45 protein-coding genes are annotated in these 45,488 nt (G+C 38.6%); 11 read left to right on the top strand and 34 right to left on the bottom strand.

Annotation, left to right across the window (positions count from 1 at the left end):
• Positions 1–108: 108 nt before the first annotated feature.
• From hscB to B2V92_RS11300, 29 genes are all read right to left on the bottom strand, one after another.
• The gene (hscB, locus tag B2V92_RS11440) at positions 109–645 is read right to left on the bottom strand and encodes a Fe-S protein assembly co-chaperone HscB (RefSeq protein ID WP_293307978.1); all 537 of its coding nucleotides are present in this window, start codon (positions 643–645) and stop codon (positions 109–111) included.
• An 83-nt stretch (positions 646–728) separates the two neighbouring features.
• Positions 729–2,117 (bottom strand): RIP metalloprotease RseP, encoded by a 1,389-nt coding sequence (rseP, locus tag B2V92_RS11435; protein WP_293307977.1) that lies wholly within the window; start codon positions 2,115–2,117, stop codon positions 729–731.
• A 28-nt stretch (positions 2,118–2,145) separates the two neighbouring features.
• On the bottom strand, positions 2,146–3,333 hold the full coding sequence (locus tag B2V92_RS11430) for a 1-deoxy-D-xylulose-5-phosphate reductoisomerase (protein WP_293307976.1): 1,188 nt from the start codon (positions 3,331–3,333) through the stop codon (positions 2,146–2,148).
• Between the two features lie 50 nt (positions 3,334–3,383).
• Positions 3,384–3,761 (bottom strand): four helix bundle protein, encoded by a 378-nt coding sequence (locus tag B2V92_RS11425; protein WP_293307974.1) that lies wholly within the window; start codon positions 3,759–3,761, stop codon positions 3,384–3,386.
• Positions 3,762–3,945: 184 nt separating this feature from the next.
• On the bottom strand, positions 3,946–5,448 hold the full coding sequence (locus B2V92_RS11420; RefSeq protein WP_293307972.1) for a GH3 auxin-responsive promoter family protein: 1,503 nt from the start codon (positions 5,446–5,448) through the stop codon (positions 3,946–3,948).
• A 105-nt stretch (positions 5,449–5,553) separates the two neighbouring features.
• Complete coding sequence (locus B2V92_RS11415; protein WP_293307970.1) at positions 5,554–5,787, bottom strand: hypothetical protein; 234 nt, start codon at positions 5,785–5,787, stop codon at positions 5,554–5,556.
• A gap of 1 nt (position 5,788) precedes the next feature.
• A complete protein-coding gene (locus B2V92_RS11410; protein ID WP_293307968.1) occupies positions 5,789–6,577 on the bottom strand; it encodes a hypothetical protein in 789 nt (262 codons plus the stop codon).
• On the bottom strand, positions 6,574–7,542 hold the full coding sequence (locus tag B2V92_RS11405; protein ID WP_293307966.1) for a glycosyltransferase: 969 nt from the start codon (positions 7,540–7,542) through the stop codon (positions 6,574–6,576). Before B2V92_RS11405 ends, B2V92_RS11410 begins: the two co-directional genes overlap by 4 nt.
• A 157-nt stretch (positions 7,543–7,699) precedes the next feature.
• Positions 7,700–8,647, bottom strand: coding sequence for a glycosyltransferase family 2 protein (locus tag B2V92_RS11400; RefSeq protein ID WP_293307964.1), 948 nt, complete (start codon positions 8,645–8,647; stop codon positions 7,700–7,702).
• 118 nt (positions 8,648–8,765) lie between these two features.
• On the bottom strand, positions 8,766–8,933 hold the full coding sequence (locus B2V92_RS11395; RefSeq protein ID WP_293307962.1) for a hypothetical protein: 168 nt from the start codon (positions 8,931–8,933) through the stop codon (positions 8,766–8,768).
• 342 nt (positions 8,934–9,275) lie between these two features.
• Positions 9,276–9,806, bottom strand: a complete 531-nt coding sequence (locus B2V92_RS11390) for a DUF4199 domain-containing protein (protein ID WP_293307960.1) — start codon at positions 9,804–9,806, stop codon at positions 9,276–9,278.
• Between the two features lie 12 nt (positions 9,807–9,818).
• Entirely contained in the window at positions 9,819–10,487 is a 669-nt protein-coding gene (locus tag B2V92_RS11385; RefSeq protein WP_293307958.1) for a hypothetical protein, read from the bottom strand.
• Between the two features lie 105 nt (positions 10,488–10,592).
• Positions 10,593–11,849 (bottom strand): dihydroorotase, encoded by a 1,257-nt coding sequence (locus B2V92_RS11380; RefSeq protein ID WP_293307956.1) that lies wholly within the window; start codon positions 11,847–11,849, stop codon positions 10,593–10,595.
• The gene (locus B2V92_RS11375; protein ID WP_293307954.1) at positions 11,846–13,885 is read right to left on the bottom strand and encodes a BatA domain-containing protein; all 2,040 of its coding nucleotides are present in this window, start codon (positions 13,883–13,885) and stop codon (positions 11,846–11,848) included. Before B2V92_RS11375 ends, B2V92_RS11380 begins: the two co-directional genes overlap by 4 nt.
• Positions 13,886–14,058: 173 nt before the next feature.
• Positions 14,059–14,478, bottom strand: a complete 420-nt coding sequence (locus B2V92_RS11370; RefSeq protein WP_293307952.1) for a hypothetical protein — start codon at positions 14,476–14,478, stop codon at positions 14,059–14,061.
• 137 nt (positions 14,479–14,615) lie between these two features.
• A complete protein-coding gene (locus tag B2V92_RS11365; protein WP_293307950.1) occupies positions 14,616–16,073 on the bottom strand; it encodes a nicotinate phosphoribosyltransferase in 1,458 nt (485 codons plus the stop codon).
• Positions 16,074–16,092: 19 nt separating this feature from the next.
• Positions 16,093–16,824, bottom strand: coding sequence for a metallophosphoesterase family protein (locus tag B2V92_RS11360; RefSeq protein WP_293307948.1), 732 nt, complete (start codon positions 16,822–16,824; stop codon positions 16,093–16,095).
• Between the two features lie 2 nt (positions 16,825–16,826).
• A complete protein-coding gene (locus tag B2V92_RS11355) occupies positions 16,827–17,369 on the bottom strand; it encodes an RNA 2'-phosphotransferase (RefSeq protein ID WP_293307946.1) in 543 nt (180 codons plus the stop codon).
• Complete coding sequence (locus B2V92_RS11350) at positions 17,359–18,015, bottom strand: DUF4291 domain-containing protein (RefSeq protein ID WP_293307944.1); 657 nt, start codon at positions 18,013–18,015, stop codon at positions 17,359–17,361. The genes B2V92_RS11355 and B2V92_RS11350 overlap by 11 nt, the downstream gene beginning before the upstream one ends.
• A gap of 25 nt (positions 18,016–18,040) precedes the next feature.
• Positions 18,041–18,562, bottom strand: coding sequence for an O-acetyl-ADP-ribose deacetylase (locus B2V92_RS11345; protein ID WP_293307942.1), 522 nt, complete (start codon positions 18,560–18,562; stop codon positions 18,041–18,043).
• Positions 18,559–18,975, bottom strand: coding sequence for a hypothetical protein (locus tag B2V92_RS11340; protein ID WP_293307940.1), 417 nt, complete (start codon positions 18,973–18,975; stop codon positions 18,559–18,561). The genes B2V92_RS11345 and B2V92_RS11340 overlap by 4 nt, the downstream gene beginning before the upstream one ends.
• Before the next feature lie 84 nt (positions 18,976–19,059).
• Positions 19,060–20,529 carry an ADP-ribosylglycohydrolase family protein gene (locus tag B2V92_RS11335; protein WP_293307938.1) on the bottom strand — a complete coding sequence of 490 codons (1,470 nt, stop codon included), beginning with the start codon at positions 20,527–20,529 and terminating at the stop codon, positions 19,060–19,062.
• Between the two features lie 11 nt (positions 20,530–20,540).
• On the bottom strand, positions 20,541–21,026 hold the full coding sequence (locus B2V92_RS11330; RefSeq protein ID WP_293307936.1) for a nucleoside 2-deoxyribosyltransferase domain-containing protein: 486 nt from the start codon (positions 21,024–21,026) through the stop codon (positions 20,541–20,543).
• A 7-nt stretch (positions 21,027–21,033) separates the two neighbouring features.
• Positions 21,034–21,867 (bottom strand): ribose-phosphate diphosphokinase, encoded by an 834-nt coding sequence (gene prs / locus B2V92_RS11325; RefSeq protein ID WP_293307934.1) that lies wholly within the window; start codon positions 21,865–21,867, stop codon positions 21,034–21,036.
• A gap of 68 nt (positions 21,868–21,935) precedes the next feature.
• On the bottom strand, positions 21,936–22,628 hold the full coding sequence (locus B2V92_RS11320; protein ID WP_293307932.1) for an NUDIX hydrolase: 693 nt from the start codon (positions 22,626–22,628) through the stop codon (positions 21,936–21,938).
• Positions 22,629–22,735: 107 nt separating this feature from the next.
• The gene (locus tag B2V92_RS11315) at positions 22,736–23,287 is read right to left on the bottom strand and encodes a TerD family protein (RefSeq protein WP_293307930.1); all 552 of its coding nucleotides are present in this window, start codon (positions 23,285–23,287) and stop codon (positions 22,736–22,738) included.
• 56 nt (positions 23,288–23,343) lie between these two features.
• Positions 23,344–24,012 (bottom strand): TerD family protein, encoded by a 669-nt coding sequence (locus B2V92_RS11310; RefSeq protein WP_293307928.1) that lies wholly within the window; start codon positions 24,010–24,012, stop codon positions 23,344–23,346.
• A gap of 15 nt (positions 24,013–24,027) precedes the next feature.
• Complete coding sequence (locus B2V92_RS11305) at positions 24,028–24,603, bottom strand: TerD family protein (RefSeq protein WP_293307926.1); 576 nt, start codon at positions 24,601–24,603, stop codon at positions 24,028–24,030.
• A 189-nt stretch (positions 24,604–24,792) separates the two neighbouring features.
• The gene (locus B2V92_RS11300; RefSeq protein WP_293307924.1) at positions 24,793–26,355 is read right to left on the bottom strand and encodes a L,D-transpeptidase family protein; all 1,563 of its coding nucleotides are present in this window, start codon (positions 26,353–26,355) and stop codon (positions 24,793–24,795) included.
• Positions 26,356–26,630: 275 nt separating this feature from the next.
• Between B2V92_RS11300 and hisG the strand changes: the two genes are divergently transcribed.
• From hisG to B2V92_RS11250, 10 genes are all read left to right on the top strand, one after another.
• Positions 26,631–27,482 (top strand): ATP phosphoribosyltransferase, encoded by an 852-nt coding sequence (gene hisG, locus B2V92_RS11295; RefSeq protein WP_293307922.1) that lies wholly within the window; start codon positions 26,631–26,633, stop codon positions 27,480–27,482.
• A 48-nt stretch (positions 27,483–27,530) separates the two neighbouring features.
• Positions 27,531–28,853 (top strand): histidinol dehydrogenase, encoded by a 1,323-nt coding sequence (hisD, locus tag B2V92_RS11290; protein WP_293307920.1) that lies wholly within the window; start codon positions 27,531–27,533, stop codon positions 28,851–28,853.
• A gap of 287 nt (positions 28,854–29,140) precedes the next feature.
• Complete coding sequence (gene hisC, locus B2V92_RS11285) at positions 29,141–30,181, top strand: histidinol-phosphate transaminase (RefSeq protein WP_293307918.1); 1,041 nt, start codon at positions 29,141–29,143, stop codon at positions 30,179–30,181.
• Position 30,182: 1 nt separating this feature from the next.
• Positions 30,183–31,316, top strand: coding sequence for a bifunctional histidinol-phosphatase/imidazoleglycerol-phosphate dehydratase HisB (hisB, locus tag B2V92_RS11280; protein WP_293307916.1), 1,134 nt, complete (start codon positions 30,183–30,185; stop codon positions 31,314–31,316).
• 236 nt (positions 31,317–31,552) lie between these two features.
• Positions 31,553–32,146, top strand: a complete 594-nt coding sequence (gene hisH / locus B2V92_RS11275; protein ID WP_293307914.1) for an imidazole glycerol phosphate synthase subunit HisH — start codon at positions 31,553–31,555, stop codon at positions 32,144–32,146.
• Between the two features lies 1 nt (position 32,147).
• Positions 32,148–32,897, top strand: a complete 750-nt coding sequence (gene hisA, locus B2V92_RS11270; protein WP_293307912.1) for a 1-(5-phosphoribosyl)-5-[(5-phosphoribosylamino)methylideneamino]imidazole-4-carboxamide isomerase — start codon at positions 32,148–32,150, stop codon at positions 32,895–32,897.
• A 383-nt stretch (positions 32,898–33,280) separates the two neighbouring features.
• Entirely contained in the window at positions 33,281–34,036 is a 756-nt protein-coding gene (gene hisF, locus B2V92_RS11265; RefSeq protein WP_293307910.1) for an imidazole glycerol phosphate synthase subunit HisF, read from the top strand.
• A 60-nt stretch (positions 34,037–34,096) separates the two neighbouring features.
• Entirely contained in the window at positions 34,097–34,699 is a 603-nt protein-coding gene (hisIE, locus tag B2V92_RS11260; protein ID WP_293307908.1) for a bifunctional phosphoribosyl-AMP cyclohydrolase/phosphoribosyl-ATP diphosphatase HisIE, read from the top strand.
• 75 nt (positions 34,700–34,774) lie between these two features.
• Positions 34,775–35,299: a hypothetical protein gene (locus tag B2V92_RS11255; RefSeq protein ID WP_293307906.1), complete on the top strand. Its 525-nt coding sequence runs from the start codon at positions 34,775–34,777 to the stop codon at positions 35,297–35,299.
• Between the two features lie 114 nt (positions 35,300–35,413).
• Positions 35,414–36,310, top strand: coding sequence for a WD40 repeat domain-containing protein (locus B2V92_RS11250; RefSeq protein ID WP_293307904.1), 897 nt, complete (start codon positions 35,414–35,416; stop codon positions 36,308–36,310).
• Between the two features lie 490 nt (positions 36,311–36,800).
• Here B2V92_RS11250 and B2V92_RS11245 read toward each other — a convergent pair whose 3' ends face one another.
• The 5 genes from B2V92_RS11245 to B2V92_RS11225 form a co-directional block, all read right to left on the bottom strand.
• Positions 36,801–37,556 (bottom strand): carboxypeptidase-like regulatory domain-containing protein, encoded by a 756-nt coding sequence (locus tag B2V92_RS11245; RefSeq protein ID WP_293307902.1) that lies wholly within the window; start codon positions 37,554–37,556, stop codon positions 36,801–36,803.
• A gap of 18 nt (positions 37,557–37,574) precedes the next feature.
• Positions 37,575–37,910 carry a hypothetical protein gene (locus B2V92_RS11240; protein WP_293307900.1) on the bottom strand — a complete coding sequence of 112 codons (336 nt, stop codon included), beginning with the start codon at positions 37,908–37,910 and terminating at the stop codon, positions 37,575–37,577.
• 111 nt (positions 37,911–38,021) lie between these two features.
• A complete protein-coding gene (locus B2V92_RS11235) occupies positions 38,022–38,330 on the bottom strand; it encodes a hypothetical protein (protein ID WP_293307898.1) in 309 nt (102 codons plus the stop codon).
• Positions 38,331–38,336: 6 nt separating this feature from the next.
• A complete protein-coding gene (locus B2V92_RS11230; protein ID WP_293307896.1) occupies positions 38,337–44,153 on the bottom strand; it encodes a carboxypeptidase-like regulatory domain-containing protein in 5,817 nt (1,938 codons plus the stop codon).
• A 35-nt stretch (positions 44,154–44,188) separates the two neighbouring features.
• Positions 44,189–44,974 carry a C40 family peptidase gene (locus tag B2V92_RS11225; RefSeq protein WP_293307894.1) on the bottom strand — a complete coding sequence of 262 codons (786 nt, stop codon included), beginning with the start codon at positions 44,972–44,974 and terminating at the stop codon, positions 44,189–44,191.
• 109 nt (positions 44,975–45,083) lie between these two features.
• On the opposite strand from B2V92_RS11225, the gene B2V92_RS11220 reads away from it, so the two are divergent.
• Positions 45,084–45,488, top strand: a 405-nt coding sequence (locus B2V92_RS11220; protein WP_293307892.1) for a universal stress protein, incomplete at its 3' end; no start/stop codon positions are given.

The following is a 45,488-nucleotide window of genomic DNA, read 5'->3' as shown; positions in this document are numbered from 1 at the left end:
TCGGCTGAAAAAGCCTTCTCGCCATGACGATATCTTGAGGATGGACAATCTTCGGACATCAGACCTCCGACTTCGGACTTATTCCATTTCCCATCTTACATCATCCCTCTATTTCACAAGTCTTTCCCTGATCCTGTCAATATATTTCTGGCGGTAAAAATTATCTTTCATTGAAGGTAAAAGTGCTTCCGAATTTTCAGGATCCTGATCGAACTGAATCTTCAAATCTTCTAATTCACTTTTTAAATCTTTTTCTATGGTTTCAACATCACGTTTTACCTGTTCGAGTTTTTCTGTATCCGGTTCAAATTCAAGATCCATCAAAGCTTCGTTAATGTCCATCATTTCCATCAGGAAAATTTGGGGCAACTGATATCCTTCATCCGTTTCTACAATGCCTTTTAATTCCAGTACATATTTTAAGCGTTTATTGGCGTTGCTTAGTGTTTGGTAAGCCTTGTTGTTCAATGTCGACAGATCGAGCACTTCCTGCTGCTTCTCTTCGCTTTCGTTGGCATAAAAATCGGGATGGAACTGTTTGCTTAAAGCATAAAACTTTGCTTTTACCGCATTTTGATCGGGGTTGAACTGTATAGGAAGATCGTAAAATTCGAAATAGTTGGGCTGTTGGATTGCTTCGCTCATGGTGATATTAAATTAAAAAAGCCGCAGATGTTCAGATTGAATGTTCAAATCTGCGCATCTGCGGCAATTATATCAATTTGGTTTTACTTACCGAAAGATTTTAAAATATCATTACCAAAAGCAAACACCATTAAACAGATCAGGATTACGAAACCAACAATCTGCGCACGCTCAAGCACTTTTTCGCTTACCGGCTTACGCTGTACCATTTCGATCAAAAGAAACACCACATGGCCCCCATCTAAGCCCGGGATAGGCAATAAATTCATAAATGCCAGTGCCATTGAGATCAATCCGGTTAAAGTCCAGAATTTAACCCAGTCGAAAGTACTGCCGTAAACTTTTGCGATGCCGATCGGGCTGCTGATGTTACGTGCACTCAACTTACCGGTAATCATTTTACCGATACCTTTGGCATTATCAACAAAAGTACTCCAGGCCATGTTTGCACCTACCGGTAATGATTCGATAAAGCCAAAATCAACATGCGCCGTTTCAGGACTGCTTAAATTAGGGATAATACCAATTGTTCCTTCCTTGCTCACCTTAAGGTCAAAAATAATTTCCTGTCCTTTACGCAACGCCTTTATTGTAACCGGTTTTAATTTATTTTGGGAAACCTCTTCTTTAAATTGGTCGAAGAAAGTAATCGTTTTGCCGTTAACAGATAAAATACTATCACCAGGTTTAATGCCTGCAGCATAAGCAGGATAAACCGGTTTTTCGAATTTGCGTTTAAACAGCTTATCAAAAAACGAAGGCTGATCAGCCTTTTCATCAGGTGCACTTACTTTATCAACACTTTGCATCCTATAACGTGGAGAGATAAAGTTCTCTTTGTCGTTTTTCGAAATTTTATTCAAAATGGTGTCAGGAACAGAGATATAAAGGGTTTTGCTACCTCTTAAAATCGTTAACTGTGCGCCATCGAACAAAACCTTGCTCGAGATCGCATCTTCAAACTTGATCAGTTTATTGCCATTAATAGCTAAAATCTTATCGCCGTTCTGCAGTCCGATTTCCTTACCAATGCTACCAACAGAAATACCATCGTTTAATTTACCGTTAACAGTATAGTTCTGACCAACGTTGAAGGTTAACATCCAGAAGATAAAAATACCTACGATAACATTAACGATAATTCCGCCCAACATTACGATTAAACGTTGCCAGGCCGGTTTAGAGCGGAATTCCCATGGCTGCGCCGGCAGTGCCATCTGCTCGGTATCCATACTCTCGTCAATCATACCGGCAATTTTAACATAACCGCCCAGTGGCAACCATCCTACTCCATATTCAACATCGCCTTTTTTGAAACTGAAGAGTTTAAAACCCCAGGCATCAAAAAACAGATAAAACTTTTCTACTTTAATACCAAATGCCCTGGCTGCCAAGAAATGCCCTAATTCGTGTAATATTACCAATAAAGACAATCCGAGCAGCAGCTGCCCCGCCATAATCAATCCATTCATATTTTCTTATAAAATTTTATGTTAGATGTTAAACTATACTTTTTGTTACTAATTCGCCGGCTAAGATACGGCTATGTTTGTCAGTTTCTAAATAATCGTTCAATTGTGGTTTTTCAATAAAAGCGACCTCTTCCATACACCGTTCAATTACTTCGCTCATCTGCAGGAAACCGATTTTATCGTTCAAAAATGCCTCTACAACCACTTCATTGGCTGCATTTAAAATGCATGGCAAATTGCCACCTTTTCTTAAAGAAGTGAATGCAAGTTCCAGGTTTCTGAAGGTTTCCATATCAGCTTTTAAAAAGCTAAAATTCGGATATTCCAGGAAATTAAAACGTTTAAAATTGTTTTTTAGCCTGTCGGGATAATTTAAAGCATACTGAATGGGTAATTTCATATCCGGAACGCCCATTTGTGCTTTCATAGAGCCATCGGTAAACTGCACAAGCGAATGGATGATAGATTGAGGATGCACGATTACATCTATCTGGTCTACCTCTAGGTTAAACAGCCATTTGGCTTCGATTACCTCTAAACCTTTGTTCATTAAAGAAGCCGAATCGATGGTGATTTTTGCACCCATTACCCAATTAGGGTGTTTTAAAGCCTGTTCTTTGGTTACAGTTGAAAGAAAATCTTTTGTTCTGCCCAAAAATGGTCCGCCTGAAGCCGTAAGATAAATCTTTTCGATCTCGTTCTGCTCCTCGCCTACCAAACACTGGAATATGGCCGAATGCTCTGAATCAACAGGTAAAATCTTTATCTGGTATTCGGCAGCTAATTGGGTTATCAGCTCGCCTGCCACCACCAAAGTTTCTTTATTGGCTAAAGCGATATTTTTACCAGCCTTTATTGCTGCAATAGTTGGCTTTAAGCCCACCGATCCCATTAATGCGGTAAGCACCACATCGCTATCGGCATAAGATGCAACTTCAGCTAAAGCAGCTTCGCCAGCCAAAACCTTTATATCAAGCCCTGATAAAGCATTTTTAACTTCGATGTATTTATTCTCATCGCAGATGACCACAACAGCAGGTTTAAACTCCCTGGCCTGTTGGATCAATAATTCGGAATTCTTTAATGCAGATAATACCGCTACTTTAAAAACCGTAGGATGATCCCTAACAACTTCAAGCGCTTGCGTACCTACACTTCCTGTAGAACCTAGTATGGTTATTCTCTTTACAGATTGCTGTATTGTTATATTGTTCAATTGTTTTTCTTTCTCTCGTATTAAAAATTTAATTGCTTAAAAAGCCTTGATTAAATTTTTAACCTTTCGTTTGTAAATTTTATCAGTTGATGAATTTCTTTTGGTAAGGTTTCCAAAGTTGCAAAAATCTTTGAATACGTTTCCTCATTTATCAACTTTCTAACTTTTGCTTTTTCGTTCCAGTCTAAACATTCCTTAACGGAACCAAAGCTATAATAATAAAACTTGACCTTATCTTTTTTATGATAACGGCCAAAACCTTCAGCGATATTAGCCGAAATGGAATCAACAGCATCAACAAACTGTTGCCCGATTGTGTATTTCGCAAAATTATCCCAATTGGTGACTAAATCCCACACAAAATTGCTAAGATGAAACGATTTTGTATATGCCGTTATCTGATTTAACTGTAAATAATTCTTTTCCATATTGTTATCGAGTCGTTAATCATCAACAACAATTTAGCAATTTTCATTTATACATTATTAAACAATTCGATAAACATAACGCTAGACAACAATATAACCATCTAACAATAAAACAATTTAATGTAACACAGCGCCCGACAACAATTTAACCATTCAACAATCAAGCAATTCCTTAAACTAAACGCTAGGCAACAATATATTTCTCCAACCCATCTGCCAGTTTCCTGTCATTGCTTAACCTTGGCACTTTATTCTGTCCACCCAATTTTCCTTCACTTTTCATATAATTTACAAAGGCATCTTTTTGCAAAGTACGTATTATTAACGGTTGCAGGATGTTTCCCTCAATCAGGTCAAAGTAATAAATATTTTTCTTTTGCAAAGCCTCATCAACCTTTTCACTAAACGCGGCAAGGTTTTTCGGAGCGGATGAAAACTCTACAAACCACTCGTGATAAGGCAGTTGACCCACTTCAGGATTAACCTGTGGCGCTACGGTAAATTCGGTAATTTCTACCTTTTCCTCGTTTGCCACACTTAAAATCGCCTGTTCTACCTCTTCGCCGATCACGTGTTCGCCAAAAGCAGAGATAAAATGTTTGATTCGTCCGGTTACTACAATTTTATAAGGGTTTTTGGATACAAATTTTATGGTATCGCCAATACTGTAACCCCATAAACCTGCGTTGGTATTCAAAATCAGGGCATAATTGGTATCTAATTCTACTTCAGCAAGTGATAAACGTGTTGGATTATCGTTATAATATTCATCCGCCGGAATAAATTCGTAAAATATCCCTGCATCGGCCAATAACAACAGCCCCTTATCCTTTTGCGAATCCTGATAAGCAATAAAGCCTTCAGAAGCGGGATAAGTTTCTATAGCATCGATCTTTTTACCAATACTTTGCTCAATTTTTGCCCTGTAGGGCTCAAAATTCACACCACCGTAAATAAACAGACTAAAATTTCTGAATATTTCGGCAATTTTCTTTCCTCCAGATTTTTCGGAAAGCTTATCGAAATACATCTGCACCCAGGGTGGGATACCAGAGATCAAGGTCATGTTTTCGCTGATGGTTTCATCCACAATGGCATCAACTTTCTGCTCCCAATCTTCGATGATATTGGTTTCGTAAGAGGGCAAACGGTTCTTTTGAAGATAGGCTGGTACGTGATGCGCCACAATGCCCGATAAACGGCCAACATTGATCCCATGTTTTACGCTTAACACCGGACTTCCCTGTAAAAAGATCATTTTCCCATTTACAAAATCAGTCTTTCCAGTTTCGTTTATATAACTTAAAATGGCATTCCGGGCAGCTTTAATATGCTCCGGCATCGACTCTTTAGAGAGCGGAATGTATTTTACCCCCGAAGTAGTACCCGAGGTTTTGGCAAAATAAAGTGGCTTGCCTTTCCAAAGTACATCCGCTTCGCCTGCCACTACACGGTCTACGTAAGGTTTTAAACCTTCATAATCCTGTACCGGAATCCGTTTTTTAAAATCACTATAGTTTTTGATCTCCGCAAAATGATGGTCTTTTCCAAAAGCGGTGTTTTTGGCTTCGTCAATAAGCCTTTTCAGGATGTTATCTTGAGCATTTACGGCATTATGCTTCCATTTGTTGATCTGCCAAACTGCAAATGCTGCAAAAGGTTTACTTAATGCTGCTTTTAGTCCCATTTTAATGATTGAATTACGGAATGATTAAATATTTGAGAAATTTATATTCTTGTTAATGATAGAAATATACAGTTCGCTAATGGAGATTCGAACATACTATAATGCTTAATTTAACAGTTTTTGATAAGTGTCTATAATTGCTACAGAATGTCCATTTTCATCATATTCCACTTCGAACAACACCAAAAAAATTCTTCCATCGGGCATTTCCTTTCTCCAATATTCACCATCTCCTTCAGCTTGATAATAATATGGATTGCCAAGTTCAAACGCTTTCTGCCTGCCTAAATCGGCAAAATTATTCAAATTGCTAAGTATCCGATCTATTAACGCTGCCATACTAAACGATATTATGTAAAATATCAGGATGTTCGTCGCCTTTGTATTCGCCCGAAATTTTACGGTAAGCAACCGTTAAGGCTACGCTTGATAGTGGAACAATGATAAATGAACTTAAAATATTTACAATAAAGGCAATTAAAGGCCATTGCAGATAGTTTAACAACAGGTAAATCAAATATCCACCGCCTAAAACAACCAAAAGCAATAAAATCTTCGTGAAATTACCTTTTGTGGTTGCTAAACTCAATTTTATGGAATCGAATGGGGTTGCGCCTTTATCGATGATAAAAAACGGGAAGAAAGAAATCCTTAACCAGGTGATAAAAATGGCAATAATACCCACTGATATGGCCACATTTTTAACAATCGAAACGTTAATTCCGGTATAAATAAAAGGAAAGGCAACCAAAATCACCACCAGATAAACACCCAGGATACAGCCCACAAAATAAAGGGTAGCTACTAAAAATCTGATGATCTGTAACCTGGTTGGAAGGGTATCCACTATTTTAACATCACTTTCCTCGTCGTCCATCAAATGGAAAATATATTTGAAAAGCGAAAGGTTGATTGTAAAATACAGCAGTACAAAAATAATCACCATGATTACACTCAGTGCCTTGCTTACATCTTTAATAAAAAAGGCCATCAAACTCGATGCACTTGCAGTGATAAACATCAAAAAGCATAACGTAGCAATCGAGAAATAGTGTTTCTTGGTGATGCCCCATGCTTTTTGCATTACATCGTTAACGGCGAACGTACTTTCTTTTAGGTAATTGATCATTGTTGTTTGAATACCACGCGTTTAAATAAATCCTGTATAAATCCTAAACCATAAGCAGTTAATTGGATAAATGAAGATATAATGCTCAAAAATGCAACTTTTAAAGATTTATTTACAGACCATGAATGAAAAAATATCAACATAAAGTAAATCAATAAGAAGAAGTTACAAACATATGCCAATGGAGGATATATAAAGTTACACAAAATGGTGAAACCGAAACCCAATGTGAATAATGCCGGAAAAAAATGCACCGGTTTTAATTCTTTGGGAAAGTGTTTATAAATATTGATCCTGGCCCTGCCAAAAAAATGCAGCTGTTTATAAAACTGGCTAAAGCTCGTTCTACGTTTATGATAAACCTTGGCATCGGGGATTAAACCGATTTTAAAACCATTTTCATGGATACGGATACTGTATTCGATATCTTCACCCAAACGGGTTAAAATAAAACCGCCAACTTTTTCCCAGGCCTGACGGGAAACCCCCATGTTAAAACTCCGTGGGTGAAACTGGCCAACGTGCTTTTTATTACCACGGATACCGCCTGTTGTGAATGGCGATGTCATGGCATAGCTGATGGCCTTTTGCACCGGCGTAAAGCTATCATGTGCCGCATCCGGACCTCCATAGGCATCTAAATGATGTTCGTATAGGTAATTTTTAACAATCTCTAAATAATCGTCCGGAACCAGGATATCGGAATCGAAAATGATAAAATAATCTCCGCTGGCCCTTTCGAAACCAAAATTACGGGCAAAACCCTGTCCGGCATTTTCCTTGAAATAATATTTTATATCAAGTTTGTCTGCATAGCTATCTACAATTGCTTTTGCATCATTTTTCGAACCGTCTTCGATTACCAGAACCTCAAACTGTAAATAAGTCTGTTTGGTTAAAGTGTACAAAAGTTCGTCAATTTCCTGCGGACGGTTGTAAAGGGGGATTATGATGGAGAAAAACATTTTTTTTAAAGGTTAAAGGTAGAAGGTGTAAGGTTTAGGGCTTTGGCGTACAATTACATTACGCCTTAACTTTTGCCTTATACGTTCAAAACATTAATACTTATCTGCTGGGGAATGAGGTTTAGGCGTATAAACCTTATGCCCTAAACCTTTTGCCTTATACCCTTTTTTCGATTAAATACTGGTTTCTTTCTGGTGCGTTACGTGATAAAAGTTCGGCAATAAAGCCTGCCAGAAATAGCTGAGAACCTACTACAATGGCAACCAATGATAAATAAAACAAAGGCTGATCAGTTACATCACGGTAAGCCAGGCCTTGCCATATCAGGTATTTTTTTTCAAATAAGATATAAAGTGCCATAATCATGCCGATAAAGACACTCAACAAGCCTAATGAACCGAAAAAGTGCATTGGCCGCTTACTAAATTTACCAACAAAGAAAATAGAAAGTAGATCTAAAAACCCGTTAATAAACCTGCTGAAACCAAATTTTGTTGTTCCGTATTTACGTGCGCGGTGCTCTACTACCTGCTCAGCTATTTTGCTAAAACCTGCCCATTTGGCAATTACCGGAATATAACGGTGCATTTCGCCGTATACTTCAATAGTTTTAACCACATCGCTACGATAAGCCTTTAATCCGCAGTTAAAATCGTTCAGTTCTATACCGCTCATTTTACGTGTAGCAGCATTGAAGAGTTTGGTTGGAATGGTTTTGGTAATCGGATCGTAACGTTTCTTTTTCCAGCCCGAAATCAGATCGAGTTTCTCTTCTTTAATTCGGCGGTACAATTCTGGTATTTCATCCGGACTATCCTGCAGATCGGCATCCATGGTAATCACCACATCGCCCTGCGTAGCTTCGAAACCTACGTTTAAAGCAGCAGATTTACCGTAATTCCTCCTAAATTTAATGCCTTTAATGGCCGGATTCTGAAGTCTTAGTTCTTCGATCACCTCCCACGATCTGTCGGTACTGCCATCATCAACCAAAATAATTTCATAGCTGAAATTATTGGCGATCATTACTTTATCAATCCATGCCGTTAATTCGGGCAGGGATTCATCTTCATTAAACAAGGGTACTACAACTGATATATCCATTTTTGAGTATCAAGAAACGAGTATCAAGACCACGTCTCGAACTTACTTTTAAATTAAAACGTGCAAATTTCATCAAATTAAATGATAAAACCTGCACGTTCAAAATTTTTGATCTTAATTATAATTTTATGTCTTTAGCTTTTACTTTGATAATTTTTCCCTGATCGGAAAAAACCAAAACACCATCGTTCTTCGTTTTATAATCAACCAGTTTTTTGAAAGTTAATTCCATCCCCTCACTTATTTTTCCGTGCAATAACTGAAGAGTAGTTTGTTTATCGTCCATGTAGTTTAACTTAATTTGTTCCAACTTTCTTTTTCAAATATAGTGATTTCAGAGATCAACGCCTCCAAAATACCGTCATTTCGAAGAGTAATTTATTGCATTAAAGTCAATATTATTAACAGAAATGCTAACTTAAATAACTCATAAAAGTTAACGTCATCTCGAGCGAACTGCAACGAAGTCGAGAGATCTATCTCAAGGCAGATCTCTCCATTCCACTGCGTTTCAGTCGAGATGACGACACTTTTTATTGAATCCCATTAATGTTATATAAATTAAAAACGCGCAAACTTTACCAAATTAAATGATAAAACCTGCACGTTCAAAATTTTATACGAGAAATTAAGCTCTATCTTTTTTTACTACCGCAGCAGTTATTAAACTCACAATCAAACCAAAAATTGTATAGGTAATGGCCGAGCCGAAAGCCAGCATGTAAATCATATATTTACTCATCATATTCACCCCTTTAATTGCCTGTTCGTTATCACCAGCTGCTTTAATCTGTAGATCAAGAACATCCTGAAGTGCTCCTTTATCAATCACGCCATAATAAAGCATCATTAACAAACCGATAAACAAGCCCGCATAAGCTGCAACTTTAAAACCGGCAGAAAATGCCCTTCCATAAGTAATAAAACCACCCAATTCATTTTTATGCTTATGCTGTGCATAATAAATAGCCACAATAAAAACGCCATAAGAAAGTACAAATGAAATTGCCTTTTGCCAAACGGGTATATCTAACTTATTGCCAACGCCCAGCAGGTTCATAGTAAATATGAGCGCCAGCGTGTAAAATGCAAATGCAATAGCCACCTGAAATGCCAATGCATTGGGTTTCTTCTGTTCCTGGAGTATTTCTTGTTCCATCAGTAAATTAATTTAGTTATTAATTGTTGTAATTAAAATATAAGTCGCAGAATCGAACGATTTGTTACTGCTAAACTGAATTATTTCTTTCGTGGTTTCAGTACTTCCTTCAACATCTAGGAAAAAAGCCATAAACGGCACGAATAATTCCTGCATTTCTTCACTGATATTCAATTTTGCAGCAGTGGTGCAAATTTCTTTTATACTGCTTTCTGCCAGCTGTTGGTTACTGATCAGTTCTTCGTAAATTTCAAATTCATCCTGAAATTCATCGTCCTCAACCAGTAAGAATTCTTTTAGGAAATCGCCCAATTCAGGTTCAATATCTTCATCTTTACACTCTTTGATATAAAGTAAAAGGTTTAACAGCTCTGTTCCCCTATCAATGGTTTCTTCTTCGATGTTTGCCCATTCGTCGCTTTCCAGGTAGTCGTCTTCCAGTTTCTGTACATCACTGCTAAAGAAGTTTACCATCAATAAATCGAAAAATACCTCACGCAGTTCTTCAAATTTAGGATAAGAATCGAAAACAGCATCGAAAGCTTCGGCTTTATCTAAAAAATTAACATCCAGCTCAAAAGCAGCCAATAATTCTGTTTCGAAACCTTCAACATTAATGGCCGAAACTTCGGCATACTGGTTAATGGTGGCACTTAGCGCTTTTTTTACTCTATTATCCATGATTAAGATTTTTAAGATTATAGGATTTTAAGATCATTACATCGATCCGTCATGCTGAATTTATTTCAGCATCTATATAACAATGGTCAGTTAAGCTCTTTTCAACTAACTCTCCGAATACTGGTTATTATTATAAACCAAGGTTACTTTACCGGTAAGTTCGGTTCCCAATAAAGGGCTGTTTGCCGATTTAGAATGGTTACTCGCCGCATTGTACAACCACTTTTCGGTAGCATTAAATACAGTAAAGTTGGCTTTGGCCCCTTCTTCTATCACCGGAACAGTTAAATTTAATAATTTACGTGGATTAATGGCCAATTTCTCGGCAATTAGGTTAATATCCAATCCTGCTTTTAACAATAAGGGTAATACAGTTTGTAAAGCTATTATACCGTAATGGGCAATTTCGAACTCTACATTTTTAAATTCGATTTCCTCCGGACGGTGCTGCGACGTAATGGCATCGATAGTACCGTCTTTTAAACCTGCAATTAAAGCTTTTACATCTGTTTTACCACGTAATGGTGGTTTAACCTTATAGTTGCTATCAAAATCGTTTAAAAGCTCCTCGGTAAATACAAGGTGATGTGCGGTTACGTCGCAGGAGATCTGTACACCGTCTTTTTTTGCCTTGCGGATCAACGCCACGGCACCAGCGGTTGAAATATTGCTGATATGGATTTTGGTTTCGTTGTACGATGCTAAAAAGATATCGCGTGCAATGTGCATTTCTTCGGCAAGTGCGGGTAAACCTTTCATACCCAAAAGCACAGAATTTTTACTCTCGTTGATCTGCGATTTACCGGCAATCGATTTATTTTCGGGGTAAACCATTAACAGTGCGTCAAAACCTTTGGCATATTGTAGGGCGCGGCTCATAAAACCATCGTCCTGCAAAGCCCTATCGCCATCTGAGAAAGCTACGGCACCTGCCTGTTGCATATCGAAAAGTTCGGCAAGTTCTTTTGCTTCGCGGTTCTGGCTAATGGCTCCTACCGGTAAAACATCAACGAGGTTATTTTTAGCCCTGTTGATAATGTACTCTACCTGTGATTTCGACTGTACCACCGGACTGGTTTGCGGCAAAAGTGCCAAACCTGTAAATCCGCCTGCTTTTGCTGTTTCGGTAAGTGTTTGGATATCTTCTTTGGTTTCGAAACCCGGATCGCCGGCTACACAGTTTAAATCGAAAAAACCCGGCGTTAAAAATGCACCTAAGGCATCAAAAACGGTTTCGTTTTTATCGGCAGTTAATTTACCTATGTTTTTAATTGTACCATTTTCAACCCTAACATCGCATTGTTGGTTGTTAAATTTACTCTGCGGATCGGCAATGGTTACATTTTTAACCAGGAGATTCATATTGTTCTTTTTGTGTTGTTAAAAAATCGGATGAGCAAAATTTCTGCTGCAATAAAAATCAGCGACAAAATTAGACAAAGTTTCCATAATGTTTGCCCGATTTTATTGGCGCCGGCAATTAATTTAACGGCATCTTTATCGGTATCGAATATTTTAAGGTTGTTTTTACCGGCCAGTTGCTCCAGTTCTGTTTTGCTCAAATAATGCATATCAGACTCTGTTCTGCCATTGTTGAAACTGTAAACAGCAAGTAACGAATCGGCAAGTTTTAGGTTGTAAAAGCCTGCATTTTTAACCTGATCGGCAATGTAAATCAGGGTTTTGCCATCTGCCTGACGGATTTCCGGGATCGCCTCGAAACCATCGGCTGTAATTTTTAAGGTCTGGTTTTTACCTAGGGCAATCTTTTTACTGGCCAGGGCATTATCGTTACCGAGGTTATAATATAGAGGACTTTCGTTTCCACCGCTCAATGCCAAGCGGTAAATTAAAGGGACAAAAACCGGGTGACGGGCCAGATTACCATCATTTGCATTTAAGCCGGAAGCAGATAAATACACCTGACCGTTACCGATACCATATTTTGAGAAAAATGATTTCCTGCCCGGCAATAACATAATGTCTTCTTTATTTGAGGCATTGCTTTCTGCGAAAGAATAATAACGTGTAACCGCAGGAAGATCGAGGTTTTTGGGAATTTCCTCAAAAACTGTCTTAAAAATCGGGTTTTGAAGATCAATCTGGTCTACCTTTGTTGCTGTGGTAATTAGCGCCTGAATAGCTGGTAGCGATAAGCCACTTAAAAATTGATTGTAAGTTTGGATACCGGCATCAAGATCAGGAAAAAGCACTACAGTTCCACCTGCATTAAGGTAGGTTTTAAGCTGTTGTGCCAACCCAGTTGATGGGTTTTTCAATCCATTTAAAACAATCAGTCCATAATTGGCGAAATTGCTATAATTTACATTGCTTTCGGCATTCTCGGTAAGTTTGTAATAATTATCAGCCGCAAATAAAGCTTTAATGTAATTTCCCGCATTGGGTCCGTTTATGCTTAAAACCGGAAAACTTTCATCTACCTTGAAGCTGAAAGAAAGCGTATCATCAAAAGTTACCGGAAAATCTTTAATGGTGATTATCCCTTTTTGCCATCCTGCTGTAAGACCAGAGAAGTTTAAAGTATCTTTCACCGTTTTTCCGGGCGGAATGGTTACAGCACCCAAGCCTTTCTGCTGGTTGTTGATGCTTAATTTTAAAGGAATATTTTTAGCTTCTTCTTCCGAATAATTTTTTAGCTGCACCACTATCCGTTCATTTGCACCTGGTTGATGGTTTGGCGAAAGTACCCAAACGCTATCTACCGCCACATTGGGCAAGGTATTGGCGTTCAGCTTCAAGAACGAATATTGAATATCGGGTTTGGTTTGGAGTTTGTTGGCAGTGGAAATATTTTTTTGAAAATCGGAGATCAGAAAACTGTATTTGTTTTCTGCACCGGTTAAAATATTGCCCTGTCTGTTCAATATCTGTTGGAGATTGCGGTTAGCTGCAGAGATTTTCACATCATCGAGCGCTTTTAAAAAATCTTCCCCATTCAATAAACGCTGGTGTTTTCCTTCGAAATCGTTCGTTAAAAGCTGGAAACGATCATTGATACCGAAACCTTTAACCAATTCTTTAGCCCTGCGTTTGGATTCATCGAGCAGGTTACCATCTTTGTTGATGGCTTCCATGCTGTAAGAATTATCGATGTAAACGCTTACAATGTTATTTACTGCTGTAGTTTTTTGATTGTGATCCGGAATGTAAGGCTGGGCAAATGCCAGTACCAAAAAGATGACCGCCAAAATCCGCGATAATAAAATGAGCAGATTTTTAACTTTTTCTTTTGATGAATTTTGTTGTTCTACCTCTTTTAAGAGCTGAACATTAGAGAAATAAACCTTTTTAAATTTCCTGAAATTGAATAAATGGATGATAACCGGGATGGTAACCGATATTAGTGCGAAAAGAAAGCCCGGATAAAGGAAATTCATTAAAAACCAAAGATAGAAAAATTATGGAATTGGGTATAACATTCCGCATTTATTATTATCAATGTTATTAAGTAACGTCATCTCGACCGGAACGCAGTGGAGTGGAGAGATCTGCCTAGATAGATCTCTCGGCTACGTTACACTCCGCTCGAGATGACGACTTTTATTATTACCTAATAACTAAATCCCGGAAATTCGATATTTACGATTTTCCATTGCCCGTTTTGCAGCGCGAAATATAGTTTAAAAGGTCCGCTTATAATTTTAGATTGATTTTTTAACACTGCCCTGAAACCGGCAACTCCTTCTACAAAGGCCATCCCTTTGCCTTCATCCAATAATTCGAAGTTGGCATCGATAATATCGTACCGGCCGCCGACATATTCGTCGGACTGACCGAAAATACCTTTCAACCTACCAATAACTACGTCTTTGCCGATAATTTTATTTCCTGGAAGAATAAAAAAATCATTTAGCTCTTCAGTAATTATTTTAGATTGCTTAAACCACGAATTGATAAATCTTATCGCAATGTTGACGATATCTGCTCCGTGATTGAAAGTAGGTGTTTCCTGCATTTTTTGTTGTATCAATTTAAATGAAGCTGTATCATTAAACTAAACTCTTTCACGTTTTAACTTCCCGATAAATCCTTCGACAAGCTCAGGATGACAGCTCATTCGGGATGAAAGTTCAATAATAATGGTACAGCTTCAAAATCTTGGCGAAGTTAACTATTCTTTAGCCTTTCTCTAATTTCGGCAAGAGAATAATCGATCAATAACCTGCCATCCCTGAAAACTTCTTTCAATTCGCCCTGCGCTTCTTCCTCCCAGGTGCATTGATCTTTCAGTTCGTAATCGCCTTTGGCATTTTTAAAAATCTGCAGTAAACCTTTAGCCGATTTTTTGGTACCATCGTCGGTAATGGGATCTTTAAATATCTCGCGACCAACGCCATCTACCTCACCATAAGTGGCTTTCATGGCAAAACCAAAGGTATCGCGTGTATTGTACTGGTAAGTGAATGAGCCGATACCGAATACTACATTGGTTGAAGCAAATCCTTTTGCTTTTAAGCGTTCGCAGATCTGTGTAGCCCTTTCGGTAGTGATGCTATCGCCATAAATGGCCCCTATCTGCGGTACCAGTTCTTTAAAACCTTTATCGTTGGTTTTTCCACCAAACACATCCCAAAGCAGTTCGATCACTCCTTTTTTCTCATTTTCATTTTTGCCATTCGGGTTTCCGCAGATGATATCAACAGGATCACCAGAATCGGGCCTGATGACTACTTTTCCCGGTCTGGCGATGATATCATCTTTTAAAACAGGCAGGTATTCGGTTAACACTTTCCATAAATCCCAGGTATCGGAAACGATGGATACTATTCCTTTTGGATAAACTTCGAGAATTAATCTTTTAAAGGTTTCGAGTTCGCCGGTATTGGTTCCCATACACATTACCGAATGCTCTGTAGCGGCTACAGAGCCACCGATCAGTTCTTTATCCGAATCGGCATTGTAATATTCTTCCAGAAAATCAATTGCAGGGATGGTATCGGTTCCGGTGAAACTCAATAAATGGCCTGCCGCCGAAGTTACCGCAGCTTCTATTCCACCCATGCCACGCATAGAGAAATCGTGGCCCTGCCAATCCACAAATTCGGGTACGGATGAGGTTTCTACCGCATACCGATCTAAAATGGTACGGTACTGTTTGGCAATGGTAGCCGAATTACATGGTAACCAAACCACTGCCGAAAGCAATGTTTCGAAATAATTGGTCAGCCAGAAAAATTCGGGTTTGGTATTGTACATGGTAAACATCGGTACACGTAATGGCACCTCGGCCCCTTCGGGAAGCGATTTAAAAACCATCGGGATATAACCCAGATCGTGCAGATCGGCAATATGCTGTGTTCCTACCAGATTTTCGCCAAGATAATTATTGATCCTGCGGGCATATTTTCTTAAAATTTCCTCTTTTGGCTGTTTGAAAAAATTCTGGTTAAAATCTTCGATGATGTATTTTTTGATAAAGTACTGCAAGCCAAAAAGCACTACATGGTTTACATTTTCGAGCCTGCTTTTTCTGGGCGTCCAGTTAGAATAAACGAGTGTGGTATTGTCGGGATACTGTCTGCGGTGGTCAACTTTATAACCATCTGTTAATAATAATGGATTCATGGTTTGATGTATTTAACTATTATTTATTTCTTCCTTTTTCGTTCGGATACAGGTTTTGTAAAGTATCGCTCTGCCAAAATTGTTTGGTTTCGATATCCAAACAGCTTAATTTTCCGGTAAATGCAGCACCGGTATCTATATTCCAGACATTACAGCCCTGCATTGGCACATTAACATTGTAGTAGAGCGTTGGCGTGTGGCCGATGTAAATTTCGTGATAAAGCAATAAACGTTTGGGATAAATGGCCGAATCTTTTTTAATCCGGTTATCCATGGTGAGTGCCATTTCCCAAAGTGTCCTGTCCCACGAATAATTGGAAGAATAACGTTCTTTCTCCGGCCCGTGCATAGAAGAAAAACCAGCATGGATAAAAAGATTGTTCTGCCCATCTACGTAATAATCCTGCATCCGTTCAAAGAAATTCAGGTGTTTCTGTTTAGCCGTATCAGATAAATCTTTATAACTCTCGATGGTTAATTTACCGCCGTGAAAAAACCAAACATCATCTACAATGCCTTTTTCGAGCCAATCGATACACCAGGCATCGTGATTGCCCTTGATAAAAATGCATTGATGACTTTCTTCCAACTGCATCAGATAATCGATCACCTGTGCCGATTCACTCCATCCATCAACATAATCGCCCAGGAAAATCAGTTTATCGGCTGTAGTTAAACCCGCACGTCCGAATAACTGGATCAAACCTTTTAACCCGCCATGTATATCTCCAATTACCAATGTTCTGCCCATGTTTAAAATGTTATATATTCAGCAGGCACAACATCTGTAAGCCACACGTTGTTCGCCGATAGGTAAAATTTATAGCCCGCCCGATGCATGGCCGCACTGTTAATGGTTAGAATGACCGGTTTGCCTCTCCTACCACCTACTTTATTGGCAGTTTCTTTATCCGCGCTTAAATGCACATGCTGTCTGCTCATTTTTTGAAGTCCCTGTGTTTTAATGTCTGCAAGGAATTTTTCAACCGTGCCGTGGTACAGGTATGCTAGGGGTTCTGCTTCATTCAAGTTTAATTCAACCGGAATAGAATGTCCCTGGCTTGCCCTGATCCGGGTTTTATCTTCATTAAAGGCAAAGCGTTTTTTGTCGTTATTTTCAACAATGTATTCAAGCTGTTCAAAATCTAATGTTAGATCATAAAGGTCGAATTTGCTTATCAGTTCGTTCACATCTGCCCAGCCATTTTCATCCAGCTCCAGCTTTATTGTTTCGGGCGAGTGCCTCAAAATATAGCTGAGCAATTTGCTGATGCCTTTTGTTATTTTACTGTCCATGAGCGTATCCGTTTATGATTTTCAATTTTTTGTTCAGTGTTTCATCATTAAACAAGAAAGGTTTTTCGGCCGGTACAGTTAAATTTTTGAGTTGATGCTGTTGAACAAATTCGTATTGTTCTTTTACAAAACAGCTGATATCCTCAATCAACAAAATATCGTCCTTAGCAAAAGATCTGATAAAATTATCCCTTAATCCGATCTGGATTGCCCTTCTTTCCTGCTTAGCGCCATAAGGATCATGATCCGGATCCCATTGCAGCCTGATATTGGAATTTTCGAGTTCATTTCTCCATTCTTCGTGAGATATGCCTTCGGTTTGATCGAAAGAAGTATAAACCGAATGCGCTAAATAGTTGCGGAATGCTTCAATTTTAAGGTGAATGGCCAAAGTAACTTCCTGACCTTCTTTTGTTCCCCAACCGCTCCTGTACATCATCCATAAAAAATTGGGTTTTATCCAGGTCATCCTGTTTAAACTAAATTCACCTCCAAAATATTGGTTTTTTATGGCAAATTCACCGATTTCTTTCCGATAAACCTGATAAACTATTACTTTTTCGTCGTCATACTGGGCCATAATATGGCATCCTGATTTTGGCCATTCTAATAATTGTTCTGTATATTTTTTTACTGTTATTTTCATTTTATAATACTGCTATAAATTCATCTCATTTATTAATAAGATTGAGTTTTTCTTCATAGATCTGGTAATTTTCATCGTCGAAACAAACGAAGATTACTTTCTCTATCTGTTCTTTTTCAGCGAAATTATTTACCGTTTTAATGGCTATATCCGCTGCTTTATCTTTTGGAAAATGATAAATCCCCGTGCTGATGTTTGGGAAAGCAATAACCTTAACACCATTTTCTATTGCGAGCGTTAAACTGTTACGGTAACAATCGGCAAGCAAAGCATTGTTATTATCGCTTTCTCCGGTCCAAACCGGTCCAACGGTATGGATTACGTATTTAGCGGGTAAATTGCCTGCTGTTGTAATTACAGCATGTCCGGTTTTGCATTTCCCCTGTCTATTTCTGACGGCTACACATGCCTGTAAAATTGCCTTGCCTCCTTTTCTGTGAATGGCTCCATCAACCCCACCGCCACCTAATAACGAACTGTTAGCAGCATTAACAATGGCATCGGCTTTGATTGTTGTTATATCGGCTTTGATTACGGTTAAAATCATTTTTTGAATTTTTCTAATTTGTTATTTAATGACAGATTTTCTGCTTTTGCAGATTTACCTGTGAAATAAACATTTACAATTTCTATTGTACCTGCGATGTTATTGTTAAAATCGTTTAACTCCTCCGCAGGAATCCAAAGCTCATTATGTATTGCACCGCCAACGTTTTGAATTTCGTACTGTTTCAAATAAGCTTCGTTCACTTCAAATGCGGTGACGATACCGATAAAACCAGAAAATTCATCGTTGGTATTCCATTCTAAGGCAATCTGCTCGGCATATTGTTGATTCATTACCGGATAAAAAATCGGCTGCCATGCCAGTCTTGGCGGAAAGGCATTAAAACCACTTTCGGCAATAAGCTCCATTTCTTTTAATCCAACTGGCCTGAACAATGTTATTGTTTTCATCATTATTTATGTTTAGGGTTATCGTCGTGCTATATAGATCCTGAAATAAATTCAGGGTGACGACTCTAGGCATTTAAACATCTTTCTTTATATCTCATCCCTTACTTCCATTAAAACAAAGCCCAACAGGTTTAATCCTGCCCAATTTTTAGGGATTAAAACATCAGCATTATCTTCTGCCAAGCCAATTCCCCAAATTGGATCAACCGGACTTGCTTCGGCCAGGATTTTACCTTTTGTTTGCAAAAGGAACGATTTCAATGCTTCATTTTGAGAAAACTTAAGCAGGTTTCCCTGTTTTACAATATCAAATTTGTTCGCATCCCAAATTTCTGCATCGAAATTTTTGATCTGTCTGCCCAGATCTTTTACATCTTTTGGAGATTCCTTTGTTAATATCTTTTCAAAAACCTGTTGATCATTAAACAATAGCGCTTTCTGTGCCATCATATAATGCTCTGCCGTTTGATAGGTGATATTATTTCCGACAAATGGCGATGGCCACCACTGGCTTAAACAAGCTTTAGAAAGCATACCGTTTTTTGGTACCTGATGTCCCCAAAAGAACAAGAACTCATCGTACTCTTTTATATCTGCAATGTTATATTTCTGCTTTTTCATAAACACAGTATCCATTTTTTCACATAGCTTTTCAATTTCAACTTTCTTTACAATTACTTTAAGCCATTTTTCGGGAACAGATCCGTAACCATAAATCAAACCTGCCAAACCGCCTGTTATTGCTGCTGTTGTATCGGTATCATCACCAAGGTTAACGGCTTTTAGAACAGATTCTTCATAAGATCCGGTAGTGAGCACGCACCACAGGCTTGCCTCAAGACTATGTAATACATAACCGGAAGAATAAATCTCATCTTCAGGAAATGTTGAAATATCTTCCACCAAAATCCTTTTAAACAGGTTAACTTCTTTTGGATCGAAATCATGATCTGCAATAAAGTTTTTAAGCCTGTACTGCATATTGAGATATGCTTCGCCTTTATCAATTCCTTTTAATAGCTCCAAACTATAAACAATGTAGATAAAACAGGCAAAAACAGAACGAAAATGTGCGTGGGTAATTGATGAAACTTCTTTTACGCATTGAAAAATAATATTCAGATTGTTTTCATCCTGCAAATAAAACAACAGGGGCAAAATCCTCATCAACGATCCGTTTCCATTATCCATTTCTGATGCTCCACCACATAAAATAGGATCTGCTCCATGTTTTATCATTCTAATAGCAGCAGTTGTTGCAATCCCGATATCGAAAACTCTTCCGTGTGGTGTCCAAATCTGGGCATTAAACCATTGAAGAAATTTCTGGGAGATATCATTTAAGTCGTAACCATTGCAAATACTTTCTGCCAGGCAAAGGGTAAGTGAGCTATCATCGCTCCACGTACCCAGCGGTTGATGATGAACACCATAGGCCTGCATATCTGTTACGGGAAATCTTTTTAAAAAATCCCTGCTCTTAAATTCAACAGGCACCCCCAAAGCATCGCCAACTACGAGTCCGAATATTACGCTATGTATAACCGAGGTCTTCATCTTTTCCACATTTATTTAATAGATACCAGCTTTTTAAGCTTCTTAATCACAGCAGCGCTAAGTTCATCAAGGGTATGATATTGTTCTATACCTTTTCTTTTACAAACAATATCAACATTGCCCTTTCTCCAGAATCCATCTCCACAACAAACCATTAACTTACCTGAATCGGCAAACAGACCCAACTCCATCATCGAAATGGGTGATTTGGAATTACCTTCAAGGAACAACAAAATCACATCGGCATTTTCCATTGCATCCAGCTCCCAGTTAACCTGCTCGCTAAACTGTACATTATCGATCGACTGCGTCCAGCTGTGATCCCATGATGCCCTGCGTGGATTGAAAACGATTACATTATCCAACATTGTTTCAATATTTGCCTGATCGATAAATTTTTGCTGCCAATTAACCGAATTGCCCATATCGATGGTTCCGGCAAGGAATACAGAAACATTGGATGGCGTAATAACCTGTGGAGGAAGTATCATTTTCATGTTCTTTTTATAAAATATCTGCCAATTTTAGCTGCGTTACGCCAGCATGATCAACTTCTTTTATGGAATCTGTTGTAAAAATCTGCTCAAAATATTGACCAAGCTCATCAAAGCCCTTGCTAAATATGCCATGACTGATGGCCAGATACAATTTACCTGCATTTTTGGCTTTAAGTGCCTCTGCCAAACCAATAAATGTACCGCCGCCATCACAAATATCATCTACAATCAGGCAGTCGGTACCAGCAAGGTCATCGCTATACACTTTAAAGCCCGAAAGTTTGCCTGTTTTTACATCCCTGCTTTTTGAACATTCTACCACTTCGGCACCCCCTAAAAATTCCGATACTTTATAAATTTTCTTTAAAGCACCGCCATCAGGGGAAATGAGTTTTACTTCTGTCCCGATTTTTGCAATAACCTTTTGTATAAATTCGTGATTGGAAACCGTAACACAGTTATTAAGCAGGGCAGGCGTTACTTCGCTATGCGGATCGAACACGGTAACACTTGCCAAAGCCATCGCATTAATAATATCGGCATAAACTTTTACGGATAAGGGTTCGCCCGGAACCATCACCCGATCCTGCCTTGCTGCCGGAAAATATGGAATAAAGAGATTGATTTCTTTTACGCCCATTCTTTTCAAAGCATCAACGGTAATGCAGATCAAGCCCAAATCGTTAAAAGAATTTATCCTTTGCGTAATGGTTACAGGTTCTGCAGTATTAAAACCATCAACTATTTTGATGTGCGGTTCGCCACCAGCAAACAGGAAAGATTTATGTGTAATGGAGTTTTTTTCGCCTAGCGGAGTGAAACCCGGATCTAAATTCAACATATATTTGCGTATTATTTACACAAATATAAAAATCATTTTTAGAATCCAAAGAATAATTTGTGTTTATTTTACGCAAACCTAATATCAAACTGAAAATTTTCTTTTAAAAGCTGGTTGTATTTAGGCTTATCGAAGGTAAAAAGCTTTCCTGGACGACCACTAGCCCCAATTTTTACTACTTTATCGGTTTCTGTAACAATTCCAAAACTCAGGATCTTTTTTCTGAAATTTCTCCGGTCGATATCCCTTTCCAAAATGGAGCAGTATAAATTTTCGAGATCGGAGAAGAGAAATTCCTGATCCAGCAGATCGAAACCAATGGGTTGATAAGTGAGTTTACTTTTTAAGCGATGATGCGCCAGGTTAACCATTTCATTATGATCGTAACCCAATTGGGGAACTTCGGTAACCGGAAACCATTTGGCATCTTTGGCATCGGTATCGGCTTTTAGCACAAAGTTTTTAGGGTTTACCAGCGCAAAGTAAGCTACAGAAATTACCCTGAACCTTTCATCGCGGTTAACATCATCGCCAAAAGTACCCAGTTGCTCGAGGTAATTTACCGTAATACCGGCTTCTTCCTTAAGCTCACGCTCAACTGCTGTTAATAAAGGCTCGTCATCCAGAATAAAGCCGCCGGGCAACACCCACCTATCGGCCAGTTTACCAAAACGCTGCTGCACAGCAAGTACATAAAGTGTTCCTTTTTCGTAGCCAAAAACAATGGCATCAACAGCGATTTTGATATTTTGATTGATCATTCTTTAATTTGTGTAAAAACAACACAAAGTTAATAAATTTCTCAATTTAGAATCGGCTAATAGGTTTGGTGCTTTTTAATAAATTAATTACCCAGATTAAATGCGGTTTAATTGTATTTATTCAAGAAAAAGTCTAGTCCATCTTTCATTCCAATCCCCACAGCTTCAAATTTCCATTCGTTATTGCGTTTGTAAATCCTGCCAAACTCAACTGCGGTTTCTATAGAAAAATCTTCTTCCAATTCGTATTTCAATATCTCATTATTCGCACCATCCAACACCCTGATATAAGAATTGCGGATCTGTCCGAAATTCTGTCTCCTGTTCTCTGCATCGTGCACGGTAACCACCACACAGATTTCGGCAGCTGCTGTACCGATTTTGGAAAGATCTACTTTAATCTGTTCATCATCGCCTGCACCATCACCGGTGAGGTTATCGCCAGAGTGCTGCACAGCACCATCTGGTGTTTTTAAATTATTATAAAAAACGAAATGCGAATCAGACAGCAATTTTTTATTATCGCCCAATACAAAAACAGAAGTATCTAAATCAAAAGCCGAGCCCGTTGATGCACTATTGGTATCCCATCCAAGTCCGATGGTAAATTGAGGAGCATTAATTACTTCCCTTTGTCCTTTTTGAAGGTTAATTGCCATATCTGGTTAATTTGCTGTTCAGCTTTTAGGCGCTAACAGTGGTTTATTTTTTAATATTATACGGTTATATATTTCTTTAAAATCTCGACGAAATTATCGGTTTGATGCGGTTCTCCGATGGCCCTGAATTTCCAACCACCATCTTTACGGTAGGCTTCGGCAAAAACCATGGTACACATCCCGTTTAGCGATGCATCGCCAGAAAGGCTGTATCTTGTAATTTCTTTTCCATGTGCATCAACGGCCCTGATAAAGGCATTTTCTACCATGCTGAAATGCTGATTGTTCTGCCTGCCCTGATAAATGGATACCACAAAAACTATTTTCTGATAAATGGGATCAAGTGCATCGAGTTTTACGATAATCTGTTCATCATCACCATCGCCGGCACCGGTCCGGTTATCGCCCGTTAACCAGATATTTCCCGATGGGTGCCGCATGGAATTAAAGAAAACTACATCGCCTTCGAATAAGCCGACCTGGCGTCCGTTCTGGTTAACCGTACGGCCCGCATTGAGTATTTTATCATTAGGCCCCAGCAAAAAAGCAATGGCATCCAGATCAAATTCTTCCTCTTTTTGAGCGAACAACTTACTCAGGAAACTGCTATTTTTCTGACGTACATCCCATCCCAAACCCATGGTAACCTTCGATAGATCGAAAGTTTCGCCCTTTTCATTTTTACGGAGATCAATGGTTTGACCTTTAACCAAATTTATTGCCATAATGGGTTCTGACTGCTATTTAATAATCTGGCCTTTAAAATATTTAGAAAGGAAAAACGACAGGTCTTCGCGGTAACCGATACCGGAGGCCTCAAATCTCCATTTTCCCTCGCGTTTGTACAGCCTGCCAAATTCTACACCAGTTTCAATAGAAAAATCCTCACCCAATTCGTATTTGGCAACCTCCTGACCGTTACTGTCGTCTACAATGCGGATATAGGAGTTTCTTACCTGACCAAAATTCTGTTTGCGGCCAATGGCTTCGTGAATGGTAACCACAAATAAAATTTCCTGGATCTGGTGATCAACTTTTGATAAATCGACCTGGATACTTTCATCATCTCCCACAGCACTGTTTCCTCCCGTTGGATCATCACCGGTATGGTGCAAAGCCCCATCGGGGGAGTCGGTATTGCCGTAAAAAACAAAATATTCTTCTTCAGGGATCAACCTGCTCGGATTGATCATAAATGCAGATGCATCCAGATCGAAATCGTAACCGGTGCCCTCATTAGGATCCCAACCAAGCCCTAAAGTAATTTTCGATAATCCGATATCAATTTTTTGCCCTTTTTGTAGATTAATAGCCATTATTAAATAATTTTTAAAATATTTTAAGCGTAGCGATGATCAATATTACGGTTTAACGTGATAAAGAACAGAAAAAATAACAAATTATTTTTTTAATAATAATTGCAATAATAAGGATATGGAAGAGTCGGATGGTAACATCTCACCGCACTGATAGATGGTAACATCCGACAGCAGATTTTAAGAATTTTACCTGAACTTCTTCATCGCGGCCCAGAGTTTATCATCCATTCCGTAAACATCCGGCCGATATTCGATCTTATCATTTTGAGACCAGGCCGTAATATAAGTGATGATTAACGGCACCGATTTTTTGGGTGCAAACCAGGCTGGCTTTAACTGGAAAGCCTTGGTGGTATCGGCCTTTTGGGCCAAACGTTTTTTATACCATTTTACATGGGTGCTATCAACCGGAGGCAGATCAACTTCGGCCCTGAGTTTGTCGTAGGTGTAAGAATCTTTCACCAAAAGTTCGGCAAATTCCAAAGGTTTTTCAATACGCACACAACCGTGACTGATGGCGCGGTTACTTAGGTTAAATCCGTTTTTATTATTCGTATCATGAAGGTAAATACTAGAGCTGTTATCGAAGATAAATTTGAACTTACCCAGGGCATTTCCACCACCGGATCCCTGCTTAAATTTAAAGGGTAATTTATCCCTCGAATATTTGTTCCAGTTAATAGTATCTGGCTCGCCGATCAGCTTATCTTTATAGTATACTTTGATGTTACTGTTCGATAAATAAAATGGATCTTTCCGGGCCATCCAATAGATTTCACTTTGTGCAATACTTACCGGAATATTCCATATCGGATTGGCCTGTATTGAATTGATTTTACTGAACAATAACGGCGTCTCGTGGTTCTTTGGTTTGTCATCCAAATTACCCGATTTTGCAAAGGCTTTCATCTTGTCTTCGTATCCATTTTCGCGCTTACCACCTACGCAAACTTTCATCGAAATTACGGTATCCAATTTATCCAGCCAGGTTAATCTGAAATCGGGAATATTTACCTGCACATAGTTGTCTCCTGTCTCTGGCATTTTCCAACGGAAGCGTTCCATATTTAGCAACAAAATACGCTTTTCATCTTCCGCATCTGTATTTAAATATGCAGCCTGCAAAGCTTTATACTGAATCGATTTTGGCTGAACAGATCTTAACGTATCCAACAGGTTTTTGCTATCCAAAAGATGGAGCATTCCGGCACTATCGGGGCGCCTAACTTTAATGTAATAACGCGAGAAAATAGTACGCGGATTTACCACGCCATATTTAAGATAATTGTTATAATTTAAATAGGCATTGGCCGATAACAGTTCGAGTTTGGCAATTACCGGATAACTCTCTTCAACCTTCTTAAATTTATTGGCCGTTAATTCTGCCAACAGTTCTTTAATCTCGTTGCCTTTAAAAATCTTGGGATTTAAACCATGCACGTTACTTTGATCCAAATAGCTTACCAGCGAATCAAGCTCCCCGTTAATATAAAATTGTGTAACCAGTTTAGGCTGGGTATAATTATTGGCGTAAAAAGCTTTTATGGTTTTAGGATTAACGAATTTACCCGATAAACTGTCCATTGTTTTCACGAAAACGCTATCATAAGCTACAGTATCGAAATCTTTATAGATTTTATTCTTAAAATGCTCGGATAATACTTTTCCGATCTCGGGGGGGCTTTTAAACCATCCACAGGCAGAAATGAACAAAATAAAAGGTAAAATTAGAAAGCGAAACTTTTTCAAAACGGTAAATTTTTAATACAAAATAAAGGTTATTGGCAATAAAAACAGCATAATGGCAAATTAAGTGCCATTATTTTTTGTTTTACGGTTTCAAACACTATATTTGCCAGCGCTTATCAGCTAACGTATTGATACTGGCAGAAATAATTTATGAATTTAACTTTGAACCATCACTTACATTTACACCATCGCCGATAGGCGATATGATATGTTTGTTTTGTACTTCAAGACTTTTTTCCGTAAAATAATTTCCTGTTCACTCTATATTCAATACATTGAAAACACTTAAAATTGCTATCCAAAAATCGGGTAGGTTAAACGAAAAATCTGTAGAAATACTTAAAAATTGTGGTTTATCTTTCGAAAACTACAAAAGCTCCCTAATCTCGACCGTTACTAATTTTCCTCTGGAAATCCTTTTTCTACGTGATGATGATATCCCCGAATACGTACAGGATGGCATTGCTGACCTGGGTATAGTTGGCGAAAATGTAATTGTGGAAACCAGGGCTGAAGTAGACTATTTACAGAAGTTGGGCTTCGGAAAATGCACCTTAAAAATCGCTGTTCAGGCCACCAGCGGCATCCAGGATTTGGAAGAGTTAAACGGCAAAGCCATTGCTACTTCTTACCCGGTAATCCTCGAAAAATTCTTACAGGAAAAAGGTATCAAATCTGATATCAGAACCATCTCGGGATCGGTAGAAATTGGTCCGGGTTTAGGATTGAGCGATGCCATTTTTGATATCGTATCAACCGGTGGAACATTAAAGAGTAATGGACTAAAACCTTTTGCGGATGTAATGCAATCGGAAGCTGTTTTAATCGGAAACAAATCGATCGCCGACAATCCGGAAGTTGCCGAACTGCTGCAACGCATCCGCTCGGTACTCAGTGCAAAATCGAACAAATATGTGGTGCTGAACGTTTCGAAAGATAACCTTCAAAAAGTTGTAGATCTGCTTCCGGGTGTTAAAAGTCCAACTGTTGTTCCGCTCTTCGAACCGAACTGGGTAGCCGTTCATTCGGTAATTGCAGAAGAAGATTTCTGGGATAAAATAAACAGCCTGAAAGCAGCAGGCGCAGAAGGTATCTTAGTAATGCCTATCGAAAAGATTATTCGATAATCTTTAAAAAAACATATTAACTATTAGTTAATTTTAAATCATAAAACATTGAAAATCTACAATTATAAAGATTTATCTAAATCAAAAATTGAAGAGCTTTGCTCGAGGCAGATTGAAGACGATAAACTGATTGAAGAACGGGTTACCGACATTTTGAACACGGTAAAAAAAGACGGCGACAAAGCCCTTTTCAACTTCGCAAAAGCCTTTGATAAAGTTGAACTGGAAAAGCTTTTTTTGGATGCCGGAGAACTAAAAGCAATTGCAGCTGGCATTCCGGCCGATGCAAAAAAAGCCATCGATACAGCTTACCAGAACATCAAAACTTTTCACCAGTCGCAGTTAAAAACCGAAGACAAAATTGAAACCATGCCAGGCGTTGTATGCTGGCGCGAATCGAGGGCAATTGAAAAAGTTGGGCTTTATATTCCGGGTGGAACCGCTGTTTTACCCAGCACATTTTTAATGCTGGCAACCCCTGCAATCATTGCAGGATGTAAAGAAATTGTAGTTTGTTCTCCGCCGCAAAGCGATGGTAAAACCAACTGTTACCTGGCCTATTGTGCGGTGCTGTTGGGCATCGAAAAAGTATACCTTATTGGCGGTGCACAAGCGGTTGCTGCAATGGCTTTCGGAACCGAAAGCGTACCGCAGGTTTATAAGATTTTTGGCCCAGGAAACCGTTATGTAACCACTGCAAAAACGATGGTACAAAATAAAGTGGCCATTGATATGCCTGCGGGTCCATCGGAAGTTCTGGTTATTGCAGATGAAACCGCAAATCCATCATTTATTGCTGCCGATCTGCTAGCGCAGGCCGAACACGGAACCGATAGTCAGGCTATTTTAGTGGCTACTTCGGAGGAAATCATCACCGAAATCTTAAAAGAGATCGAAAATCAGCTTGCTGTATTGCCCAGAAAAGACATTGCGGCCAAAGCAATTGCCAATTCTTACGCTGTTTTAGCCGAAAATTTAGAACAGGCGATGCAGTTTTCGAATGAATACGCCCCCGAACACTTAATACTGGCTTCAGAAAGCCATCAAAAGCTTATTCCATTGATTATCAATGCAGGATCGGTATTTTTGGGCAACTTTACACCCGAAAGTGTTGGCGACTATGCCTCAGGAACCAATCATACTTTACCAACCAGCGGCTTTGCAAAGGCTTACTCTGGAGTTTCTACCGATGCTTTTCTGAAAAAAATCACTTTTCAGCAGTTATCAGCTACCGGTTTGAACAACATTGGCCCTACAGTTGAAATACTGGCCGCAGCCGAAGGATTAGAGGCACATAAGAATGCGGTTAGCATTAGATTGGGTTTTGAGTCGGAAGTCCGAGATCCGATGTCCGAAGATAAAACGACATAGCAAAGCCCAATGGGAAAACGAATCGCCGTAATCACTTAATCTGTGTAATCAACCCGAAGGAAAAAAGATGAAGTCAGAAGTCTGAGGTCCGAAGACCGAAGATAATAAAGCACAAAAACCGAAGGAAAAAAGAGCAATCGGCGTAATCACATAATCTGTGTAATCAACCCGAAGGCAACCGAAGCAAAGAAAAAATTAAATAAAATCAGTAGAAGTTACAATGTAGAAAGCTTTAGGCAACTCGCCAATCCCTTTTACCTTTTACCTTTTACCTTTTACCTCAAACAATGGACATTAACGATTTAGTAAGAGAAAATATAAAAAACCTTCGCCCCTACTCTACCGCGAGGGACGAATTTAAAGGTCAGGCATCTGTATTTTTAGACGCAAACGAGAACAGTTATGGTTCGCCATTACCGGCAAATTATAACCGCTATCCTGATCCTTTACAGCTTGATTTAAAAGATGCGATTAGCAAAATAAAAGGTGTGCCGATCGAGAATACTTTTTTGGGAAATGGTAGCGACGAAGCCATCGATCTGTTGTTCCGTGCTTTTTGTAATCCCGGAAAAGACAACGTAATTGTACTTCCCCCAACGTATGGAATGTACGAAGTTTCGGCCAACATAAACGACGTAGAAATACGTAAAGTAAGCCTGCTTCCAAACTTCCAACTGGATATGGAAAAGATCGCAGAAACGATTGATAAAAACACCAAATTAATCTTCATCTGCTCGCCAAATAATCCGACCGGAAATTCGATAAACCGCGAAGATATTGAAACTATTTTGGCCAACTTTAACGGTATCGTTGTAGTAGACGAAGCGTATATAAATTACGCCCGACAAAAGACCTTTATCCAGGAGTTAACCGAGTATGGAAACCTTGTTGTTCTGCAAACTTTTTCCAAAGCCTGGGGCCTCGCAGCTCTGCGTTTGGGAATGGCTTTTTCTTCAACAAAAGTGATTGATGTTTTAAACAAAATCAAACCTCCATATAACATCAATCAGGCCACACAGGATTTAGCTTTTGAAGCCCTGAAAAACATCGCTCAGGTTAACGATTGGATCAAAGCATCAGTTGCAGAAAGACAGCGTTTATCTATCGCTTTAAACGAATTGAATGTGGTAACAAAAGTTTATCCATCCGACGCAAATTTTATCCTTGTTGAAGTTACCGATGCATTAAAAATTTACGATACTTTGGTAGATCAGGGCATCATTGTACGCGACCGTTCGAAAGTAACTTTATGCGAAGGTTGTTTAAGGGTTACCGTTGGTACAAAAGAAGAAAACGACAAACTATTAACTGTTTTAGAAAAATTTTAAAATGAAGAAAGTATTATTTATCGATCGCGATGGAACTTTAAATATCGAACCCGACGATGAGCAGGTAGATAGTTTTGCAAAGCTGAAATTTTATCCACGTTCTTTATATTATTTATCGAAAATTGCTGCCGAACTGGATTACGAACTGGTGATGGTAACCAACCAGGATGGCTTGGGAACACTTTCAAATCCTGAAGAAAATTTCTGGCCGATCCATAATTTTATGCTTGATACTTTTGCCGGCGAAGGAGTAAACTTTAGCGAAATTGTAATCGACAGAACTTTTGCAAAAGACAACGCCCCTACCCGTAAACCGGGCACCGCTTTATTAACAAAATATTTCAGCGGAGATTACGACCTGAAAAATTCTTTCGTGATCGGCGACAGATTAAATGATGTGGTACTGGCGAAAAACTTAGGTGCAAAAGCAATTTTTCTACGCCAGAATGACGCACTGGGTTCGACAGAAGCATTGGATAAACATGAAACGCTTTTAAACGTTATCATTTTAGAAACCAAGAAATGGGAAGATATCTACAACCTGTTAAAAGCGGGAAGCAGAAAAATCCACCACGAACGCAAAACCAACGAAACCGACATTACCATTAATTTAGACCTGGACGGAACCGGAAAAGCTAAAATCGAAACCGGATTAAACTTTTTCGATCACATGCTTGATCAGATTGCCAGACATGGAAGTGTAGATTTAGAAGTAATTGCAAAAGGCGACTTACATATCGACGAGCACCATACTATAGAGGATACTGGTATCGCTTTAGGTGAAGCCTTTACCAAAGGCTTGGGCAATAAACTGGGCATCGAAAGATATGGTTTTTGTCTGCCAATGGACGATTGCCTGGCACAGGTAGCCATTGATTTTGGCGGAAGAAACTGGATTGTTTGGGACGCGGAATTTAAACGTGAAAAGGTTGGCGATATGCCTACCGAGATGTTTTATCATTTCTTTAAATCGTTTAGCGATGCCGCAAAATGCAACCTGAACATTAAAGCCGAGGGCGATAACGAGCACCATAAAATTGAAGCTATTTTTAAAGCATTTGCCAAAGCCATTAAAATGGCGATTAAACGCGATGCCGAAAAAATGGTATTGCCGAGTACCAAGGGTTTATTGTAGGAAAGGTGGAAGGCTGAAGGGTTTAAGGCGGAGGGTTTCGAAGCCCATCCGCTGTTAAATAAACCCGATAGCAGTGGATCCCGATTTTTCATCGGGAGTAACGAATAGCGGGGCCGCATAACCCATGAAAAACTGATATTCATTTTCAAATTAGAAAGATTAAACGTACTTTTTAACAACTCAGATTTGATAGACATCTTGTCTTGATACTTAATACTTGATACTTGATACTAAACATGGTTGGAATAGTAAACTACGGAGCAGGCAACATTTTCTCCCTTACCGCAGCACTGGATCGCTTAAATGTGACCTACGGCATGGTAAATACAGAAAACGACCTCGAAAAATATAGCCACATCATTATTCCGGGGGTAGGCCATGCAGGTGCTGCGATGGAAAAACTAAAAGGAACCGGACTGGTTGGGGCCATAAAAAAACTCACTAAACCTGTGCTGGGTATCTGTGTGGGCATGCAGCTTATTACCGAACACTCAGAAGAGGGTGATGCTACACTTTTGGATATTGTTCCGGTAAAAACCAAAAAATTCGATAATTCACTGAATATCAAAATACCACACATGGGCTGGAATGCGGTTAGTCCGAAAAACAATCCGCTATTTGAAGGTGTTGAAGATAATACACAATTTTACTTTGTGCATTCGTACTTTATTGAATATAACCCTACTTTTGACATTGCATCTGCTGATTATGGTTTAAAGTTTTCGGCAGCTGTGCAAAAAGACAATTTTTACGGCGTTCAGTTCCACCCCGAGAAATCGGGTAAAGACGGCGAATTAATATTAAAAAATTTTTCAAACTTAAGCTTATAAAATGTACATAATACCTGCTATTGATATTTTGGATGGAAAAGTTGTCCGTCTGCGAGAAGGCGATTACAACCAAAAAACAGAGTACGACGTTTCTATTGCCGAAATGATAGAAAAATACCGTTCAAATGGTACGGATTTTATCCATATTATTGATTTAAACGGTGCAAAAGGCGATTTCAGCAATCAAAAATCCCTTTTCGAGATCATCAAAAAAACCGAAATGAAAGTTCAGTATGGTGGTGGCATCAGAACCATCGAGCAGGTTACCAATCTGCTTGATGCCGGTATACACCGTGTAATTGTAGGTACACAGGCCATTACCAACCCTGATTTTTTACCTCAACTGAGCGAAGCTTTTGCTAAAAAACATGATTATGCCAACCGCATTGTTATCGCAATCGACGTTTTGGACGAAGTGATCAAATATTCGGGTTGGATGGAAAGTTCGCCCATTAAACTGATGGATTATGTTGATAAATGCCTTTCTTTAGGTTTTTTCCGTTTCTTATGCACCGATATCAGCAAAGATGGAAAATTAGGCGGTGCAGCAGTAGAATTATACAAAAAATTACTAGAACACTCTCCGATGATCAAATTGATTGCTTCTGGCGGTGTAAGCGCTATGAACGATATCTACGAATTGGCAAAATACCCGATCAGAAGTGTGGTAGTAGGAAAAGCAATTTACGAAGACCGCATTACCATCGAAGAAATTAAAGAGTGGAATTTGAAGGCTTTGAGTTCAATCTAGAATACTTGGGATCTAAATCATTATTTATCATCGGGTTATTTTTGCTCATAGCAGGAATTGCAATGTTTGTTTGGGCAGTTCATGTGTTTACTTACAGAGGAGATTATATAGAACTTATGAGAACAACGGGCGAATACTCAATGGTTTTTTGGCTACCAACTTCCATTATAGGTCTTATTCTAACAATAATTGGATTAATAAAGAGATAAAATAATACCCGTTATTACGATGTAGTATCGTCATGCTGAATTTGTTTCAGCATCTTTCATGCTATAAAGCCCCTGAAATAAATCCGATAGCTATCGGATCAGGGTGACGAATCTTACAAAGCCAAAGCATTAAAATTGCTTCGTGCCCCGCAATAACGAAACCCCAACAAACGTATGCTTTCAAAAAGAATAATCCCCTGTTTAGACGTCAAAGACGGCCGTACGGTAAAAGGCGTAAACTTTGTTGATTTACGCGATGCAGGCGATCCGGTAGAGCTGGCTGCACAATATGCACAACAAGGTGCCGACGAACTGGTTTTTCTGGATATTACGGCCACACACGAGCGTCGGAAAACGATGATCGAAATGGTTAAATCGGTTGCCCGGCAACTAAACATTCCTTTTACCATTGGTGGTGGAATAACGGAGATTGCAGATGCTGATGCTCTTTTAAATGCAGGTGCCGATAAAATCAGTATCAATTCTGCAGCTGTTCGTAACCCCAAACTGATTGAAGAGCTTGCTAAAACTTTCGGGGTACAATTTGTGGTTTTAGCGGTCGACACCAAACATGTAAACGGCAAAAATATGGTCCATTTAAATGGAGGAAGGTTAATTACCGAACTGGAAACCGAAAACTGGATTAAACAGGCAGAAGAATTAGGTGCAGGAGAGATTTTGTTAACCTCTATGGACCATGATGGTACCAAAGCGGGTTTTGATTGTGGATTGTTGGGAAAAATAAACCAAATGATCAATATTCCTATTATTGCATCGGGTGGAGCAGGAAACATGGAGCATTTTACCGAAGTTTTTCAAAAAGCAAATGTTGATGCCGCGCTTGCCGCTTCGGTATTTCATTATGGCGAAATTTTAATCCCCGATTTAAAACAGGAATTGAAAAAAAATCATATTCCGGTAAGAATATAAATAAGTCTGGAGGCGGCAGTCCATAGTTACGGGTCTGCTTTTCCGAAATAAAGAAATAAAATGACAATCGATACTAATTCCCTTGATTGGGAAAAAACAGATGGATTAATTCCAGTGATTATTCAGGATTATAAAACTTTAGAGGTTTTGATGCTGGGTTATATGAATGCCGAGGCTTTGGAAAAAACCCAGGCCGAAGGTAAGGTAACCTTCTTTTCGCGCTCTAAAAACCGCCTTTGGACGAAGGGTGAAACCAGCAGCAACTTCCTTTATGTGAAGGAACTTTTTGTGGATTGTGATAACGATACCATCCTGATCAAGGCCGATGCCGTTGGGCCAACCTGCCATACGGGAAGCCGCAGCTGTTTTAAAACAGATTTTAACCAGAATTTTATTTTCGAACTCGAAAACATCATTACCGATAGGTACGAAAACCCAGTTGAGGGATCGTACATCAACAAAATGCGCAGTAAAGGTTTAAATAAAATTGCGCAAAAAGTTGGCGAAGAAGGTGTAGAAACCGTAATTGCAGCACTTGCCGAAACACAGGAAGAATTTATTGGAGAAGCATCCGACCTTGTTTTCCACCTATTGTTTTTACTGAAAGAAAAAGGATTATCTATCCAGGATATTGCCAAAAATTTAGAGAAAAGACACAAATAAGGTGGAAGGTAAAAGGTTTAGGGTTTAAGGTGCGAAATGCAGAACCCTAAGCCTAAATTCTAATCAAAAAAAGAATTGAAAACAGATATAAATTTCGATGATTTAAACATATACGTAAGGACGAAAATCCCTACAAATCGATATTTGAAGATATTTTTGTTCTTTTTCAACGTTAGTGCTATTGTCGGGTCATTTTGGTTTGCCATTAGTTTACAAGATGAAAAGCCAAATATCTTTCCGTTTTTATTACCCATTGGCTATTTCTTTACTTTAGGTAAGTACTTATTGTGGAATACTTTTGGTGAGGAATTTTATGTCATCAGTACAACCCATATATCCTATCAACATAATTACGGTTTTTGGAAAACTAAATTTAAGACATTTAAATATCATTCGATAAAGCAGCTACCCAGCAAAGAAAATGAAATGATAACATTGCTTTTTCAAGATTATACTGAAGAAAAGTTACCTGTTGAAATATTTAGCAATACTATAGAAATTTCTATTTTAGACGCAGAAAGAATTTTCAATCGTTTAAATGAAATAAAAATCGATGAATTTGGAGAAGAAATAAGTTTTCCTAAGATTTTTGCAAATTAAACCGTTATCAAATTAGAGAAAAGATATAAATAAGGTTTGAGGTAAAAGGTTTAGGGTTTAAGGTGCGAAATGCCGAACCCTATACCTTAAACCTTAAACCCTAAACCTCAAGAAATGCTCAAACACCTTCATACCTTCCCCGGACATCAAAATCCTGTATATGCTTTAGCCAATGCTGATGAAGATGGCGTGTTTTTTAGTGCAGGAAATGATAAAGGAGTTGTAGAATGGTCGTTGCACAGCATGGCTTTTGTAAAGGTTAAAATGCCGGTACAAAGTTCAGTTTATTGCCTTCACTATTACAACAATCAGTTATTTGTTGGCGAACGTAGCGGCGCTTTCAGTGTTTACGACTTTACCGCACAGAAAGTAATTGCGAGGATCAGCGCGCATACCAAACCGATCTTTAATATACAAACCGTAAATGGTAAAAATGAGCTTTTGACCACCGGTGAAGATGGCACTGTAGCCGTTTGGTCGCTAAATGATTTTGAGGAAGTTTATCGTTTTCAGGTGGCTTACGATACGGTTAGGGCCATTGCTATTTCACCAAACGAAAATGAAGTAGCTTTCGGATGTAAAGATCATCTGATCAGGATTTATAACCTGGCCGATTATAGCTTAAAACAAATCCTCGAAGGGCATTCGTTACCAGTAACCTCTTTGGCTTACCATCCTACGGGTAAATACCTGATTTCGGGAAGTCGCGATGCCCAATTAAAAATATGGGATCTGCCGAATTATGAATTACGTGAAACCATGCCGGCACACATGTTTACCGTGTACGATATTGCATTTCATCCTAGCCTACCCTATTTTGCTACAAGCAGCCAGGATAAAAGTATTAAGTTTTGGGATGCAGAAAACTTTAAACTCTATAAAATATTAAGTTTGGAGAAAGCCGGGATTGGGCATACCCATTCTATCAATAAAATTATCTGGAGCAATGATGGAAAGTACCTGATTTCTACAGGAGACGACAGGCAGGTGATGGTTTGGGAAATGGAATAGTTTAAGATTTCTTTTTATTGATTCTAATAAGTGTAGTCGTCACCCTGAATTCATTTCAGGGTCTATCTAACATGAAAGATGCTGAAATAAATTCAGCATGACGATCGTCTTAAGAAAAGTAGGCTAAACTAATCAGGGCCCATAAATATTAATAGGGCTCAGGTTGATATAGATTTAGCATCTTCAAAATCCTCCGAAAGAATCATTTTTGAATGATTGATTTTTTAAACTTTGTTTTATCCATTCTCTGGCCAGGTTTTAAATATTGTTTGACTAAAAATGTGACGGCTGATAATCTTTCCAACGGAGATTTAGTAAACCAGTAGTTTAAGTCCTCAGATGCCTGGTCATGTTCGTACATATTATACTTATTAACAACCATTGCCATTTTTCTAATTTTCGGCTCCATTTTCGCTTTAATTATCTACACAAATACAATTAAAACCGAATGAAAACAGGCTATGAAAAGGTCATTTAGAATATCCGAAAGCTAATTTCTCTTCGTGTAAAATGGGTTAATATCCCGTAATTGATTTTTTACTTTATAAAGAATCCTTTTCCATGGCGACGCCCTCGTTACAACAACATCTCCAGTTAATAAGGTACAACCTTCATTTAAAACAATCTGAAGATAGGTATCATCTGGTTTAAATTTAACAGCTTTATTTTCGTAACCCAAGAAACTTATATCCAATTCTTTAACTCTGTTTTCGTTTTGAACAGTATAACTGAGCGAAAATTCACCGGCAGTATTGGTGGTAACACCATATTTTTCACCTGAAAGGCGTACAGATACCCCTGGAATTGCGGTTTTATCTTTTTCGGTAATTTTACCTTTTATCACCCGCAAAGAGTCTGATAATTTCTCATCGCCGAGTTTTTCATCGAAATTGATTATCGTTCTCGCAGTTTGAATCATTGATGGCTTTATTGTTTCCCCTTTACTTAACTTCGGTAAGCTTAAAAAAGCCAATAAGGATGCAGCAATCAGGCTGGGTTTAAATTTACTAATCGTATAATTCGATTTTCCATGAATCAAACGGTCAAGCTGTTCCGGTTTAAATCTACCGCAGCTTTTACCCTGGTTTTTGATAAACCAATCCTGTAATTCGTGATCAGAGAAACCTGTAAAATCAATAACCGATTGCTGGCAGGAACCGCAAAACTTTCCGCTTTCGTTGTCGATCATTTTGTTCCATTGCTCGTGGCAGGGGCTAGGTATATTTAATTTAAAACTTTTGCTCATCACCTTCCTCTTTATAGGTTATTTAAAAATCCTCATAAAACCGTTTGCAATTTTTCTGGTAAAAGTAGTCTTTATCGAAATACCTCCAAGTGTTCCTGATAACGAAGTTGCGATGTCTGAAGAAGTAGGCTGTCCAACAGTATTCGTTTGCCGCCAGGGCTGCAAAACGATGGAGATTTCTTTTTCTTCCCCTACAATAAAGTAACAATTTTTTGTTTCAAAAGCTGCCGAAGTAAAAATTAGTTCGTTAATGGTTTTATTTTTTGGTTTACCAATTTTGATATAGAAAGAGCCGTCTGCTGCTGATTTTACTTTTATATTTTGCTGTTTCAGCTCAATTTCAATGTTGTTCAATCCATTTCCGTCCTGATTGAAAACCTTTCCCTTTATAAATGTGTAAGCAGTATTTTTATGATCAACCGCCTGCTTATATGAAGACTGGTGCGTTTCAACCCGCGGTGCTCCCTAAGCAAAAACATGTTTAGGGATGCTTAAGAAGGCAAATAAAGACGCAGCAATTAAACTAGGCTTAAAAAACCTAAAATATGAGCGTTTTTCACTGCCGATATAACGATCAAGCTGTTCAGGATTAAATCTTCCACAGCTTTCGGCCTGGTTATTTTCAAACCAACGGATCATATCGGCATCCGAAAATTGGACAAAATCAATAACCGATTTTTGGCAGGAACCGCAAAACTTACCCTTTTCAATATCTATCATCTCGTTCCATTGCTCGTGGCAGGGTTCGGGAATGGTTATTTTAAACTGAGCCATATTATTTTAGTTTACTGCTACCTTTTTCATGCCTTCTCGACCATAAAAAACCGGAAAGTACATCATTTCGGCCTTTGCAGGGTTTAATACATAACTGCCAGAGTAACGCGGCATCAAATCTATATTAAAAGTATATTTTCCCTGTTTTAATTTAGTACAAAAAATAGATGTTTTGTTTTTAAAATATTCCCGATGCGTTTCGGCTCCCCAGAAACTTTGTGGTTTGTTTTCATAGCTGCATCCGGCAGGGATCGGAATTTCGATCATTACATAATCTGCATCTGCGCGTACATCAACCTCTACTTTTAATGTTGTCAGTTTTCCGCCTTTTAATTTTTTAACGGCCGATCCATTTTGGATAAAACTACTGTTTACTGTAAAATCTTTGCTTACTTTTTCAGGTTTTGGGTTCTGAAACTGTTGAAAAGCAGTGAAATAAACCGGCATTTTCCCTTTTTTAGTGAGTTTAATGGATTGAACATCATTTAACACCTCGCTGTATGGAAATTTTGTAACGTTAGCTTCATTTAAACTGATAGAAGCAGGTTCTGCCTTTTGATCGGCTCCCAGCATTTCGGGCAGGATAGTTTCTAAAATCAACGATGATTCGAAAGTATTTCGCCATTGTCCGTCTTTTCGTTGTTCTAAAAAGTACAGGGCAATTTTTTCGAGTTCGTGTTCATGCCCGCCAGCATTTTTTAGCAGTTTATAAGCCAATAATGTATTCTGAATGCTATTGTCCCAAAAACGGATGCCCCCATTTCCCCAATATATATTACCGAACATGGTTTCCTTTTTAAGGCTAAGCAGCGAATCTATATTAACCTTAATACCGGCCATCTGTTTTAGTTCCATTAATGCGAGCCTATCGTAAAGATCAGGTTTTAAAGTAGTTTTCTTTTTCTCAAACGCCACAACCCAATCTTTGATAAAATATTTATCATCGAGCAAATGCAATAGCTTTATCACCTGCAACTGATCGTAACCAGACTCATTTGCCAATTTATCAACCAGGTAATTATACAGCACCTGTTTTTTAAGTTCAACTTTATAACCCTGCTTTTCGGCCTGCAGCAAAGCTTCTACTACGTGTAAACTGATCCAGATCTGCTCATCGCCACTTTCCCACCATCCCCAGGTACCTTGTGGTTTCCGTGTTTGCTGCAGCTTTTTAAGAATGAAAGCAATATCCTTTTCGTGGATAAACGGTTGATCCAGATATTTCCTCACCTTTTTTTCGAGCAGAAGCGATTTCAGTTTGGATGCCAGTTGCTCATTACACAGGTATTCGTAATTACGGAGTTTGGTCATCTCATCCAACAAAGTTGGAAAAATAGAAGATTCGGCCCTCACGGTAACCTTACCCAGGTTTTTATCAAAATTGTAGGTAATGGAAGTATCGCGCAGCATGGCCGAAAAATAGCCTTTGGTTTCTAATACTCCGGCTTCGTATACCGGGATTTTCCTTATCTCGCCATCAAAATAACCGTTATCCTGTTTTAAGGTATACTCGAAATTCAGACTGTCTTTTCCGGTAACGGCAATAGCCAGGGTATCGATATGGGAATTTTTAATTTTAACGGCAGAATTCCTCATTTCCAGGCCATTGTAAACAAATTTCCGGGTTACCTGCTCTACCAAAGGCGTATAATTCATCAATTTTCCGATCACATTGATGCTGTCTCCCTTTACAGCGAATAATGGTGAAACAAAATTTGCACTGAGGGATTTAAAAGATTTGATAAAAGTTTCGGTAAAGCCGGTTTGTTTATTGCTGTTTATGACAATTACACGGGTTTTCCAATTGGTAATATCGTCGGGGAATTTAACAGAAAACCTGGCCGTTCCGGTTTCATCCGTGATTAACTGCGGCTGCCAAAAGCCTTCGTCAGAGAAATTGGTACGCATGGTTTGTTGCTGTGCAATTAATTCTCCGGCAGCATTAGTACTAACATTTCCATTTTTGGTTTTAATAATGATTACCCCGTTTGCAGCGCGCGAACCGTATATAGCTGTAGCATCTGCTGATTTTAATACATCCATGTTGGTAATATCATCAGGAGAAAGCGAATTGATATCACCGGTAAACGGAACACCATCAACAATAACCATAGGTTTTTCTCCATTTGCAATAGAACTGACCCCACGGAGCCTGATCATATCGTTATTAGTGACATTAAGCCCTGCTGCTCTTCCCATCAACTGATTGGGGGTTATGGTTATTACACTGCCAGTTAACGATTTCTTTTGCACTGAGCCATAACCTACCACCACTACTTCCTGAAGTGCTTTGGTATCTTCTTTTAAGCCTATATCGCCAACATCACCATTTTTCACTTCTCTGGTTAAAGTTTCAAAACCAAGATACGAAACGGATATTTTACCCTTTGAAGGCACTTTAATCCAAAATTTTCCATCCTTATCGGTAGAAACACCCGAACTTAAGCCCACTACTTTTACAGATACCCCTGGCAGGGCCTGCTTATCGGAGGCAGAAATTACCCTTCCACTCATTGTATTTTTAAGCGATGCTGTTTCAAAGTTTTGCTTATTGAAATTTTCAATCACTTCCCGATCGACGGTTTCGGTTGGATAATACTGGTTGTTACGTTTAATGCCTTTGATATAATGATCCAGCCCAATGCTAAAATTATCGGCAGGCGAAATTTTAAAATTACCCCACTCGTAATGGTTCACTCCTTTGGCTTTAATATTGATCTGTTGGGCAATAAAATAGCGGTTATCTTTTAAAAGGAACATCATTTTATACACACCAGCCGTAAATGAAGGTAAATAAGTGGTATTGCCTGCATAAATCTGTACAAAATCGGGTTCATCAGGTTTGTAAATGATTATATTTTTGATGTAAGGCAGCTTTTTGGTAAAAGCGGTATCAATTTTATAATCCAATCTTCCCGTATTGAACAAACCCTGATTTGGATTGGTAAAAAGCTGTGTGGTATAACTCCTCAGGTTTAAATAATCGTCCCATAAACTATCAATTTCATTACTGCGGAGGGCGTATTCGGTATAATTGGTATTTCCGCCATTGTTTCCGAACAAAAGTTTTGGATTAAAGGCCAGCTTATCGTTATATGATTTTTGTTTGATCAGTCCTGGCGTAAAAGTATAGGTATAACCTGTTTCGCGGATAAAATCCTGATTGAGCCCCTCTTTTTTAAATATGAGGTAATTTTCTTTTACAGGTCCGATAAGAAGGTCCTTCCCTGTTGATACGTTGGGCGGTGGGTTCAACAGCAAATCTGTTCCACCGGCGGAAACAATTGCTTTATCACCATCGAAATTATCATGAACCTTAAACATGTACTGGTTAATCCGCTGGCTTTCCTCAAAGGTTAATTCATCAGGGGCATTTTTCAGATCTGCGGTAATCTTACCATATGTTGCCTCATTACCGCTATCGGCGTTAATGCTAATAATTGTTTTTTTACCCTTCACCAATTCAACATTGTAGATCGAAATGTCTTTATTGGCCGTTCTTAATCCAATAAAATGATTTCCGGGTTTGGCAACAAACGAATAACGCGACAATTGATCCGCCTGGCTAAAAAACACCGGCACCCCATCCATAAATACAATATTAACAGGAACAAGCGCGCCTTTCGAAATTACAAAAGGTGCAATCTGGGCAGTAGTATCATTTACAGCTTCCTGAATGGTATAAATATTTTGGGGATGGGTAAATTTATAGTACTCAATGGTATCTAAACCCAGCCGTTTTCCCCATTTTACCCAATCGATATCTTTCTGGCTCTCTAACGAAAGTTCATCTGCTTCAAATTTGATATCCTTCTTTTTGCGTGCATAAAATTTTCTGCTAAAATCAGGCAGTGATGAAAGGTATTCGTTTTTAAACTTCGAAGTAAAGGAATAGGCTGTTAAATCGGTATTGGCAACAGGTTTATCGGCAACATCGGTTACTTTAATCAACATGTTTACCTTTTGGCCCGGATAAACCATATCTGGAGCAATGAGCTTAACATTCAATAAATTGGGGTTGTAAAATGCGCTTACTTCCTGGTTAACTTCTTTATCATCCCAGTAATAATTGATCCTGATATGTGCAGCTTTACTCCCTTTATGCCTGATCAGCGTATCTAATTCATTAGAAAATCCTTTTAACAAAACCTTATTTCCGGAAAAAATGGTATACCAAAACGGCACTTTATTTACGTTATTAACCACTACATGCAGAGAATCTTTACCCTGTACTGCCCCAATGCGCAGCTCAGGGCTAAAATCCGAGAGGAAAATATATTCTTTCAGACCGTCATCAGCTGTAACTTTATAATTTTCGGCACGGTAATCAATTTTTATCAGTTTCGGCAGCTCAACCTGTACAGAGTCGAGTACCACATCATTTATAGAGTAAGAAACGACAGTTGCATTCCTTTTTTCTGATTTATCATTAAGCCGGTAATCGATAAACAAGCTGTCTTTTTTTAATGATGAGGTAATTTCGGCCAATGGTTTTTCATCTCTTTTGAAACTATAGGATAAAAATTTGGTAAAGGATCTGCTTTCGTTATTGCTGTTCCTAAAATCGAAACGGACTGAAAAATCAAAATCAGCTTTTGGGAATATGCTATCGGGCAGAACCAGTTTTGTTTCACCTACGGGATCGAGGGTCAGGCTTTTTTTCCAAAGTGTATCAGGTACAAAAACCTTTGCATTTCCAAACTGCTTTACATGGTTGGTTAAGGCAGTAATTTCGACCCTGCCATCCGGCACTGCCAGTTCATTTTCGTCGGTAGCTTTCATAAAAACCGACACCGGCGCCCCAATCTGATGTTTATCCCTATCGGTACGCACAGCAAAACTCAGCGATTTTAATTCATAATCTTCATAATAAAAGCGCTGGGTAATCAAACTTTCATCCTCTTTTTTGTGCTTTGCTGTAAGGTTTATGGTATAATTGCGGTCTAATTTCAGATTTAAACTATCGGCCAGTACAAAGCTGTAAGCATAGCCCCCATCGTGGTAAGGTTTTATATTTCCTAAAACTTTATTCTTCCCATCTACCACAATGGAAACCGTAACCTCCTTATCCGATATCTTTTTGCCATCCCTGGTTAAAACATAAGCCTTAAACTTCACCGTATCCAAAGGTTTGTATTTGGGCTTGCTAAAAACCATAAACCCGGTATAATCTGACGGCTTTCGAGAGGTTTTATACTTTTTTGAAAAGAGTTTTTTTAAAGGCTGCCAGGTATATTTTATGGGTGGAGTATAGGCCACTTTCTTAAAAAAAGACCAATTATCCCTATAATTGTACCGATCGTTATCAAGTTCGAAGGTAAAGTAATTCGAAATCCCCTCGTATTCTACCTTAATAAAATCTTCTTCCTTCGGGAACGGGGCTTTATAAAGCTGTGCTGCCTGATCAAAGTTGATACGCTTGCCTTTACCTGTTTCTACCCTGGCGTTACTGATATAATTACCTTTTTGATCGGTTAGGTAAAACTGAAATTCTTTTAAATTATTTACGAAATGTAATTCGGCATTGGAAACTGTTTTTAGCCGATACTTTAGTTTGTTCCTATACGTATTGAGGTAAATGTAGTTACCGAATGGAAGTTGTTTTTTATAACTTTTAGCAGTATAAAAACTATCAATAAGGCTGTGAAGAAAATTTTCATTAAAACCATCGGCTCCTTTTGCTGCAATTGCCGCCGTTTCTTTATCGGTTATTTTATAGATATAGGTGAAATATCCGGATTCCCTGCTTTTTGATAACCGATGCTGTGCAGAAAGCTGAAAAGAGAAAAATAAAAAGGCTGCGAACGTTAAAAGTAGCTTCATATAATTGGGTTTATATGAAGATGCAACTTTAGTATCTATTCCACAAAACGTTTGATAATTCTAAGCTTGTGCGAATACTTACCCAATTCCTTATTAAAAATGCCCTGATCGTCAATTGGGTCAATTTTTACCTTGGCCGAGGCATGAATAATCTCATTAGGGCTCAACATAATGCCCACATGGGTAATTCTGCCTTCATCGTTGTCGAAAAAGGCCACATCGCCTGCCCTGCATTCGGCCAAAAAGCCTACCAGTTCGCCCTGTTCGGCCTGTTGTGAGGCGTCGCGGTTTAGTTTTATGCCCAGCATTTTAAACACGGTTTGGGTAAAACCAGAACAGTCTAAGCCGAATAAATGTCTTCCACCCCATAAATATGGGATGTTCTGGAAAAATTTAGCAAAATCGGTAACCTGATCATTGAAATTTACCCCAGTATTATTATGCGCTTCAAAATTTAGTTTAAACTTTTCTTCACCTGCATAACAAAAACCATCCTTTAAAAAGGGAAGGTTGCTCGCCGGACTTAAATGATAGGCACTGCCATCAGCTGCTGTTAACACGTTATTGAAACTTAAGGGGGCAAGTAATCTGCAATCGTGCATTTCTGCAAACTGATTCTGGCTGATTGGTGCCAGCTGTCTGAAATCCATCCAGCCTTCGTAACCATCGTAGCCATTCTGGATCAGCCACCAGCGCTCCTCCTTTTGGATTATTTCTACATGATCGCCAAATAAAAGTTGCGAAACAATTTCTACTTTATCTGATGCATCTGCTCTTAAAGGCGCTACAGCAACCCTACAAATACCGTATTGATTTTCCATTTAAATCTGCTCGTGAAACTATTGTAAAACTAATAAAATACATTCATTGCCTAACATTTTGCCTGCAAATTTGTTATTTTTATGATGTTCACCTTTTAAATATACCGCCATGGATTTTAAAAAAATATTAATTGCCGTTGATAACAGTACCTGCTCAGAAAAAGCGGCTAAGGCCGGTTACGACATGGCCGAAAAATTTGGGGCAGAAGTAGCATTGGTTAACATTATCGAACCTATTCCGGCAAATGTAAATCCCGATTTAACCCTGGCTCCTGTATTTTTGGAAACTTACGACAATAGCGAAGAAAACAGCCACATTTTGCTGAAAGAAATGGAAACAAAGTATGGAAAAGATATAAAAACAACCTATTTAAGTATTGTTGATACCGCAGCACATGGTATTATCCAGCAATCAGATGAGTGGGGATCAGATTTAATTGTTATCGGCACCTACGGACGGACGGGTTTATATCATTTTTTAATGGGTAGCGTGGCAGAACATGTGGCTCGGAAA

This window comes from Pedobacter sp. UBA5917, assembly GCF_002432345.1.
In the GTDB taxonomy this organism is placed as follows: domain Bacteria; phylum Bacteroidota; class Bacteroidia; order Sphingobacteriales; family Sphingobacteriaceae; genus Pedobacter.
This window is presented reverse-complemented; position numbering and strand designations above follow the sequence as displayed.

Bases quoted from the DNA above. Each gene is read 5' to 3' on its own strand.
- hscB (WP_293307978.1), bottom strand. From the start codon at position 645: ATGAGCGAAGCAATCCAACAGCCCAACTATTTCGAATTTTACGATCTT.
- rseP (WP_293307977.1), bottom strand. From the start codon at position 2,117: ATGAATGGATTGATTATGGCGGGGCAGCTGCTGCTCGGATTGTCTTTA.
- B2V92_RS11425 (WP_293307974.1), bottom strand. From the start codon at position 3,761: ATGGAAAAGAATTATTTACAGTTAAATCAGATAACGGCATATACAAAA.
- B2V92_RS11420 (WP_293307972.1), bottom strand. From the start codon at position 5,448: ATGGGACTAAAAGCAGCATTAAGTAAACCTTTTGCAGCATTTGCAGTT.
- B2V92_RS11415 (WP_293307970.1), bottom strand. From the start codon at position 5,787: ATGGCAGCGTTAATAGATCGGATACTTAGCAATTTGAATAATTTTGCC.
- B2V92_RS11410 (WP_293307968.1), bottom strand. From the start codon at position 6,577: ATGATCAATTACCTAAAAGAAAGTACGTTCGCCGTTAACGATGTAATG.
- B2V92_RS11405 (WP_293307966.1), bottom strand. From the start codon at position 7,542: ATGTTTTTCTCCATCATAATCCCCCTTTACAACCGTCCGCAGGAAATT.
- B2V92_RS11400 (WP_293307964.1), bottom strand. From the start codon at position 8,647: ATGGATATATCAGTTGTAGTACCCTTGTTTAATGAAGATGAATCCCTG.
- B2V92_RS11395 (WP_293307962.1), bottom strand. From the start codon at position 8,933: ATGGACGATAAACAAACTACTCTTCAGTTATTGCACGGAAAAATAAGT.
- B2V92_RS11390 (WP_293307960.1), bottom strand. From the start codon at position 9,806: ATGGAACAAGAAATACTCCAGGAACAGAAGAAACCCAATGCATTGGCA.
- B2V92_RS11385 (WP_293307958.1), bottom strand. From the start codon at position 10,487: ATGGATAATAGAGTAAAAAAAGCGCTAAGTGCCACCATTAACCAGTAT.
- B2V92_RS11380 (WP_293307956.1), bottom strand. From the start codon at position 11,849: ATGAATCTCCTGGTTAAAAATGTAACCATTGCCGATCCGCAGAGTAAA.
- B2V92_RS11375 (WP_293307954.1), bottom strand. From the start codon at position 13,885: ATGAATTTCCTTTATCCGGGCTTTCTTTTCGCACTAATATCGGTTACC.
- B2V92_RS11365 (WP_293307950.1), bottom strand. From the start codon at position 16,073: ATGAATCCATTATTATTAACAGATGGTTATAAAGTTGACCACCGCAGA.
- B2V92_RS11360 (WP_293307948.1), bottom strand. From the start codon at position 16,824: ATGGGCAGAACATTGGTAATTGGAGATATACATGGCGGGTTAAAAGGT.
- B2V92_RS11355 (WP_293307946.1), bottom strand. From the start codon at position 17,369: ATGGACAGTAAAATAACAAAAGGCATCAGCAAATTGCTCAGCTATATT.
- B2V92_RS11350 (WP_293307944.1), bottom strand. From the start codon at position 18,015: ATGAAAATAACAGTAAAAAAATATACAGAACAATTATTAGAATGGCCA.
- B2V92_RS11345 (WP_293307942.1), bottom strand. From the start codon at position 18,562: ATGATTTTAACCGTAATCAAAGCCGATATAACAACAATCAAAGCCGAT.
- B2V92_RS11340 (WP_293307940.1), bottom strand. From the start codon at position 18,975: ATGATGAAAACAATAACATTGTTCAGGCCAGTTGGATTAAAAGAAATG.
- B2V92_RS11335 (WP_293307938.1), bottom strand. From the start codon at position 20,529: ATGAAGACCTCGGTTATACATAGCGTAATATTCGGACTCGTAGTTGGC.
- B2V92_RS11330 (WP_293307936.1), bottom strand. From the start codon at position 21,026: ATGAAAATGATACTTCCTCCACAGGTTATTACGCCATCCAATGTTTCT.
- prs (WP_293307934.1), bottom strand. From the start codon at position 21,867: ATGTTGAATTTAGATCCGGGTTTCACTCCGCTAGGCGAAAAAAACTCC.
- B2V92_RS11320 (WP_293307932.1), bottom strand. From the start codon at position 22,628: ATGATCAATCAAAATATCAAAATCGCTGTTGATGCCATTGTTTTTGGC.
- B2V92_RS11315 (WP_293307930.1), bottom strand. From the start codon at position 23,287: ATGGCAATTAACCTTCAAAAAGGACAAAGGGAAGTAATTAATGCTCCT.
- B2V92_RS11310 (WP_293307928.1), bottom strand. From the start codon at position 24,012: ATGGCAATAAATTTGGTTAAAGGTCAAACCATTGATCTCCGTAAAAAT.
- B2V92_RS11305 (WP_293307926.1), bottom strand. From the start codon at position 24,603: ATGGCTATTAATCTACAAAAAGGGCAAAAAATTGATATCGGATTATCG.
- hisC (WP_293307918.1), top strand. From the start codon at position 29,141: ATGGACATTAACGATTTAGTAAGAGAAAATATAAAAAACCTTCGCCCC.
- hisB (WP_293307916.1), top strand. From the start codon at position 30,183: ATGAAGAAAGTATTATTTATCGATCGCGATGGAACTTTAAATATCGAA.
- hisH (WP_293307914.1), top strand. From the start codon at position 31,553: ATGGTTGGAATAGTAAACTACGGAGCAGGCAACATTTTCTCCCTTACC.
- hisA (WP_293307912.1), top strand. From the start codon at position 32,148: ATGTACATAATACCTGCTATTGATATTTTGGATGGAAAAGTTGTCCGT.
- hisF (WP_293307910.1), top strand. From the start codon at position 33,281: ATGCTTTCAAAAAGAATAATCCCCTGTTTAGACGTCAAAGACGGCCGT.
- hisIE (WP_293307908.1), top strand. From the start codon at position 34,097: ATGACAATCGATACTAATTCCCTTGATTGGGAAAAAACAGATGGATTA.
- B2V92_RS11250 (WP_293307904.1), top strand. From the start codon at position 35,414: ATGCTCAAACACCTTCATACCTTCCCCGGACATCAAAATCCTGTATAT.
- B2V92_RS11245 (WP_293307902.1), bottom strand. From the start codon at position 37,556: ATGAGCAAAAGTTTTAAATTAAATATACCTAGCCCCTGCCACGAGCAA.
- B2V92_RS11235 (WP_293307898.1), bottom strand. From the start codon at position 38,330: ATGGCTCAGTTTAAAATAACCATTCCCGAACCCTGCCACGAGCAATGG.
- B2V92_RS11230 (WP_293307896.1), bottom strand. From the start codon at position 44,153: ATGAAGCTACTTTTAACGTTCGCAGCCTTTTTATTTTTCTCTTTTCAG.
- B2V92_RS11225 (WP_293307894.1), bottom strand. From the start codon at position 44,974: ATGGAAAATCAATACGGTATTTGTAGGGTTGCTGTAGCGCCTTTAAGA.